This window comes from Natronobacterium haloterrestre (genome assembly GCF_900112205.1).
Classification (GTDB): Archaea; Halobacteriota; Halobacteria; order Halobacteriales; family Natrialbaceae; genus Natronobacterium; species Natronobacterium haloterrestre.
The window spans coordinates 447,147-504,817 of sequence record NZ_FOKW01000001.1 but is presented as its reverse complement, the minus strand read 5'-3'; the positions used below and the strand labels follow the sequence as shown (position 1 = coordinate 504,817).

General features: G+C 62.0%; 50 protein-coding genes and 3 pseudogenes (1 of these 53 only partly in view). 31 read left to right on the top strand and 22 right to left on the bottom strand.

Annotated features, from left to right (window positions below; all coding sequences use genetic code 11):
* Positions 1 to 1,030, bottom strand: the 5' end (the start) of a protein-coding gene (locus BM113_RS02445) for a PAS domain S-box protein (protein ID WP_089785019.1). 1,286 nt of this gene lie to the left of the window's left edge; only the first 1,030 of its 2,316 coding nucleotides appear in the window; the start codon lies at positions 1,028 to 1,030; its stop codon lies beyond the left edge, outside the window.
* A gap of 181 nt (positions 1,031 to 1,211) precedes the next feature.
* On the opposite strand from BM113_RS02445, the gene BM113_RS02440 reads away from it, so the two are divergent.
* A complete protein-coding gene (locus BM113_RS02440; RefSeq protein WP_089785017.1) occupies positions 1,212 to 1,673 on the top strand; it encodes a pyridoxamine 5'-phosphate oxidase family protein in 462 nt (153 codons plus the stop codon).
* Positions 1,674 to 1,766: 93 nt separating this feature from the next.
* Here BM113_RS02440 and BM113_RS02435 read toward each other — a convergent pair whose 3' ends face one another.
* From BM113_RS02435 to BM113_RS02420, 4 genes and pseudogenes are all read right to left on the bottom strand, one after another.
* The gene (locus tag BM113_RS02435) at positions 1,767 to 3,140 is read right to left on the bottom strand and encodes a hypothetical protein (RefSeq protein WP_089785015.1); all 1,374 of its coding nucleotides are present in this window, start codon (positions 3,138 to 3,140) and stop codon (positions 1,767 to 1,769) included.
* A 482-nt stretch (positions 3,141 to 3,622) separates the two neighbouring features.
* Entirely contained in the window at positions 3,623 to 4,903 is a 1,281-nt protein-coding gene (locus BM113_RS02430; RefSeq protein ID WP_089785013.1) for a DUF2238 domain-containing protein, read from the bottom strand.
* Between the two features lie 139 nt (positions 4,904 to 5,042).
* Positions 5,043 to 5,918: a hypothetical protein gene (locus BM113_RS02425; protein WP_089785012.1), complete on the bottom strand. Its 876-nt coding sequence runs from the start codon at positions 5,916 to 5,918 to the stop codon at positions 5,043 to 5,045.
* 129 nt (positions 5,919 to 6,047) lie between these two features.
* A pseudogene (locus BM113_RS02420) lies at positions 6,048 to 7,913 on the bottom strand (S9 family peptidase).
* A gap of 133 nt (positions 7,914 to 8,046) precedes the next feature.
* Here BM113_RS02420 and BM113_RS02415 point away from each other — a divergent pair.
* Entirely contained in the window at positions 8,047 to 8,616 is a 570-nt protein-coding gene (locus tag BM113_RS02415; RefSeq protein ID WP_089785010.1) for a cupin domain-containing protein, read from the top strand.
* A gap of 910 nt (positions 8,617 to 9,526) precedes the next feature.
* A complete protein-coding gene (locus BM113_RS02405) occupies positions 9,527 to 9,922 on the top strand; it encodes a hypothetical protein (RefSeq protein WP_089785008.1) in 396 nt (131 codons plus the stop codon).
* Here the strand turns inward: BM113_RS02405 and BM113_RS02400 are convergent.
* Complete coding sequence (locus tag BM113_RS02400) at positions 9,848 to 11,281, bottom strand: DUF389 domain-containing protein (protein ID WP_089785007.1); 1,434 nt, start codon at positions 11,279 to 11,281, stop codon at positions 9,848 to 9,850. The genes BM113_RS02405 and BM113_RS02400 overlap by 75 nt on opposite strands.
* A gap of 142 nt (positions 11,282 to 11,423) precedes the next feature.
* On the opposite strand from BM113_RS02400, the gene BM113_RS02395 reads away from it, so the two are divergent.
* Both BM113_RS02395 and BM113_RS22825 read left to right on the top strand, forming a co-directional pair.
* Positions 11,424 to 12,401 carry a phosphotransferase family protein gene (locus BM113_RS02395; RefSeq protein WP_089785005.1) on the top strand — a complete coding sequence of 326 codons (978 nt, stop codon included), beginning with the start codon at positions 11,424 to 11,426 and terminating at the stop codon, positions 12,399 to 12,401.
* Between the two features lie 54 nt (positions 12,402 to 12,455).
* A complete protein-coding gene (locus BM113_RS22825) occupies positions 12,456 to 12,590 on the top strand; it encodes a hypothetical protein (protein ID WP_281243983.1) in 135 nt (44 codons plus the stop codon).
* Between the two features lie 34 nt (positions 12,591 to 12,624).
* On the opposite strand, the gene BM113_RS02390 is transcribed toward BM113_RS22825, so the two are convergent.
* Genes BM113_RS02390 through BM113_RS02375 form a run of 4 tightly spaced genes read right to left on the bottom strand, consistent with a single transcriptional unit; the run spans position 12,625 to position 16,987 of the window.
* Positions 12,625 to 13,761, bottom strand: coding sequence for an ABC transporter ATP-binding protein (locus BM113_RS02390; RefSeq protein WP_089785004.1), 1,137 nt, complete (start codon positions 13,759 to 13,761; stop codon positions 12,625 to 12,627).
* Between the two features lie 3 nt (positions 13,762 to 13,764).
* The gene (locus BM113_RS02385; RefSeq protein WP_089785002.1) at positions 13,765 to 14,652 is read right to left on the bottom strand and encodes a carbohydrate ABC transporter permease; all 888 of its coding nucleotides are present in this window, start codon (positions 14,650 to 14,652) and stop codon (positions 13,765 to 13,767) included.
* Positions 14,653 to 15,618: a carbohydrate ABC transporter permease gene (locus tag BM113_RS02380; protein WP_089785001.1), complete on the bottom strand. Its 966-nt coding sequence runs from the start codon at positions 15,616 to 15,618 to the stop codon at positions 14,653 to 14,655.
* The gene (locus BM113_RS02375; protein WP_089784999.1) at positions 15,608 to 16,987 is read right to left on the bottom strand and encodes an extracellular solute-binding protein; all 1,380 of its coding nucleotides are present in this window, start codon (positions 16,985 to 16,987) and stop codon (positions 15,608 to 15,610) included. Before BM113_RS02375 ends, BM113_RS02380 begins: the two co-directional genes overlap by 11 nt.
* Positions 16,988 to 17,273: 286 nt before the next feature.
* Between BM113_RS02375 and BM113_RS02370 the strand changes: the two genes are divergently transcribed.
* The gene (locus BM113_RS02370) at positions 17,274 to 17,726 is read left to right on the top strand and encodes a DUF4385 family protein (protein ID WP_089784998.1); all 453 of its coding nucleotides are present in this window, start codon (positions 17,274 to 17,276) and stop codon (positions 17,724 to 17,726) included.
* Positions 17,727 to 18,001: 275 nt separating this feature from the next.
* Positions 18,002 to 19,321, top strand: a complete 1,320-nt coding sequence (locus tag BM113_RS02365) for a TIGR00341 family protein (protein ID WP_089784996.1) — start codon at positions 18,002 to 18,004, stop codon at positions 19,319 to 19,321.
* 189 nt (positions 19,322 to 19,510) lie between these two features.
* On the opposite strand, the gene BM113_RS02360 is transcribed toward BM113_RS02365, so the two are convergent.
* Positions 19,511 to 20,137 carry an OsmC family protein gene (locus BM113_RS02360; protein ID WP_089784993.1) on the bottom strand — a complete coding sequence of 209 codons (627 nt, stop codon included), beginning with the start codon at positions 20,135 to 20,137 and terminating at the stop codon, positions 19,511 to 19,513.
* Positions 20,138 to 20,301: 164 nt separating this feature from the next.
* A complete protein-coding gene (locus BM113_RS02355) occupies positions 20,302 to 20,472 on the bottom strand; it encodes a DUF1059 domain-containing protein (protein ID WP_089784991.1) in 171 nt (56 codons plus the stop codon).
* A gap of 94 nt (positions 20,473 to 20,566) precedes the next feature.
* Between BM113_RS02355 and BM113_RS02350 the strand changes: the two genes are divergently transcribed.
* Complete coding sequence (locus BM113_RS02350; RefSeq protein ID WP_089784990.1) at positions 20,567 to 21,346, top strand: hypothetical protein; 780 nt, start codon at positions 20,567 to 20,569, stop codon at positions 21,344 to 21,346.
* Between the two features lie 812 nt (positions 21,347 to 22,158).
* Positions 22,159 to 23,199, top strand: a complete 1,041-nt coding sequence (locus BM113_RS02340; RefSeq protein ID WP_089784988.1) for a GNAT family N-acetyltransferase — start codon at positions 22,159 to 22,161, stop codon at positions 23,197 to 23,199.
* Between the two features lie 136 nt (positions 23,200 to 23,335).
* Here the strand turns inward: BM113_RS02340 and BM113_RS21775 are convergent, their stop codons facing one another.
* Positions 23,336 to 24,037, bottom strand: a complete 702-nt coding sequence (locus BM113_RS21775) for a hypothetical protein (RefSeq protein WP_143095804.1) — start codon at positions 24,035 to 24,037, stop codon at positions 23,336 to 23,338.
* 122 nt (positions 24,038 to 24,159) lie between these two features.
* Here BM113_RS21775 and BM113_RS21770 point away from each other — a divergent pair, with 122 nt between their 5' ends.
* The 9 genes from BM113_RS21770 to BM113_RS02300 all read left to right on the top strand — a co-directional run bounded on the left by BM113_RS21770 (position 24,160) and on the right by BM113_RS02300 (position 30,314).
* On the top strand, positions 24,160 to 24,417 hold the full coding sequence (locus tag BM113_RS21770; protein WP_143095803.1) for a DUF2080 family transposase-associated protein: 258 nt from the start codon (positions 24,160 to 24,162) through the stop codon (positions 24,415 to 24,417).
* Complete coding sequence (locus BM113_RS22160; RefSeq protein ID WP_177209077.1) at positions 24,410 to 24,766, top strand: hypothetical protein; 357 nt, start codon at positions 24,410 to 24,412, stop codon at positions 24,764 to 24,766. The genes BM113_RS21770 and BM113_RS22160 overlap by 8 nt, the downstream gene beginning before the upstream one ends.
* A complete protein-coding gene (locus BM113_RS02325; protein ID WP_143095802.1) occupies positions 24,763 to 25,242 on the top strand; it encodes a hypothetical protein in 480 nt (159 codons plus the stop codon). Before BM113_RS22160 ends, BM113_RS02325 begins: the two co-directional genes overlap by 4 nt.
* Before the next feature lie 148 nt (positions 25,243 to 25,390).
* Complete coding sequence (locus tag BM113_RS02320; RefSeq protein ID WP_089784981.1) at positions 25,391 to 26,068, top strand: hypothetical protein; 678 nt, start codon at positions 25,391 to 25,393, stop codon at positions 26,066 to 26,068.
* 9 nt (positions 26,069 to 26,077) lie between these two features.
* Positions 26,078 to 26,272, top strand: coding sequence for a hypothetical protein (locus BM113_RS21760; protein ID WP_143095801.1), 195 nt, complete (start codon positions 26,078 to 26,080; stop codon positions 26,270 to 26,272).
* Positions 26,273 to 26,449: 177 nt separating this feature from the next.
* Complete coding sequence (locus BM113_RS21755; RefSeq protein ID WP_143095800.1) at positions 26,450 to 27,523, top strand: hypothetical protein; 1,074 nt, start codon at positions 26,450 to 26,452, stop codon at positions 27,521 to 27,523.
* A 221-nt stretch (positions 27,524 to 27,744) separates the two neighbouring features.
* Positions 27,745 to 28,782, top strand: a complete 1,038-nt coding sequence (locus BM113_RS02310) for a hypothetical protein (protein ID WP_143095799.1) — start codon at positions 27,745 to 27,747, stop codon at positions 28,780 to 28,782.
* A 45-nt stretch (positions 28,783 to 28,827) separates the two neighbouring features.
* Entirely contained in the window at positions 28,828 to 29,595 is a 768-nt protein-coding gene (locus BM113_RS02305; protein ID WP_089784976.1) for a hypothetical protein, read from the top strand.
* Positions 29,596 to 29,606: 11 nt separating this feature from the next.
* Positions 29,607 to 30,314, top strand: coding sequence for a hypothetical protein (locus BM113_RS02300; protein ID WP_089784974.1), 708 nt, complete (start codon positions 29,607 to 29,609; stop codon positions 30,312 to 30,314).
* 540 nt (positions 30,315 to 30,854) lie between these two features.
* On the opposite strand, the gene BM113_RS02295 is transcribed toward BM113_RS02300, so the two are convergent.
* On the bottom strand, positions 30,855 to 32,081 hold the full coding sequence (locus BM113_RS02295; protein ID WP_143095798.1) for a hypothetical protein: 1,227 nt from the start codon (positions 32,079 to 32,081) through the stop codon (positions 30,855 to 30,857).
* Positions 32,082 to 33,441: 1,360 nt separating this feature from the next.
* Between BM113_RS02295 and mtnP the strand changes: the two genes are divergently transcribed.
* Entirely contained in the window at positions 33,442 to 34,299 is an 858-nt protein-coding gene (gene mtnP / locus BM113_RS02285) for an S-methyl-5'-thioadenosine phosphorylase (RefSeq protein WP_007142443.1), read from the top strand.
* A 1-nt stretch (position 34,300) separates the two neighbouring features.
* On the opposite strand, the gene BM113_RS02280 is transcribed toward mtnP, so the two are convergent.
* The 3 genes from BM113_RS02280 to BM113_RS02270 all read right to left on the bottom strand — a co-directional run bounded on the left by BM113_RS02280 (position 34,301) and on the right by BM113_RS02270 (position 39,403).
* Positions 34,301 to 35,371, bottom strand: coding sequence for a segregation and condensation protein A (locus BM113_RS02280; RefSeq protein WP_089784969.1), 1,071 nt, complete (start codon positions 35,369 to 35,371; stop codon positions 34,301 to 34,303).
* Positions 35,364 to 38,948: a chromosome segregation protein SMC gene (gene smc, locus BM113_RS02275; protein ID WP_089785556.1), complete on the bottom strand. Its 3,585-nt coding sequence runs from the start codon at positions 38,946 to 38,948 to the stop codon at positions 35,364 to 35,366. The genes BM113_RS02280 and smc overlap by 8 nt, the downstream gene beginning before the upstream one ends.
* Before the next feature lie 137 nt (positions 38,949 to 39,085).
* Positions 39,086 to 39,403, bottom strand: a complete 318-nt coding sequence (locus BM113_RS02270; RefSeq protein ID WP_089784967.1) for a DUF7518 family protein — start codon at positions 39,401 to 39,403, stop codon at positions 39,086 to 39,088.
* Positions 39,404 to 39,540: 137 nt separating this feature from the next.
* Between BM113_RS02270 and BM113_RS02265 the strand changes: the two are divergent.
* Positions 39,541 to 39,996 (top strand): annotated as a pseudogene (locus BM113_RS02265) (ABC transporter substrate-binding protein); the annotation flags it as partial.
* Between the two features lie 13 nt (positions 39,997 to 40,009).
* Here BM113_RS02265 and BM113_RS02260 read toward each other — a convergent pair.
* Positions 40,010 to 41,254, bottom strand: a complete 1,245-nt coding sequence (locus BM113_RS02260; RefSeq protein ID WP_089784965.1) for an RNA-guided endonuclease InsQ/TnpB family protein — start codon at positions 41,252 to 41,254, stop codon at positions 40,010 to 40,012.
* A gap of 129 nt (positions 41,255 to 41,383) precedes the next feature.
* On the opposite strand from BM113_RS02260, the gene BM113_RS02255 reads away from it, so the two are divergent.
* The 5 genes from BM113_RS02255 (at position 41,384) to BM113_RS02235 (ending at position 45,408) form a co-directional block, all read left to right on the top strand.
* Positions 41,384 to 41,686 (top strand): hypothetical protein, encoded by a 303-nt coding sequence (locus BM113_RS02255; protein WP_245757957.1) that lies wholly within the window; start codon positions 41,384 to 41,386, stop codon positions 41,684 to 41,686.
* A gap of 99 nt (positions 41,687 to 41,785) precedes the next feature.
* Positions 41,786 to 42,763, top strand: coding sequence for a branched-chain amino acid ABC transporter permease (locus tag BM113_RS02250; protein WP_089785554.1), 978 nt, complete (start codon positions 41,786 to 41,788; stop codon positions 42,761 to 42,763).
* A complete protein-coding gene (locus BM113_RS02245) occupies positions 42,760 to 43,902 on the top strand; it encodes a branched-chain amino acid ABC transporter permease (RefSeq protein ID WP_089784964.1) in 1,143 nt (380 codons plus the stop codon). The genes BM113_RS02250 and BM113_RS02245 overlap by 4 nt, the downstream gene beginning before the upstream one ends.
* Position 43,903: 1 nt before the next feature.
* Positions 43,904 to 44,677 (top strand): ABC transporter ATP-binding protein, encoded by a 774-nt coding sequence (locus tag BM113_RS02240; RefSeq protein WP_089784962.1) that lies wholly within the window; start codon positions 43,904 to 43,906, stop codon positions 44,675 to 44,677.
* A complete protein-coding gene (locus tag BM113_RS02235; RefSeq protein ID WP_089784961.1) occupies positions 44,674 to 45,408 on the top strand; it encodes an ABC transporter ATP-binding protein in 735 nt (244 codons plus the stop codon). The genes BM113_RS02240 and BM113_RS02235 overlap by 4 nt, the downstream gene beginning before the upstream one ends.
* Positions 45,409 to 45,423: 15 nt before the next feature.
* Here BM113_RS02235 and BM113_RS02230 read toward each other — a convergent pair whose 3' ends face one another.
* A complete protein-coding gene (locus tag BM113_RS02230) occupies positions 45,424 to 46,287 on the bottom strand; it encodes a CPBP family intramembrane glutamic endopeptidase (RefSeq protein ID WP_177209076.1) in 864 nt (287 codons plus the stop codon).
* A 96-nt stretch (positions 46,288 to 46,383) separates the two neighbouring features.
* On the bottom strand, positions 46,384 to 47,100 hold the full coding sequence (locus BM113_RS02225) for a helix-turn-helix domain-containing protein (protein ID WP_089784957.1): 717 nt from the start codon (positions 47,098 to 47,100) through the stop codon (positions 46,384 to 46,386).
* 155 nt (positions 47,101 to 47,255) lie between these two features.
* On the opposite strand from BM113_RS02225, the gene BM113_RS02220 reads away from it, so the two are divergent.
* From BM113_RS02220 to BM113_RS02200, 6 genes and pseudogenes are all read left to right on the top strand, one after another.
* Positions 47,256 to 48,113: an SDR family oxidoreductase gene (locus BM113_RS02220; protein ID WP_089784955.1), complete on the top strand. Its 858-nt coding sequence runs from the start codon at positions 47,256 to 47,258 to the stop codon at positions 48,111 to 48,113.
* A 3-nt stretch (positions 48,114 to 48,116) separates the two neighbouring features.
* Positions 48,117 to 50,135, top strand: a complete 2,019-nt coding sequence (locus BM113_RS02215) for an AMP-binding protein (protein WP_089784953.1) — start codon at positions 48,117 to 48,119, stop codon at positions 50,133 to 50,135.
* Positions 50,136 to 50,368: 233 nt separating this feature from the next.
* Positions 50,369 to 51,259 (top strand): sulfurtransferase, encoded by an 891-nt coding sequence (locus BM113_RS02210; protein ID WP_089784951.1) that lies wholly within the window; start codon positions 50,369 to 50,371, stop codon positions 51,257 to 51,259.
* 327 nt (positions 51,260 to 51,586) lie between these two features.
* Positions 51,587 to 52,573: a hypothetical protein gene (locus BM113_RS21750; RefSeq protein ID WP_143095797.1), complete on the top strand. Its 987-nt coding sequence runs from the start codon at positions 51,587 to 51,589 to the stop codon at positions 52,571 to 52,573.
* 567 nt (positions 52,574 to 53,140) lie between these two features.
* Positions 53,141 to 53,433 (top strand): annotated as a pseudogene (locus BM113_RS02205) (hypothetical protein); the annotation flags it as partial.
* A gap of 726 nt (positions 53,434 to 54,159) precedes the next feature.
* Entirely contained in the window at positions 54,160 to 54,741 is a 582-nt protein-coding gene (locus BM113_RS02200; RefSeq protein WP_245757956.1) for a DNA methyltransferase, read from the top strand.
* A gap of 114 nt (positions 54,742 to 54,855) precedes the next feature.
* Here BM113_RS02200 and BM113_RS02195 read toward each other — a convergent pair whose 3' ends face one another.
* Both BM113_RS02195 and BM113_RS02190 read right to left on the bottom strand, forming a co-directional pair.
* Positions 54,856 to 57,084, bottom strand: coding sequence for an LUD domain-containing protein (locus BM113_RS02195; protein WP_089784950.1), 2,229 nt, complete (start codon positions 57,082 to 57,084; stop codon positions 54,856 to 54,858).
* Positions 57,081 to 57,605: a LutC/YkgG family protein gene (locus BM113_RS02190; protein WP_089784948.1), complete on the bottom strand. Its 525-nt coding sequence runs from the start codon at positions 57,603 to 57,605 to the stop codon at positions 57,081 to 57,083. Before BM113_RS02190 ends, BM113_RS02195 begins: the two co-directional genes overlap by 4 nt.
* Positions 57,606 to 57,671: the final 66 nt, after the last annotated feature.

Genomic DNA, 57,671 nt, shown 5'->3' with positions numbered 1-57,671 from the left:
CGGTCACGGTCGCCGCCGTCCCGTCGGCGAACGCCGCCTCGAGACGCTCGATCGCGTCCGACTCCTCGAGACCGGACAGCGTCGACAACAGGGGCTCGCCGAGCAGTTCCTCGCGGGGCCGATCCAGCAGTTCGACGGCCCGGTCGTTGAGATAGGTGTAGCGCCACTCGTCGTCGATCGAAACGAACGCGTCGCCGATCCGCTCGAGGATCCGATCGCGCTCGCGTTCGATCTGCATCCGCGCCGAAATGTCGCGGATGACGGCGGTGAACCGCCGGGTTCCGTCCACCGTCGTCTCTCCGAACGAGATCGCGAGCGGAACCTCGTGACCCTCGGCGTGCTTGCCCGGAAGTTCGATCCAGGACCAGTCGAGGCTGCGTTCCCGGGTGCGGCGGTAGCGTTCGAAACTCTCGCGGTGACGGTCCCGGTACTCCGTCGGGATCAACGCCGTCAACGGGCCGCCGATCACCTCGTCGGGCGAGTACCCAAACACCGTCTCGAGGGCGTCGTTGGCGTACTGGATCCGGCCGTCCTCGGTGACGGTGAGGATCACGAACGAGGAGTTCTCGGTGAACGCGCGGAACCGGGTGTTCGCGAGTTCGAGTGCGCGCCGTTCAGACGCCCGCTCGACCGCCCGTTCGATCCGTATCGCGAGCCTGCCGCTCTCGGTGACACTCGAGCGAGGGAGACAGCCGGTCGCGCCGGCCTCGAGCGCCGCGGCCGCGGCGGCTTCGTCGTGGCCAGCGGTGAGCGAGAAGATCGGCAGGGACGGCCGACGCTCACGCAATCGTTCGACGAGGTCGAGACCGTCGCCCCGACCGAATTCGGGGCCGATCACGACGCAGTCGACTCCCCCCTCCACAACGAGTTCGACGGCTTCGTGGCCTTTCTCGAGCGGTTCGACCGCGAGGCGGTCGCTCCGTTCCCGGAGCGAGTCGGCGGTGGCCGCCGGTTCGGCATCGACGTACCCTACCCGAATTTCGTCGGGATCGAAGCCAGTTTCCGTCGGGATAACGGTCGAACTAGTCATGAAGACGTGCTAATTACCCTACGGTAGGGCGAGAGAGTAATAAAAGATCGGATAATTCTGGTTATTCGTTACGGTTAGCGAGAGTTCTCCGCGGACTGGATTTCCTCCCCATCCGAGACCCGGAGACGCTCACGACATCGTCAGGGACGGCACTTTTGCTCCCACCGGTGGCATCCCCGCCATGGCGCTCCCGCCCGAAGCGAAACGACGACTCGAGGAGGAACCCCGAGTGGCACACTTCGGTACCTGCGCGGACGGTCGACCCCACGTCGCGCCCGTCTGGTTCCGATACGCCGGTAGCGAGGGGAAGAAGAAGGTGCACGGCGAGGAGACCGAGGGAGACGACGGCGACGGTGAGAAACGAAACTCCACGGGCGAGGTCCTCGAGATCGTGACCACCGGCAGAAAACTGGAGAACGTCCGGGACAATCCCCGCGTCGCGCTCTCGATCCAGGCCGACGAGGGTGGCGAACCCCGGTGGGCGCTCACGCTACTCGGAACAGCGACCGTCGTCGACGACGAGGAGCGATCAGCCGCGGCGCGTCGACGGATCCACGAGCGCTACGACGCGGATCCCGACGCCTACGAGGAGAACGTGCTGGTCCGGATCGAGATAGGGACCGCGAACTATCGAACGTACTGAACCCGGGCGAAACGGAAACCGTAACGGAAGGGAGAACGAGCGAAAGGGCCGACGTTACCGACTCGAGCGGCACGTCACACCAATGGCGTCAACTCAGTGCCCCTTTTTCTTCTTCTCGTGGTCGTCTCCGTCCTTCCCATCGGTCGCGTAGATGGTCGCCTCCGCAAGGCGTTCGTCACCGTAGTACAGCGCGACGGTCGTTCCGCCTTCGGGTTTCTCGCCCAGCGGGACCCAGAACTTCGTTGCGCCTTCGGCCGGAACGCAGACGTAGCCGCGCCCGTCGGTGCCGTCAACGCGCCACTCGAGGGGTGCCTGTTCGGGACCATGATTCGTCGCCCGGAACTTCGCCGTCCCAGCGTCGTGGTCGTAGTGCAGTGCCTCGAGTTTGATGTTTTCCGGATCGATCTCGAGATCTGCTTCGTCTTCACACCGTTCGTCGGGCATTCCTTCGCTGTCGATTAGTTCACCTTCGTAGAACAGCTGCGTCACAATGTCGGGGTTCGTGGTCCCGAGCCAGACGTCGATCGACTGGTTACCCGGTACCGTGAGGATAGCGTCGCTGTCGGTACCGGCAACCCGAAGCGTTGGGCTGAGGGCTATGTCTTCGTAGTTGGTGACTCGGAACAGGGCCCGGTCCTCACAGATCTCGAGACACTTCGCGGCGAGGTTGAGTCGACCTCGAGGGATACACTCTCGGGCCTGGTTGCTTCCCACGATCTCGATCTGGTGGCCGTCGTGGTAGAAGTAAACGGTCGCCGCGCCGTCGGACGTGGTCGCGTCGACCTCGAAGTACGTCGCGCTCTTGCCCGGAACGGCGACCATCCCCTTCTGATCGGAACCGGCGACAACGAAGTCGAGTCGAACGAGTCGTTCGTTGTCGTTGATGACGCGGAAGCGAGCCGTCTCCCGTTCCGTGTCGACGCAGACTCCCTCGAAGGAGATGTCGTCGTAGTCGATGGTGTCGTCTTCGTTCTCCTTCGTCGTGACCGGCGCGTGGGCGCAGTCGTTGTGGTTCGCGATCAGTTCGCCGTCGATCGCGACCGCCAGCAGTTTGTCGCCGGAGTCGGCGGGCCGGTCGTAGAACTGGTAGACGTTGAACTCGTAGACGAGATCCGAACCGTACCGGGCGAACCGTCGGAGCCGTTCGCCGGTCACGGTCACGGCGTAGTGTTCGATCCGTTCGTCGACCGTATTGTAGGTCACGAACCGGAGGTGAACCGGTAATTCGTCCTCGTCCGGAATACGAACGAACGCGGCGTCGCACGCGTCGAAGTCGATCCAGTCGTCGTACTTTCCGTCGTCGTCCCCGTCTTTGTCCTTTCCTTTCTTGTGCTTCTCGTCGTCATCGTCGTATTCTTCGCCCGCGGCCGCGGTGCCGATTCCGAGTCCGGTTCCGCCGACCAGCGCGCCGGTCGTCGCGATACTTCTGAGGCTATCCCGTCGGGAGAGGGTGCGTTCGTCGGTCATGGTGATCTCCCGGCCGCCGGCAGTCGCCGGGTCCGGTGAGTGATGAACCCTCCAATACACTGACGGTTTGTAATCGGTGAACTACCGGTTCTCACGACGATACTACCCCTCTGACGGTCAGCGCTCGCGAAGAGTCACGGAATCGAACCCGTCGTAGGAGCCTGCTACCCACTCGAGGGCGGGTAGAAAGGGGTTGCTATGCGCGACTATGACAGCTTTCCCCGACGACTGCGGGAGAAGCCGATCCGTACGGAGAGAGGGCAATGGTCCCGAAGCCGTCACGGGGTCTCACAGTATTTCCAGCCCGCGAAATCCGATTATACTCCCGATACGGAGGCGGTGCGAGCCGTAAACCGGCTCGTTCCAGTCCAACGAACCCCCTACCTGTTCGTGAATCGTCGGTTGCTCGAGTTGGTGACCCGTTAGGCGATCCCGTTAGCGGTCTCTGGCCTCGAGCGCGCCGCCGAACTCGCGTGCCGGGACTACCCGTCGAACACCGGCCAGTCCTCGACGCGATCCGTCACGGCGTCGGTGAGGTCCGTGAGGTAAGGGAGTCCCCAGAGCGCGACGACGACCCCGCCGATCGTGTTGAACAGGAGGTCCGTTATCGTGTCGTGGAGGCCGTACTGGGACAGGGGCATCTCGAGGCCGGTCCCCGCCGCGACGGCGTCGAGGACGAACTCGCCGATGTCCCAGAAGACGCCGAACGAGAGCACGAAAACCGCGACGACCCCCGGGACGAGTTCCTGCGGGAGATGGACCTCGTCGCGGTGCTCGTCGAGGGTTCGGATCACGACGTAGCCGGTTGCGGCGACGAGCGTCGCCGAGAGGGGATGGGTCAGGTTGTGCCACCAGAACGACCGCTCGTAGACGTACACCGAGCCGACCGCGTGCAGGAACACGACCGCAGTGATCCAGAGGACGAGGCCGGCGTCGAACGGGAGGCCGTGGCGCCGCCGGAGCAGCGTCGGGAGAAACGAGACCGCAAGCATCGCGGCCGCGTTCGTGGCGGCTCCGGTGTCGAATGCGAGGAGACCGTACGCGAGCATGGCGGCGATACCCAGCCGAAGCGTCAGGACCGCCAGACGTGTTATTCGGCCGGACACGGGCAGCCGTTCCTCGAGCGACGGGTGGCCCTCGAGGTCCGCCTCGACGGCGAACACCTGTTCCTCGATGCCGTCGACGGGGGCCGAGACCAGTTCCTCGCCCGGGAACTTGCGGTAGTAGCGGTCGAAACAGACGCCGGCGACCAGTCCCGCGACCGAGGCAGCGATCAGGAGCCACATCAGCTCCGCATTGCTCTCGAGCACGTCGGTTCCAGCGACGAGGTCCTGCGCCCAGGTGACCATGGCCCACGTCGCCGCGATCGACGCGGATAGCATCGTTACGGCCGCGACGGCGACCCACCGCTCGAGTCGGACCTCGGTGAGACCGTGGAGTTCGAGGGTCAACGCGAGCGCGATCGTCGCCGCACCCGCATAGAGGAGGAGCTGTCGGGTCGGGAGGTCCGGCGCGACGACGGCCGCGACCAGCGGGACGACGGCGACGGTCGTCACTTCCCAGGGGAGGGCGGCCCGCGTCGTGCCGAGTTCGATCGCGGGCACGAGCGCGACGGTGACGACCGTCGCGGCGAACAGGAGTTCGTGAACGCGCCCCTCGAGCGCTGCGCCCGTGCCGACGATCGCAACGACGGCGATCGCCGCCCACGAGAGGTATGCGTTCGAGCGCTCGCCGTGGAACGCGCGGGTCGGTGTTCGGGACATTTCGGGGAGACCGTCGGGTCGCCCGCTCGAGGTGCCGACGGATGGAGACGCTCTTAGCGCGTCCGGCGAGGAAAGACCGGGGCCTGCTATCGCTGGAGGGCTGTGACCCGAAACCCGAAACTCGGAACCCGTGACCCACTCAGTCGAGTATCGCCGCGAGGTTCTCGTCCCACAGGCACGGGCGAAAGAGGAAGTCGTACCCGGTACCGTCCCGGACGTTCGAGAGCCCCTCGCGCAGCTCCGCCCACTCACCGTCGGTCAGGTCGACCCGATCCCCGGTCCCCATCACGCCGTCGTTGGCGGGGTCGTCGGCGTGACAGAGCGCGAGGTGTGCGAGTTCGTGGAGGACGAGTCGCGCCTCCGCCTCCCGGTCGTCTCGGTCGGTGACGACCGCACGGTTGCCGAGGCTGAACCCGTTGACGTAGCCGTCACGGTCGAGGCCGCCCCCGATCAGGTCCATCCAGCGGCTGTAGATCCGCCCTTCGTACGGCCCCTCGTCGGTTCCCGGGACTACGATCAACTGGAGCGCGACGTCCTCCAGCGACGGTTCGATCTCCTCCCGGTAGAAACTGTGTACGCCCCAGAGGAGGCCGCCGACGGACAGCCCGTAGCGGTCGGCGACCGTCTCGAGGTCGTACCGCCGTGGGTACTCGAGCCACTGTGCGTGGATGCCGTTGTCGCGAAACAGGTCGACGATCGTCCGCTCGGTCGCCGTCGAAATCGTCGCGTCCCCGACGTACCGAACGTCGATCAGGAGGTCCCGACGCCCCGGCTCGAGGCCCTCGAACTGGTGGCTCCCGAAGATCGACTCGAGTCGCGCGTGGAACTCCGCGGATCGTTTCCGGTGATCGGGGATGCCGTCGGCGTCGGCGTCGCTGGCGACGGTCCGGCTTCGAACGGCGCTTCCGACGCCGCCGAGGGCCGAGACGGCACCGACCGTGCCGACGGCACGGAGGAGGGTTCGCCTGGGGTGGCGCCGCCAGCGACCGTCGTCCGCGTCTCGCCGGCCACCCATAACGTGGGAAACTGATCAGCTGGGCCGACGTTGTTCTGTGCGTGTATTAATTCACGCTTTACGTGTCCGGCGGGCCGGGATGGGATCGAGGGAGAACGGCCGGCCCGGGACGCCGTCCAGTACCAGGACTCAGACGTGGTCCGCGAGGAAGTCGGCGATCCGCTCGAACTGCTCGATCCGGTTCTCGAGTTTCGTGGTGTGGTGGCCCTCGTCCTCGAAGATACACGTCTCGACGGGGACGCCCTGTTCGTCGACCGCATCGGCGATCTGGCGGGCCTCGCCGACCGGGACGCGCGGATCGTTGGCCCCGTGCTGGACGAACAGCGGACACTCGATCCGGTCGACCTCGTTGATCGGGCTGATCGACTCGAGGAACTCGCGGTCCGCTTCGAGCGAGCCGTACTCGGCCTCGCGGTGAGACTGGCGGTAGTCGCCCGTGTTCTCGAGGAAGGTGGTCCAGTCGGCGATGCCGACGAAGTCGACGGCGGCCGCCCAGAGATCCGGGTACTCGGTGATGCTGGCGAGCACCATGAATCCGCCGTAGGACCGACCGTAACAGACGACCCGGTCGTCGTCGATCGCTGGCTGTTCGCGGAGCCACTCGACGCCTGCCGCGATGTCCCGGACCGAATCCATGCGCTTCTCGACGTCGTCGAGGGCGGCGTACTCGCGACCGTAGCCGGAGGAACCGCGGACGTTCGGTTCGAAGAGCGCGTACCCCCGATCGAGGAAGTACTGGCGAACGGGCCGGTTCCGCCAGGACGGACGGCGCTGGGAGTGGGGGCCGCCGTGGATGTCGACGATCACGGGGACCTCCTCCCCCGGTCCCGGTCCCGGTCCCGGTCTCGGTCCGGTCCCCGGTTCCGCCCCCTCGGGCAGCGTGAAAAACGCCGGAATCTCCCGCCCGTCGAACGTCTCGTACCGGATCAGGTCGGGTTCGTGGTACTCCTCGAGCGGGACGCCGCCCGCGGAGGGGACCGTCCAGCGTTCGGCCTCGAGAGCGCCGTCGGACTCCTCGAGCGCCGTCAGATCGACGACGTAGATCGAGTAGTTCAGGGCCGTCGAGGAGACGGTCGCCGCCAGGCGCTCGCCCGCCGGCCCGATCGTCAGTTCCGACGCGACGCCGTCGGGGATCCCGACGTCCGACGCCGCGGCGTCGGTCGCACCCTCGAGTCGGCCGGCGTACAGCTCCGAGTAGCCGTCGACGTTCCGGGTGTACGCGAGCCGTCCGGTATCGCCGTCGAGCGCGAACCCGTCGATGCTCCGATCGCCGCCCGAGCGAACCGTCTCGACCGCGAGGGACTCGCGGTCGATCCGGACCAGTTCGAGCGTGTCGCTGCTGGCGTCGCTCGCGCAGTAGATCGCGTCGCCGTCCGGGCCGAACGTCGGGTCCTCGTATCGGACGTCGCCCTCGTGGGGCGTGACCTGGCGGCGCTCGCCCGTCTCGAGGTCGAGGACGAAGAGGTCGGCGTCGGAACTGGCGTGGGCCTCGGAGAGCAGCAGTCGCCCGCCGTCGGGCCCCCAGTCGGCGACCTGCAGACGGCCGTCGCCCTCGTGGACGAGCGTCGGGTCGCCGCCGGAGCCGTCGCCGACTCGAGTCACGTAGACGTCGAAGTTCGCGGCGTCGCGTCGGTTGGCGGTGAACGCGATCCGTTCGCCGTCGGGGCTCCAGCCACCCCACGAGTGGATCGCGTCCGGTCGATCGGTCAGCCGCTCGATCGCGCCGTCGTCCGGGTCACAGACGAATAGCTGGTCGCGTTCGTTCGCCCCGGCGTCCTTGCCGAAGGCGATCCGCTCCCCGTCGGGCGATCACGAGACGAACGACACCCGCTCGTCGTAGAAGGTGCGCTGGGTCGGCCAGCCGCGGGGCTGCTCGAGGGTCCAGACCTGCATCGTCCCGGTCGTGTCGGCGAGGAAGGCGAGTCGGCCGTCGGGGCCGACCGTCGGCGTCGTCGTTCCTCTCGCGCTCAGATAGGCTCGGAGGTCGCGCGTCATGCACGGGTTGGCGAACCCCACCCGTTTGAAACCCCGGGTGTCGGACGGGCGGTTCGCGGTCGTCGGTGGGAAACGCCCCCGCTCCTGCCAAGCGTTTTGTGGGCCGGTAACGTCAAACAACCGAGGTGATTCGATGGCGACTCACGAAAGCGGCGGTACGGACCGCGTACTCGAGACCAGTTTCGGCGAGCGCTTCGAGATCCGGGAGACCGGAGCCGAGACCGAGGGCGAACTGGTCAGGATCGACACCTGCCTCGACCCGGGCGTGCGACGCCCGCTTCACAGCCATCCGAAACAGGACGAACGGTTCGTCGTCCGCGAGGGGACGCTCGCACTGGCCGTCGGCGACGGGAAACGACTGCTCGAGGCCGGCGAGGAGACGACGGTGGCCGCGGGGACGCCGCACACGTTCTGGAATCCCCACGGCGGCGAACGCGAGGTTCGGTTCACGACCGAACACCGGCCGGCGCTGCGGTTCGACGAGTTCGTTCGGGCGATGGTCGCGCTCGATCGGGAGGGCGGCCTCGATTCCGACGGGATGCCCGCGAACCCGCTCGTCGGTGCGACCTTGCTCGAGGAATTTCGCGACGAAATGCGGGCCGAGGACGTTCCGCTCCCCGTACAGCGGCTGGTGTTCCCGGTGCTCGCGGGGATCGGCGGCGTTCTCGGTTACGGCGCCCCCGAACCGGACGCGCCGCCCTAATCGACCGGCGAGGGCCCGACCGAGGACGCCGGAGAAACGTAGCTCCTACTCGAGCCAGGCGACGAACGGTCCGTTCGTTTCCGCCCGCCGGAAGTCTCCCCGCTGGGTTTCCTCGGTCGCGGTCGCGACGTCGGCACCGTCGTCGATTCGGTCCCTGGCCCGCCGTCGCTTCCACGTGCTGGGTACCGCGTTCGCCTCCCAGCGCGCTTCGATCGGTTCGAGGACGGCGTCGATCCGGTCGGTATCGAACCCCGGTCGCGGAGCCCTCGGGGTGCGAGCGAGAACGCTTCGTCCTAGATCACGGCGGAGTCGGAAACCCGGATTCCGTCGCGATCGACCCAGGCCGACTCCGCGTCGATCCCGTCGCGCGCCCCGGCGTACAGCGACTCGTTGGCGGCGGCCCTCGGCGGTGAACCTGTCGGTGTTCACTGGCCCAAGGAATGCGTACGCTCGAGGCACCGATCCGGGAACCGGCCACCTTATATGGTATTATGTGATTATAGTCGTTTTCCGCAAAGATATATATAGGACCGAATGCCAAGCGATAGCATGGCTCAAACGATGAAAGAGGTCTCGCACACACCGCCACACGGAAAAGCACCGACGGACGTCTGGAAACGAGGGCGAGAAGAGGAGCGGTAGGACTCACAGGCTCCGTCGCGTCGGAACCGATCTCGAGACGACCGATACCCGGTAGCCGTGGCACTCCCGGTCCGCGAGGCCGGTTGCAGTCCCCTGCCCACGGCGTAATGCGATCGATACAGGTGCCGGTCGCTGCCGGGAACTGCGACGCCATCGGGTGAGTAGCGGCCGGCAGATAGCGTCCCCGGGTGCGGCTGTATTGGGCCAGGTCCTCGCCCAAATGCGACTGGACGTACCGTTTTGAATCTCGGAAGCGTACGGCCCGTAGATGGACGCCGAACGCTGGTGGCCACCGTTCGTCGAGGTCGTGGCCATCGTCTGGATCGCGCTGTTCGTCGTCGACGTTGCGATCACGTTCGAGGTGCTCGTCGTCTCCGAGTCGCTCGAGGGGACGGTTCGCGGCGCACTCCAGTGGCTCTTCGTCGTCTTCCTGCTCGACCTCGTGTTCCTCTACCGGTGGTCCGAGAAGGGGCCGCGGGGGTTCGTCCGCTCGAACTGGTTTCTCATTCTGACCGTCGTTCCGTGGTTCCGACCGTTCCGGCTGCTCCGGATCGGTCGGTCGATCCGGGCGCTCCGGCTGCTCACTGGCTCACGCCGGGTCGGCTCGTTCCTCAACAAGGTCCGCGGGAAGTGTCACAGCCTGTGGCGTCGGCTGCGCGACTGAATTCCTCGCCGCGCCGGGCAGCCACTCGTCGATCGGCCACCACGCGCTTTGCCCGTCGTCGGAGTCGATGGGCCCCGAGCGCTGGTAGTCAACGAACCGAACGTCCACGTGGACGGCCCGGTTCGTCCGGGCATCGATCTCGGTCCGCAGATCCGCCGCCAGTTCCTCGTGCTCGAGGCCGCTCGTGCGCCCCACGGTCACCGTCACCGCGACCTCGTCGCTGAACGCGCTCCCGTCGTTGTACTCGGTCTCGACGCCGACGAGTTCAAGCGTACCGTACTCGGGCTCCTCGAGTACGTCCTGCACTTCGTCGTTCACGCGCTGTTCGAAGACGAGGTGCTGGTACGTCCCGAGGACGGTCAACGCCACGACGACCAGGAACAGGAGGACGATGAGGGCGTACGCGCCCGTACGGAGCGAGACCGCGGCGTTGTCGCGAACGTTACGGATGACCGACGAGCGGTAGCCGAGCGCGATCAGCGTGAGGTACGCGGTGAGGTTGATGAAGACGATGTTCATCAGGAGCAGGACGACGCCACCGGCGACGAGGAGCGGTTCGCCCCAGGCCGTCCCGATGCCGGCCGCAGCGGCGGCGGGGACGATGGCCGCCGCGATGGCGACGCCGGCCAGGGAGACGGGGAGGTCAGTCGCGAGCGCGAGCGCGCCGGCGAACCCGGCCGCGATGGCGATGACGAGCGTCAGGAGGTTCGGCGTGGCGAACGCACCCACCTGCCCGACGCGACCGACGTCCAGCGTCGGTTGAACGAACCCGGTCTGCTGTAGGAACACGCTCATCACGACCGCGCCGACGTACGCGACGACGAGCCCCGTCACCTGCGACGTGGCGCTGTCGACGACCATCCCGCGGTCGCTGATGACGGCACCGGCGCTCGCGGAGAGCGTCGATCCCGCAAAGGGTGCGACCACCATCGCGCCGACGATGACGATGGCGGAGTCGAGCAGGAGGCCCCCGACCGCGACGATCGCCGACGCGATCGCGAACGCGAGGTACGTGGCGGTATCGGGCGTCAGGTCCTCCGCGCGCTCGCGGATCTCGGCGTGGGAGGCGCCCCGCTCGCCTTTCGGCCCCTCGACGTACCGGTCCGTTAACTCGTCGACGTTCGGGACGGTAGCCCGGTCCACCTCGGTGACGACGGTGTACGTGTCCTCGTCGAGTCCCGCGTCGTACAGCCGCTCGAGGACCGTGTCCACGGCGCCGGCCGGGACGGGAACCTCCGCCAGACTCCCGTCCCGATGATCGTCCGCATCGGTGAAGACGTACGCCACCTCCATCTCCGAGAGGGTCTCTCGCACCGCGTCGTGATCGTCGGCGGGAACGAAAACGCGAACGAGTCGCATACCGATCGATCGGCCGACACGGCATTTACTAACGGCCTACTACTGACCGTAATCACGAGCATATGCGGCTACGCGCTCGCGGCCGAACCCGGAACTGAGCACGGAGAAACCATTATAGTAGGCCCCCGTGGTAGCGGGGGGCGTGGAACTTCCGGCTGTCGTCTCCGCGATCGTGGAAACGGAACTCAGCGCCTACGAGGTCACGGGGCGCGTCCCCGAGGGCGACATCCACCGAGAGTTCGAGGTCGTCGACGAGGCGGGGGACCAGTACGTACTGAAGGTCGCCGGGGATACCGAGGAGGAACGAGCACGGGTAGAACACGAGGCGGCCGTCGTCGGCTCGCTCCAGGAGTTCGACTTCGTCCCCGCCCTGTGCGGATCCGGCGTCGTGGACGCGTATCCGTTCCTCCTGTTCGACCGCGTCGAGGCCACCGAGCGGTGGGGCACCGCCCGGTGGGAGACCACGGCGGCGAGGACGCTCGGCGAGACGCTCGCCCGGATACACACGGACATCGAGCCGCGTGCCGAGTGGGAACCGTCGGGGAACGCCCACCCGCTCCCCGAGAGCCGGCCGCCGGCGGCGACGTTCGAGACGCTGTGTGAACTGCGTCCGTCGGACCGTCGACCGCTGGTCGAGTTGCTCCCCGACGTCGCGGCCGTCCTACGGGAGACGTCGGCCGATCGGGGCGTCGTTCACGGCGACGTGACGATCGACAACGTCCGGTTCTCGTCGGACGCGAGGGAGTGTACCCTCGTCGACTGGGAGACGGCCACCGTCGCCGACGCCTACTTCGACGTCGCGAAGGCGGAACTGTGGACGCTCCAGCTCTTCAGTCCGTTACTGTCCGTGCCGGAGGAGACGATCCTCTCGGAGCTGAGAGCGGCCTACGGGGTTCCCCCGTCGGCCGTCCGGCGGATACGGGCGCACAAGGTCCTGCAACTGTGCCGGATGATCCCCCGAATCGAACGGCTCGGCCCCTACGCGAGCTGGCAGCGCCGCGTCGACGGCTCCTGTCTCGAGGAGGTCGAGAGGGTGCTCGAACGGACGCTGCGTCGTTGTGGGTTCGCGGACCCCCTCGAGAGCCCCGGAACTCGGAACTCGAGCGCCTCCGAGGAGTGAGTCGTCACACTCCGGCCTCACGAATTACAATCGTTCGGAAAGCAACAGTACACGATGACGCTCGAACTCGAGTGTGACAGTTGCGGCTTCGAGCGGACCTTCGAGGAGGACCGCGAGGGGTACGCCGCCGCACGTGATCACGAACGCGACCATCCGTCGCACTTCGTGTTCATCACCGGCGGGAGATGACCTGCCCACGAAGCGGGCTGGTGGGCCGGGACGGTCAGTCGTGGCGGCTGGCCGGATACTCCTCGGTCACCTCGCCCGGTAGACTCTCCCGACGGGCGACTGCGGCACCCGTGTCTGGGTCGAAGAGGTGGACCCGCTGTGCCGGGAAGTCGATGCCGACCCGTTCGCCTTCCTCGACCGCACCGGGGCCGTCGGTCGTCACGGTCACCGTGGCGTCGGCGACGGTCAGATACGCGTGTGACGTCTCGCCCAGCGGCTCGACCACCTCGACGGTTCCCGTGGCAGCGCCGGTCCCGGCCTCGACGATCTCGATCGCCTCCGGCCTGATGCCGAGCGTGAACGGTTCGCCGGACGGGAGCCCGTCGGCCCTCCGCGGGACGGGATACTCGAGCGCGTCACCGACGAGGGTGTCTCCCCTGCGGGTGACCCGTACCGTGTTCATCGCGGGCTCGCCGATGAACCCGGCGACGAACTCGTTTTTCGGCCGGTAGTAGCAGTCCAGCGGCTCCCCGATCTGCTGGAGTTCCCCCTCCCGCAGGATCGCGATCCGGTCGGCCATCGTCATCGCCTCGGTCTGGTCGTGGGTGACGTAGACCGTCGTGACCCCGAGGTCGTCCTGGAGTTGCTGGATCTCGGTCCGCATCGTCGAGCGAAGCGAGGCGTCGAGGTTGCTGAGCGGTTCGTCCATCAGGAACACCGCGGGGTCCCGGACGATCGCTCTGCCGAGCGCCACCCGCTGTTTCTGTCCGCCGGAAAGCGACCTGGGTTTTTTCTCGAGCAACTCGCCGATGTCCAGCAACTCGGCGGTGGATTCCACCCTGTCGCGGCGCTCCGCCGCCGAGAGGCCGGTCGTCATCTTGAGGCCGAAGGCCATGTTCTCGGCGGCGGTCATGTGGGGATACAGCGCGTAGTTCTGGAACACCATCGCGATGTCGCGATCCTCCGGCCGCCGGTCGTTGACCACCTCCCCGTCGATGCGGATCTCGCCGTCCGTGACCGATTCGAGGCCGGCGACGCAGTTCAGCGTCGTCGATTTCCCGCACCCGGAGGGACCGACGAGCACGAGAAACTCCCCGTCGGCGGCCGACAGCGAGAGGTCCGAGACGGCCTCGATCCGGTCCTCGCCGCGCCCGAACGTCTTCCGCAGTCCGTCGATCTCGAGTCGTGCCATGGGTTATCCTTTGACCGCCCCCTCGGTGAGTCCGCGAACGAAGTACCGCTGCAACGCGACGAAGAACGCGATGATCGGGACGATGCCGACGACGGCCGCGGCGGCGACGTTGGTCCACTGGGTGGCCAACTGGTTGTCGAACACGTAGATCCCCATCGAGAGGGTATAGAGGTCCTCTCCGCCGGGGCTGAGCATCGTGTACGCCATCACGAACTCCGACCACGTCAGCACGAAATTGAAGATCGCGACCACGGCGATGCCGGGCATGACCGGCCGCAACAGCACGTACCGGAGCGTCTGGAGCCGGTTGCAGCCGTCGATTCGGGCCGCCTTGTCCAGTTCCGTCGGGATCGTATCGAAGTAGCCTTTCAGCAGCCACAGCGAGAACGGGATCTGGAGCCCGATGTACAGCAACACGAGCCCCGCGTGGCTCTCGGTCAGCCCCAGCGTTCGCATGATGTCGTACAGCGGGAGCACGATCACGATCGGCGAGATCATCTGAAAGCCGAGGACGGCCAGCAGTAGCGAGCGCCGACCGCGGAACTCGAACCGCGAGAACGCGTACGCCGCCGGCGTCGTCACGACGATGATGCCGGCGACCGTGAGAACGGTCACGAACAGCGTGTTCCACAGCCAGCGGAGGATGCCGCTGTCGAGTACTTCCCGGTACGAATCCAGCGACGGCTCGGCTGGGATCAGTTCCAGCGAGGTGTACACAGCGCCCTCGGTCCGGAGGCTGAGCGAGAGCACCCACAGGACCGGAAACAGGAAGAAACCGATCGCCAGGGCGTACACCAGGTAGGTGATCCCGTCGTAGCAGTACCGGCGGAGACGCGACCAGGAAACCCCCGACCGAAGCCTCCCGACCGTAGTGTCGGTGTTTCCCCCCATCTAGATCTCCTCGCTGATGTCGAATACGCGGAAGTAGACGGCCGTGACGGTCAGCGTCACCACAAGCAGGACCACCGCCGTCGCCGCGGCCATCCCCATCTGGTAACTCTCGAACGCCGATTTGTACATCGCCAGCGCGATGACTTCCGTCGCCCGCCCGGGGCCGCCGTTGGTCAGCGCGAAGATGAGGTCGAAGGAGTTCAACGAGTAGATCGTCACGAGAATCGTAACGACGAACACGACCGGCTTGAGTTGCGGCAGCGTGACGTAGCGGAACCGTGCGACCGGTCCCGCCCCGTCGACCTTCGCGGCCCGGTACAGGTCCTCCGGCACCCGCTTCAGGCCGGCATAGAACATGATCATCGAGAACGCGGTCCCGCGCCAGGCCCCGGCGGCGATGACCGAGACCACCGCCATCCCCGCGTCGGAGAGGAACGGCACGACCTCGAACCCCAACCGGCCGAGCGCGTTGTTGACGACCCCGACGTCGGTCTCGAGCAGCATGATCCGCCAGACGAGCCCGATGATGATACCCGGGACGACCCAGGCGCTGAGCACCACGACACGGGTCAAAAGCGGGCCGCGGAGGCCGCGCCTGACGCCGTAATCGATGGCCAGTGCCAGGCCGAGCCCCAGGCCGAGTTGGAGGACGATGCTCCCGACCGAATAGATCGCGGTCACCCTGAGCGTCGAGTAGAACCGCTCGCTGCCGAGCAGCCGACGGTAGTTCTCCAGCCACACGTACGACTCCTGGGAGCTTATGAGACTCGTGTCGGTGAGGCTCATCCGGAAGACCTCGACCATCGGATACAGCTGGAAGACGCCGATGAACAGGAGGGCCGGTAGCAGCCAGAAAAGCGGATGCGAGACGCCTCTGTCGACGAAGTCGGCGACCGTCCCGTCGCCGACGGTCCGGCGGAGACGCGCCCAGAGCGAGCGTTCGGCTGCCGGTGGCTCAGTCGTCATATTCGACGTCGCCGTCGTACGAGTCGGCGATGTTGTCGAGCATCGTCCCGACCGCTTCCTCGGGCGACGACTGCTGTGTGAACACCCGCTCTTTCGCCGTTACCCACTCCTCCGCGATGGCCTCGGAGTATATGGGGGCGCTCGGACGGGCGACGCCGTTCCGCAGGAACTCGCGGAACTGGTCCTGGAACCTGAACGTGTCGCTGCTGTAGATCTCGTCGTCGTCGAACACCGACTCACGGGTCGGAAGCTGGGAGCCTGCCTCGCAGTACCGGCCCATCGTCTCCGGTTCGACCGCCTTGGCGGCGAACGACTTGGCGGCCTCGGCGACGTCGCCGTCCTCGGCGTACACCCCCTCCGTCCAGCCGCCGACGCCGGTCGCGAACTGGTCGGCCTCGCGCATCGGGATCTCCGCGACGTCCCACCGCTCGGGGTCGTCGTCGTTGGGCTCGATGCTGATCTGGTAGCGCGAGTTGCTGCCGATGAACATCGCGGACTGGCCGTTCGCCGCCTCCTCGCCGACCTGTGCGGGATCGTCGAGCGTCCCGACGCGCTGTGGGGTCACGCCCGCTTCGACGAGGTCCGCGAAGAACTCGAACGTCGACAGGAGCGCGTCGTAGTTGTCCTCGTCCCCGAGCACCGGCATGCCGTCGTCGTCGACCAGTTCGCCGCCCTGTCCCCAGAAGAAGGGCAACGTGTCAAGCGCGCTCATCTGGATCGTGAACCCGGCTACCCCCTCCCCGTCGGCGATCGCCCCGCCGACCTCGAGCAGGTCGTCCCAGGTCCGCGGCGGGTCGCCGTCGCCGTACTCCTCGACCAGGTCGGTCCGGTAGTAGAGACATCGGAGCCCCGTGTAGAACCAGGCGGCGAGGAGGTCGTCTCCCTCCATCGCGGTCTCTCGCACGAACGGAAAGAAGTCGTCGATGTCGTCGACGTAGTCGTTCAGCGGCTGCAGGTACTCCCTGTTGTCGGGCACCCAGACGGAGTCGAGGGTCGACGACGCCGGTGCCTCCCCGTTGCTGGCCCGGGTGACGAGTTGGGACTCCCACTGGTCGAGGTCGGCCTGGTAGACCAGGTTCGCCCGGTACTCCGGGTTCTCTTCGGCCCACTCCTCGAAGCGGGCCCGCATCGCCGACGCGGCTTCGGGCTGGAGACTCTCGTCCTCGTCGGGGCTGTAGAACGCGCTCGTCCAGTGGTCGAACTCGACGTCCCCGGTCCCCACCCGCCCGTGAGTGACCGGCCGCTCGTCGTCGTCACCCCCGCCGCCGGCACAGCCGGCAAGGGCCGCCGTCCCTATCGCACCGGTCGCGAGCAGGACGGTCCGTCTCGACCGACCATGGTGTTCGTCGTTTGAAACGTCGGTGGGCATAGCCACTACCTATGCTCTATTTTTACAAAAAATCATGGGGGTAAGGGGCCGTGCCGTCCCGCCGTTCCCCGCTTTTACTGCCGTCCAGGCGTTCGGTGTCGGACGGGACAGCCCATCCTACTGGCCGCCGCTGTGCCGTACTCGCGAACTGTACCGTACTCCGGTGGCCGCGCGGCGATTGCCCGCTTCAGTACGAGACGGGACGGCCCACCCGGTGCTGCGGGACGGGGGTCCGAGTAAGACCGATGTGGTCCGAGGCCGTAGGAGCCGATTCGAGTGATCACCGGTGAGCGACGATCCCGAATACGACGTCGACTTCCGTGAGTCCCCCGAGGAGTACGAGATCGGGCGCGGCGAGCAGGGCGTCTTCAAGATACAGCCGTACAAGGACGAACTGTTGCCGCTCTGGTCGATCGAGAACCTCGAGGGGGCCGAGGAGGCCGCCGCGGACGTTTACAGAAAGTTCGAGGAGTACAAGCGGGCGGACGAGTTTCCCGGGATGGATCTCGCACGGAAGTACTTGCAGATGGGATGGACTCGTTCGCTCAGGTACGCCAAGTACCCGGGAGGGCAGAAATACGAGGTGGACGAGGACGGCAATCGCGTCGAGCGCGAGCCCCAGCAGTGGTACGACGAGGAAAAGTTCGAGATAGCACAGGTGTACCGCGAGTACCTCGACCGGGTGAAAGAAGACGAGACGTACCAGCGACGGAAACGGGAGTGGCAGAACCGCGAATAGTTGCGTAGCGATCCGCCGTCACGCCGTCGGCGAAACGATCACCACCGCGTCTCTCCCACCCTGTTCCAGCGGACGGCCGCGTGGCTTCTCGGTTCCGTCGGAGAGCCTCGAGTCGTAGACGACCTATCTCCGGATCCTCCCGACTTCGGAGCCGATTTCGGCTCCGGAGCCGCTCGAGTGGGCCGCTCCTCGCCGGTAGCGGACCACGGTACCGCGGTACCGCGGTACCACGGTACGGAACGAACGTTTTTCCGCACGATCGTGGATACGACGCTATGCGGCTCGTGGAAATTCTGATCCCCAGGGAAAAGCGTGACGCCGTGGAGGCGGTACTCGAGGACGAGAACATCGACTACACGCTCATCGAGGAGGAGGGCCGCGAAGAGCCGTCGGTGATCATCACCTTTCCCCTCCCGACGCCCGCGGTCGAGTCCGTCCTCGACGCGATTCGAGACACGGGGATCGACGAGGACTCGTACACGGTGATCGTCGATGCGGAGACCGTCATCTCCGAACAGTTCGACGACCTCGAGCAGCGCTACGCCCAGAACACGCCCCGCATCTCCCGCGAGGAGATGCAGGCCCGAGCGAAGGACCTCACGCCCCGATTCAGCACGTACCTCGTCATGACGATCATGAGCGTCGTCGTCGCGACCGCCGGCCTCCTGCTCGATTCCCCGGCGGTCGTCGTCGGCTCGATGGTGATCGCTCCGCTGATCGGCCCCGCCCTCGGCGCGAGCGTCGGGACGGTCATCAACGATCACCCGCTGTTCCGTCGGGGGATCAAACTCCAAGCGATCGGCCTCGGCGTCGGTGCTATCACCGCTGCCGTCTTCGCGATCGTCGTTCGAACGACCGGCCTCGTCCCGCCGATGATCGATCTCCTCGCGATCTCGGAGATCGAAGGCCGCATCCGTCCCGATCTCCTCTCGCTCGTCATCGCGATCGGTGCCGGCGTCGCGGGGGCGTGGACCCTCACCGCGGGCACCTCCGCCGCGCTCGTCGGCGTGATGATCGCGGCGGCCCTCGTTCCGCCGCTGGGCGTCGTCGGTATCGGAATCGCCTGGGCCAACCCGGAGATGGCCCTCGCTGCGGGCGTCCTCGTCCTCGTCAACATCCTCGCGATCAACGTCACCAGCCTCGCCGTCCTCTGGTACAAGGGCTATCGCCCGGAGAACTGGTTCGGCGAGGACGAGGCCCGCGTCGCCACCAGGAGACGAACCGTCGCGCTCGTCGTCGCGATACTCCTGCTCTCGAGCTTTCTCGGTGCCGTATCGTACGACACCTACCGAACTGGAGCGTACGAAGAACGGGTCAACGAGGACGTCGCGTCCGTTCTCGAGTCGGCCGAGTACGAGGGACTCGAACTCGTCGACGTGAGGGTCGAGTACACCGATCCGGTTCCCTTCCGGCAACCCGATCGTGTCGTGGTGACCGTCAGCCATCCGGTCGGGACCGATCCACCGGCGATCGCCGACGCGCTTCAGCAGCGAGAGAGCGTTCGCGCAGCGTCGGCACTCCATCTCCCGACCGGTCCGCTCGTCGACTCCGAGCGGGCGGACGTCGTCGTTCGCTACTCCGAACAGGACCACTAACGGTGTCAGAATTACCCGTTTTCGCGTGTCGAGCCGTTTTCGGCCCGTTTTGATCGCCCGACTACCGTCAACACGAAGGCGAGTGGATGAAAGAGCTATTGCCTTTACAGCGACGGCGATCACGGAGATCGTTCGCTGAATCCGAACTAAACCGTCGGTTCGGGTACAAAAAGTACGTAGCCGAGTGGATCAGGCCGTCGACTGAATCTCGGTGTTCGGCCTGATCGGGTGTTCGAGGGTCACGAGGTTGAAGACGGGCGAACGCGCCGGGAACCCACGGACCATCGATCGTTCCTCCGCAGTCAGGTCGCCGGTCACTTTCACGTCCATCTCGAGTTCGCCGAACATGTCGTGGGCCCTCTCGGCGTCGTGGATTCCGAACAGTACTCGGAGGTCCACGGGCGCGCGAACGGTCGTCGTGACCTCCTCGACGTCGATGCCCTCGCGGATCGCGTTGTAGACAATCGTCCCGTTGATACAGGCAGTGAGTCCCGCGAGCGCGACCTCGATGGCTTCGTACCTGTCGGTCGGCTCGACGTACGCCATGGCCTCCTCGAGTTCCGGCGGAAGGCCGAGTTCGAAGACGTGTTCGCGGTCTTCCCCCATCTCCTCGCCCCCGAGCACCCAGTCGCCGATGGTCGCGGTCGTCCGGTTGGCGACCTCCTCGGTGACGCCGGAGGCCCGGAACTCGACCGTTCCCTCCTCCGGATTGGCCTCGAGCCAGTCGATGAACTCGAGATATTCGCCAGCGTCGAGACCGTGTTCGATCTCCCCGTTTCGCGTCGCTACGGCGTGGTGCATTTCGTCTGTAGTCATTGTCACTCCCTCGAATGATAATAGGCCACACACAGTATTAAATACGTATTGCGTATTCGAAATACAATCCCAGTATTTGTCCCTATGGGTTATATTAGTGGTCGCTCACTCAGTTTTGTGGCCAAAAAACGGAGATTCCCGGGTCGGCGAGCGACTGCCCTCTTTCAGAGTTCCTCTATGTACGGCGCGATTTCTTCGTCGGAGACGTCCCGCCCGTGTACGTTTTGCAGGTGAGAGCGTGCGGCCTCGTAGATGGACTCTTCGAACTCACTGTAGACGACCACGTCGCAATCTGCGACGTCACGACACTCGAAGCGATATCGTTCCGTGACCATATGCTAGAGTGTACCTCGACCGCCATGTACTTGCCTCTACGAGCCATCAGTCTCGGTCGCAAGCATTTGTGCGTCGGCCCCGATTGTCTAGGACATGGTAGAGACGGGTGCCCTGCTCTCGATTCTCGCCGGAGGCATCACCGCGCTGTTCGCCGTCTTCCTCACGTTCTACCTGCGAAACCAGTGGCAGGAGATCCAGTCACTCCGGGCGATGCAGACGGAACTCGAGCAAAACGCCGAACGGGTCCAGGCCCTCGCCGAACTCCTCACCGGCGACTTACAGCGCCAGCAGGTGGACCTGCCGATCGAGGTCCCGCCCGGAACCAGAATGGAGATCCGGTACGTCGTCTCCTTTCCGAGTTCCCTCTCGACCTCCGCGTTCGATCAGTTGAAACATACTGGAATGTTCCTCCGGCTCTCCCCCGAAATCCGCCGTTCGCTTTTCGAGTTGTACGATGCGATCGACCGGATCAACCGGCTGCGCCAGCACCGGGAGCGGATTCACTTCGACGACGTCGGGAACGTCCACATCGTCATCGACCCCTCCGACCTCGACGTCGAACCAGGCGCGACAGTCTCCGAAGACGACCTCCCCGCGGAGACCAGGCGACGCCTGGCGGATCTCCGGGAGATGCGGCGAGCGATGAAAGAGGTGAACAGGTCGATCCTGCGACTTATCGCGTCGATCTCCGCCCCGGAGACGGTCGACGACCTCGAGCTAGAGCCCTACCTCGAGACGGATCGGCGGAGTGACCGGCGATCGGAGGTGCGAGCCGAGTCGCCCGCTTCCGACGAGGTCGAGGTCAATCTCGAGGAGATGCGCTCGCTTCTGCGCGACGTCGAGCGAAACTCGGTCTGGTCGCGCTTCATGTAACCCATCCGATCGCGTTTCTCGAGACCGGCTGATCGCGAGGACGTTACCCCGACCTGTGAATCACACCAGTAGCACGATTCGTCACTCGAGTCCGTTCCGATCCGCCAGGACATAGAGAGGTCGACCGTGCAACCGCTGTGTCACGGTCTTTCTCGTCTTCCTTCTGGCGAGGGCGGGTTGTTCGCACTCGTCTGGGTGATCATCCTCGTCATCGAACTCGTCGTCTTCCCCCCGAACCTGATGTCCAACTGGCCGAGTCTTGCGGAACCGACCGTGGGCTTCGTCGATCTCGTCCGAACGGGCGCGTTCATCGGACCATCGGGGTGCTCTCGAGTGCGTTGGCGGCGGACTCGAGAGCCGAGTTATTATCAGCTACCTCGCACTGTTCCCCGACCGACCGTAGCCGCCCCGCTCGAACTCGAGCGCGATGGTATTCCTGGAAGAACGGGGTGCTGTACGCGGAAATCGATGGCCTCGGCACTCCGAGAGCAGAATCTGACATCAGTTAACATGAGTGTAGTGTTTACCTATAGGTCTGGTGAGCCGCTACGAATGTGACGGTCCACTGTGATCGTGGCGAATAGACACCGAATAGACACAAGCAGCGGAAGCTAATTTTTGCAGGAGGTCGTGGAATGTGGCGTACTGGATAACCGGGTGCAAAAAGAGATTGGGAGCGGATTGTACGTCATGGCCGGGAAGGACAAAGTTTGGTACGAACCCGGATGGGGGTAGAGGTTAGTCGACAGTAACTAATGATGTTGGACTAATTTATCAGTAGCTATTAACCGGTCAAATTCTATGTGAGAAATATGGAACTGGATCTTCCTTCTCCCAAAGAAGTATCAAGCTTCATAAGTTTAGCTAAACATGACGCTACTGAAGCTTTCTTACCCATATATACTGCAGATATGAGTGGAAGCCCAGTTGCTGTAATCGCGTTTCTTTGGTATAGTTCGGGCAAGACACGTCTTGTAATCTATAACAAATCTGATGATAGATGGAATATGATTGAACAAACTGCTCGATCCAATCATGTGTTTCATGATGTAGAAAATTATATTGATACTAGTGTTATCCTCGTAGGTGAAGATATTGATTCAGAACTTGATCTTTATTATCGCTTGAAGGATGAGATCAGAGATAACTATTATTCCGATCTTCCTGATGAATACACAGAGGTTGGGGAAGACGAAGTGGATCTTTGTGATAATATCAAATGTAGCCATGATGCCCGGGTCGAAAGACCCTCAGATGAGATACCAGCCAAGATTGAGAGTTGTAGGGTTTGTAACCACATTCATGCCGTCACATTTGATGGTGAAAAGGCCGATCGTGAAGACTTCTTTAATATAAATTGGCTTAGAGAAAAGGTTCCTGATTCTTTAGTTTGGGAAACGGATGGGAATTTAGTAGGATTAGTATCACCTGAAGAAAGTAACTTTTCTTGGATAGATGTTGCACTGTATGTACTTGGGCAGGACGCGGACGATGAAAGCAGGACAATAACTGGATACGAATCAGACGTTATGTCAGGGGTTGTCATTGGTGAAAGTCAAGTCTCCGGGTATGCAGCTTGGAACCGGTCACCAGACGAAGAGGAGATTGCGATGCTTCGGCAGGTCTATGTTCGACCAACCTACCGTGAGCAGAATATAGCAACGAATCTTGTAGAGATTTGGTGGAATCATATGCCAGATGACCACTTTTACGTGGCCGACCCTAACTCGGTCGGTCGAACGGTTATTGAATCTCTTGGCTATTATGATACGGCAGATAGGGAGATGCCGATTGCAAGTGATACTCGTGTGATCCGTTCCTTAGGATTACCGTCATTTGCAGTTACTATATAGGGACATAATCCCTTTCTCATTCCTGTCGATCCTCGAATCAGATACTCTGAATTAACTAAGGAGGTTGAGGAACATTCGCCGGAAGCAGTTAACGGCATTAGGAGTGTAATTCGTCTACACCTTACGTGGAAAGCAGTTAACTGTCGCCCTCATTACTCTTTTGCTCTAGCCATTTTATTGAGACGCTGTGAATCAGTGATCTTGCGTCAGAGTGCGACATCGGTTGAGTCGGGGAACTCCGCCCCTCCGTGCTGGCATGACGCGCATCCAATCCGATGATTTTCTTGTCGTTAGCTGTCCGTCGGAAGTTCTTCCGATTACTGCTTGAGATCCATCCTGCTTCGTCAACGTCCTCGCTTAGTTCTTCTTCGATGAATTCGAGAATTTTATATAGATTTGCCCAGCTGTCTCCGCGTTCCCACAACAGCAACAGTTCTTGTACAGCGTCATCATCGCTTTTCAGTGCCAGCAGTATCTCTTCATCAAACACGTCTGGCTCTGGGAGTCCTAGTTCCTCCCGCAACTCAGGCGCACCATGCATCTGGACAGTATCTGTTTTAATTGTGACGCTTTTTCCGTTATCCACTTCATAGACGGCACCTGTCGTGATATCTTCAAATAGTCCATGGTTTAGTTCAAGAATACCACAGAGTGTTTTTACTATGTTTTGAGCTTGGCTCCATACTTCTGATGCAGTGGTTAGATCCTCAAAGGCCCTCGATTTGAGATAAAATCGATTTTCCGCTTCATCGTGAATGATCTTCGGATCGTCGTTAAATGTCCTTTCCAACAGGCGTAAGTCCTCCTGATCGCCTTGGATGATTACTTTCCACGTCATCGATTCATATCTTCACCGGCCTTTCCTTGAAGTCTAGTTGGGGTATTTTCTGAATGTCAGTATTAGATGAATACATAAAATCAGCCATCATAAATTTAAATGTTCTTACATAGTATGTACTCATGGCGACGGAGCAGTGGGTGGAAACCCGGGATGCAGACCCGTGCGGGAACAGCGCTCACATCCGGGTGCCGAAACGGTTCCACGGCAAACCATTCCGAGCTGAGTTGGTAGACGAATCAGAGGAGTGGCGTGAAACACTGGGGGCCAAAGCCTGCGGCAACAGCGCCCACATCCTCCTGCCTAAGCGGTTCCGCGGAAAGCAGTTCCGCGTAGAACTGCTCCCCGATCGCCACGAGAGAGGTGGTAACGGTGAGTAAGGAACAAACGCTACGTGAACGACTAGCTGCGCTTGAACACCGGCAGTGGATGGAATGGAGCCAACACCTTGCTGCGGAAGAAGACCTAAGTGATGACCGCCTGAAGAGATGGGAGTCTCTGTGGATACCGTACGCGGAATTATCGGAGGAGATGAAGGACCATGATCGGGAGTGGGCTGACAAGGTCTTAGACGAGGTTCGCGCCCTGCTGGATCGTTTGAAGGAAGAACGAAAAGAGAAGTGCGGGGTGCTGACGGCAGAGGATGACAGTATTTTGCTCGGCCAGTTCGAGGATAAACTACGCAAGGCCAACAGAGAGTTCGCTGAGAAAGACGGTGATAACGAGTGAGTCAAGGGCCACAGATGTGGGTGTACGGATACCCACAGGACAAACTGAAACAGGAGGACAATCAGCGGATGAAGAATTTGATGATCGCTGTAGATTACGGCGATGAAGAAGAACGAGTGGCTGTGGCCGAACAACTGAACCGGACGCTGAAATCGGACTCCGGCTATCTATTCGCGTACTGGAACTGGCGGCAAGGCCAAGAGGTCGAAGACTATGACGATCTCGTGGAATACTACAAGCTGTACGGGAAGATACTGGCGAACGAAGTCCTTGCCTCTGTACGTGTCTGTGCTGACCACAAAGAGGATGAGTGGTTCTACATCGACCATCGCGCATATGAGTTGTCGGATGACGATGCGGTTGATGTTCAGGAGTGGCACAAGCGTCTTGATCTGAAGGTTCAGGTCCAAAAAGGAGAGCAGGCGAAGAAGCGGCTAGAAGAGTTCGGAGCGAACGATGGTGAAAACGATGAGTGAGAAGTGCAATCTGTGTAAGGAACTCGGATACGACAGGGTATGCTGGTGTGACGACACAGAGGAGGATACCCGGGAGGCTGGTGAATAGCCATGAACATAGTACGCCACGTTGACAATATCAGTAAACACCTGCAAAACTCGTCCAAGAATGGACGGGGACTGTGAGAAGATTAAAATAAAGCGGAAAACCGTACTAAGCCTGTTCGACCACAGCACAAACATGGTCCGTCCTTGGGCCAACGCCGGATACCGGTGCATCTGCGTCGACACACAGCACGACGGACGAGAAACACAGAGTGTCGAAGGCGGAGGAGAAATAATAACGGTGGGGACAGACATCCGTGCATATCTGCCGCCACGGACAGAATACGAGATCGTGTTCGCATTCCCGCCATGCACCAATCTCGCGGTCAGTGGTGCACGATGGTTCAAACAGAAGGGATTGACCGGACTGGCGGACGCAATAGAGCTGGTAGAACAGGCCCGGAAAACCTGCGAGTGGGCCGATGCTCCATGGATGATTGAGAACCCGGTTTCCACGCTTTCAACATACTGGCAGGAACCGGACTACACGTTCCATCCGTATCAGTACGCTGGATACACAGATCAGGACGAGGCGTACAGCAAAAAAACCTGCCTGTGGACATCAGACGATTTCGTGATGCCCCCCACAGATGCAGTAGAGGAATATGACGACCGGATTCACAAGATGCCGCCGTCAGAGGACCGGAACCGGAACCGATCTGAAACACCCATGGGCTTCGCCCACGCGGTATTCCAGGCAAATGCGGAAGATCGGGTTGTTCCCTTAGCATATGGCGAATAGGTGAGGACAATGGATGAGCGCTTAGTGGATAGACTGTTAGACGTACATTCCTCGCTGAATACGGCCCTTTGGGAGGCCCACAAGTACGAATCTAAAATCAACGCGCCACATCACAGAGGGAAGGTTATGGAGGAGGTTGATGCGATGATAGATATACTCAAAGAACTCAGATCGGGAGCTGGCAACGGGGGTAGTGCTGAATAGGGCCTACGCCGCTGTAATCGAGGAAAGCGAGAACATCCCGGAAGAGATCGCAACGCCACCGATGAGCGTCCGGCAGCGCGGCAACACGATCACGTACTGTGGCCGGTACGACTCGAAGGAGAAGTACATAAAGTCATAGAAGGTAGACTTTTCAGCCTCTGCTAGTTACGCTGCAGCATGGTGGATATCGGCAGGTGGAATACGCAGATCCGGATTTTTCTCTATTTGCTGGGTGCGGCCGTCGTTGTTCTCGGAATCAGTGCAGCGGCGTATCAATACTTTGGGTCGACAGGGTTGACTGCGGTTGATTTGACGGTTTCAGCGCTTCTCACTGTTGCACTGGTCATCCTCTATTTCCGGCAAACACTCCTTCTCGAGTCACAACGAGATCTGCTCACACAAGAGCTGAACCGGGAAGCACGCCAGCAGCATACAGAGACCCTGCGGGACCGAGTACGACTCTGGCATGGAAACCCAGATAAGAAAACCGCAAGTAACCCAATTGATCAGCCGCAGCGGAACCTTCCTGCAGTTAAGGACGCCTCGTTTGAAACCGCACCTACTGGATCGTACAGTATGGCATTTCCCGATGACGAACCGTTTCAGGTCATCCCACACCATCTACAGGGTGACCGTTATCTAGAGGATCTACTCCAGAACCATGCTCCCAATCTCCGAAAAAAGAAGAACGAGATAGACCAGTTACACGGCCGGTTTGTCTCAATGAGAGACAAGTTCGTACGATCATTTGAGGAGGGGATTGTTCGTGATGAAGCGATGTTCACGATCGAGCCAGCAGACTACTTTGGCCGGTGGATGTTCGAGTTTCTCGTGGCATACGAACGTGGAAAATACGAGGACTTCGCCGAGCTTCGGGGACGTATACAGTCCCAATTGGAAGCAGGGACTACCGGCTTGCATCCAGATGAACCACGGCTCTGGATACGTGCCGATATTGGCGGGAACAGCAGTAGAGCAGCGTATTCAGTGGTACACAAGTCAGGTAACCGAGAGGCACTGCGAGAACACCAATCCGCAGTGAAGGAAGACGTGATTGATCTGGTCCAACAGGTTGTGGATCAACTGGAAGAGGACTATCCATACTATCACACGGAGGAGGCTGCGGCGGTGCTCGATGAGGCGGCGGAAGCGATTGATGACTTGGAAAACTTACTGGTCGAGTACGATGGCAGACCTATCTATCCGGGGGATTGCATGTATCTCGAGGAAGCACGGATTTCAGGCAGTTAACAGGGTTTGGGGCGTATCTGCTGTTTATATCGGGTGGAACAGAGCATGTTCGCACCAGCCGATGAGTAACACTGCAATTCGGCAGCGTCATAGTGGCCGGAGATCACGCCACAGAAGGTCTATCTCAGTACCCTCATCAAGTTTGGTGGTCTGCAGACTATTTTCTGAATATGTGTTCCCATCAACCCAAAATTTATGATATAGTTGTCCCTTCTTCCGGTATGTCAAATGTCACTACTATCGAGGATGATTATGAGTATCCCGGGTGGTTAGTGTTTAACGGATTGTTCCAGACCTCCGTACACGGAGAGGGAAGTATGTCCCCACAGGAGATCGTGGACAGTTTCGACAAATATTCGCCTGGTTCCCCGAACGAACCTGACTCCGGATTTGAGGTGATGGACCTATCCGAGAAACTCCAGCAAATGGGTGAACTTACCCAGGCAACTGAGGACTTCGCTCAAGGCCTACACTCACTACGGTATGTTGACGAGGACTGGATGGAGCAGTGGGGGTATGATGAACACGGAAAAGAGGAGATGTACTTCCTCCCCAATCACGACGAGGTCCGCGTCTACTGGGACTATGTAAACGACGTTATGGCATTCAAAGGGCGGAAACAGCTGCTTCAACGCAAACAGGACGATCTCATAGCAGCGTTGTCCGGCGATATGAAAATGGAGCCCGTCAACTTCGATTTCGATTTTTTCCTCTGGATCCTGTACAAGCAGTACGAACAAGAACGCCTCTCAGACGATCTCCGTGTCCGCAACATCACCCGCGGCTCAACATCTGCAGAAACGAAAGACAACATGGGTGCAGGCGACGTGAAAGACTCGAACAATATCCTGCGGTCGGTCCTCATGATCGCGCCTATCCTCTCCGGCAAGAAAATCGACAAAATACAGGGCAACTTCATTATGGGGAACCATCAGGTGAAGGCTCAAATCGAGTTCGGCGGAAAGGTCCATGTCAAAGTCAGCGACAGCCCATTGAGCACATTGAGCGACCTACGACGAATGGGTGTATCACTGCGACTCCTCTCAGAACTGGTCACGCTCTTCGATGACTGGGAACACCTTGAACCAGAGGATCGGTATCCGCCGCCGTCGTTCTTCGATGATATGGCGGATAATGCGGAGGAAGAAGGCTGGGGTCCGCGATTCGATCCGGAGGAGGTGAAAGCACGGTACGAACGCAAGCGCCAAGGAACTCCAGATGACAATTATAAAACAGCGGCTGCAGAAGACGCATCATAACAACGGTCAAGAAGATACGATCGTTACCTACTGAGGATAACCATCATGTCCACGAGCAGGCTGGGTCAAGCCAAGGATCTTGAAAAATACTGGTCCGAGCACCTTGGTGACCAGCCTGAGACCAACGTCACAATCCAGTCGATCAACCGCGAACAGGTCACCGCGTTCCCAGAGGTCGACAGATATCCATTCAACGGTCAGCTACAGCTCACTGGTACATTTGCATTTGAGATTTCAGGTCGGAACGGGGATTCGTTCACGCAGACCGGTGAGTATCAGTACCGGGCTGCCTCTGGCCTGTTCCTGCTAGAAACGCCGTCTGATCTTGTTGACTCGGATGAGGTCTTTTCTGAGCTCAATACACAGCTTTCGTCAACCACTCGGATAGAGGAGGCGCTTTCACTGCCCCGGGATTCGTTCTGGCGGTTCATCGAAGCGGCTGACTCCGTTGAAACTCTACGACTCCGCGGACCGGAAACCACGTACGATGCAAGCAAACTCATCCACCTCCTCCATCATGATGATCCGGTCGAAACGTTACATTCAGACCCAGAATTCAGCGACCTCCGTGGTATCGAAAATATCGAGACTGCACTGGAATCGGTAGACTCTCCATCCGAAATAGAGGGGGTTCAGGATCTCGATATCGATATCTACAACACGCTAATCGACGAGGTGGAAGCGACGTACTGGTTCAACGGATGGACTGCGAACTTCTGGTACCGGCGTGGCGAACTAAAACTGGATGCTGAGACTGAAGACTCTCGAGAGTACGTTATCCAACTCTTTGAGCGGGATGTCTTGAGTTCCTGAGGTTTGAAGATATGGCCTCTGTCCGCGCATGTCTAGACAGTCTTCTCGGTTCGCAACTTATCGTAATTTTTGAACTTGTCTTTATCTACCTTGTCTTGGTAGCGATCGCGGTTGGGATCGTTGCTGTTGTAGATCCAATCTCGAGTTTGGAGGAGTTAGATTACGAACTGAGAGAATTCGTCCACTATTACAAAGAGACAAGCTGGTGGTGGCTTACTACTTTCTTTACTTCTGTTGTTGCACTGACTGTGGGATCCGGTAACGGTTTGTTCGTCAATCTGGTCTTTCTCAGCATATTTACTGCTCCTGCAATGCTATACTTTCACCGGAAATACCCGTTCTCTCTCAAATGCGGCTACCGGGCTCGTACCTCATCTGGCCGGACAGCGATCAATGAAGAGAAGGAAAACATCGCTACACCGGACAACGGTCTGTACGTACTGGAGTTTCCGATCACTACTGGCTCAAATGTAGAGGATATCGCCATTGATCTCACGATACCAGATGGTGTCGAGGTGTGGAGTCATTCTGGGATCGGCGGCGTTGAGCTGTCAGAGGACGAAACAGCGATAGAAGGGAAGGCGCCACCGGGCCGGGATTCGTTCGTATTCGAACTCATACTCACGGAAACGACTGGCGTGCAGCAAGGAGGAAATCTGCTGATTCTTTCTGACGCCGAAAGTGGACGAGAACTAGTCACTATCCGGCTGTTACCGTAGTATCAGAGAAACACTCCACTTACATACCCGGTAGTATTTTTGTGCTGGCCGTGTGAGTAAGTGGCATACGGCGTTGTAATCAGTAGCCAGTAATCAGACAATGATGCATCGACGATCCAACGGAACTGACGTCAGATTCCCATCCTATGGTCGCATATGGCTCGAAACAGGCCGTAACACGTTAAATACAGATAACGTAGAAGCCAATAATTATAGGGTCGTCCAGAAATATACTCCAACACCCCACTTTTCTGGACGATGTAAACTCATTTCGCGAAATCTGATGTCAGAAATGGGGCCTCGGCACTCATAGGGCTCGTCGTCACCGGGTGCCGAGTCCGGCTCGGAGCGGGTGCATCGTCATCGGCCGGGTGGCGCTACGGGAGCCGGATCAAAGACCGTTTGGATCGACTCGAGGACATCGATAAGTCGGACAGTATGAAAACCGATACGACGAGCCGCGGAACTGGAATGGATTGCTCGCAGGTAGTGTCGGAAACGGACCGGCACTTCCGGCGAGACTGCCCACTCAGTCGGCCGCTAACAGTGCTCCTTCGGATCGACAGTCGCCGTCGCGACTGGGTGGCCTTCGTAATACAGCGTCACCGTCGCTTCGCCGTCCGGTGCCGTGACCCAGAAGACTTCGGCGTTGGTGAGGTCGTCGGGAATCGTAACCGTCCCAGTCTCCCCGGTTTCGGCGACCCGGTAGACGAAGGTCTTCTCGGCGTGGGCACCGCTTCGCACGTAGAACCGCGCTTTCTTCGCATCGGGGTCGTAGCAACGAGCGTCGAATCCGAGACGGTCCCTGGGAATGCACGCCGTTTCGGTCGCACTCCGGGCGGCGTCGATCTGTTCGCCGTCGTAGAAGATTCCGACGAGTGCTTCACCGTCCGGTGCGGGAACTTCGAAGTAAGTCGTGCTCTTCGGTTTGACGGTGACCTGACCCGTAATACTGGTGTCGTCGACCCCGTAAACCACGGTAATCGGCTTCTCGTTGCCGTTTTCGACTCGGAATCGAGCCATATCCGTTTCCGCATCGACGCAGACGGGAATCAGGGAAACCTTCCCGAGGTCGACTTTTCCATCCTTGTCGTAATCGTGACCCTTCGATGGTTTCGATCCGCAGTCGTTCGGGTTGTCGAACGTCTTCCCGTTAGCGGTCACCGAGAGGATCTTGTCTCCATCTCCGAGTGGCGAATCGTAGAACTGGAAGACGTTGAACGTCCACGCGTATGCGGTACTTCCATCGGGTTTTTGATACACCCGCAAGTCGTCCGCGGTGACCGTTTTCTGTACGGTCTCGATTCGGCCCCGTGTGGCGTTGTAGGTTCGCACCCGGATGCGCTTCAGATAGTCGTCTGTTCTGCGGACGAGTTGTGCCGGAACGAAACCGCCTTCGTCATCGTGTACGGGAAACGTCGCCATCCCGTCGTCGACGGGGATCTTGATCGACTTTGCCTTCTTCCCCACTGCGGGGAGTTTCATGTATCCTCCGCCCTCGAGCGGGATCTTGTAGTACGAACCGTCTTTCAGCTTGTACGGGACCGTGATCGCATCCTCCGTCTTGCCTTCGACGGGAATCTTGATCGATCGCGTACTGTCGTCGTCGTTTTGAACGACGAGTTCGAGGTAGTCCTCGTCCAGACGGAGGGTCGGAATCGCCAGGTAGGTGTTCCCGCCCTCGGTGGGTAACAGGATAGCGTTGTCCGTCGTACCGGCTAACGAGATCGTGAGGGAGCCGTCCTTCGCCGTGATCGGGACTTCCACGTATCCGTCAGCGGCTGGTGTGACGAACTCCTCGTCAAAGTAAACCGTAGTCGAGTAACACTCGTTAAATTCGACCTTCGTGATGCCGTCTTCGTCGCCGGTTTCGTGTCCGTCTTTCTTTTCACCAGCGCTAACTGTGTTTGCTCCGAAACCGACGCCGCCGACGAGGGCGCCCGTTGCTGCGATACCTTTGAGACTCCGCCGCCTGGAAATGCGATGTTCGTCTGTCATGGGTGCTTTTCCGGCCACCGACGGAGATACCACCGGGCCGGCGCTGCCGACATCTCCACCAAACGGACGTTTTGTGATCAGTGAACTACCGCTTTGAACGACAGTCCTAACCGTCGAACCCTCCTCGAGAGAACGAGCGTAACGAGAGAAAGACTGTCTCCCCAATCGAATTTCTCGCGGCCGGAAAATTCAGCTTACTAATACGGTACGGGAGCACGTGCCGGATCTGTTCGATGGGTGAAAATAGCTGAAGAACGGCCCTAATATCCACAACGACTGAAATACTGCTCTCGGCAACTGAAGTTGGCCGTGAAGGCAGTCCTTTCGAGGAGAAGTCACCACCATCTCGCGTTCGAATCGCACGGTAGGCCATCGTAACTCCATTCATCACTGCTTGATGCAGTTGTGGCCTGAAGCCGGTATCTCAGATGGTGACTGACGAGTATCGAACGGCGGATCGACCGTACAAACGATGGATCTCATTTTCCCCTATCTCCGCGTCGGGGTGGAGGGAGGCCGAATGCGAAAGCAATCGAAGTGTTCGATCAGTCGTCGCCTGGTCCGTCCGGATCCGTACCCCCGGTGTCCGCGTCCGATTCCAGGAATGCCGAGTTCCACTCGTCGATGAGGTTCTCGAGTTGACGCGTTCTTCCCTTTGAGAAGGTTTGGGGAGCCAGTTCGGACGCGGACGTCCGGGGAGCCGACTGGTGATCGGAGCCCGTCTTGGGGGGTTCGTTCTTCGTCCCAGACGTGGCGGACGAGGCGGTTCGTTGATTCGTCGGTGCTGCGGTCTCGGTTCGGTAGTTGCGTGTACTCATGTCGGTCGGGATCGGTGAGGTCGTCGCGCGGTGTGTCGTCGTTCGGTTCGAGGGGTCAGAAACGAGTTAGGGGCCTACGGATACGGATACAGGTACGACCGACGCGTGGTGCATGTACCACGGGCTACGAACCACTTATACATAAAAGTTAATGATAGATAATGCGATGGCCGGACCCCATCGAAACCGATCGGCGACGCTGCCGGAATACGAGAGGAAACCTGCCGCCGTTTCGCGTTCGTCGACGGACCGTGGGTCGGGGCGTGACGGGAACCCGACTGTTTACGGTACTGCCGGTCCGACGGGAGGGTATGACCATCGGCGTCATCGGCGGTAGCGGTATCTACGAGGCACTGCCACTCGAGAACACCCGCAAAGAGGAGGTTTCGACGCCCTACGGCGAACCCAGTGAGGCCGTCACGCTGGGCGAACTCGCCGGTAAGGACGTCGCCTTTCTTCCCCGGCACGGCGAGGACCACCAGCACACGCCGACCGACGCCCAGTACCGGGCGAACATCTACGCGCTCAAGTCGGTCGGCGTCGACCGCGTGATCGCGACCAACGCGGTCGGCAGCCTCCGCGAGGATCTGCCGCCGCGGACGCTGGTCGTGCCGGATCAGATCTTCGACCGCACGAAACACCGCCAGCCCTCGTTCTTCGGCGACGGGATGGTCGTCCACATGGGCTTTGCCGACCCCTACTGCCCCGAGATGGTCGATCACCTCGCGACCGCGGCGGAGGAGGCCACCGAGGACACGAAGACCGAAGCGGGCGGCACTTACGTCTGCATCGAGGGCCCACAGTACTCCACCCGCGCCGAAAGCGAGTTTTACCGCGACCAGGGCTGGGACATCGTCGGTATGACGGCGATCCCGGAGGCCAAACTCGCCCGTGAGGCCGAACTGAGCTACGCGACCGTGGCCGGCGTCACCGACTACGACGTCTGGAAGGCGGACAACGAGGTCACCCTGGAGGAGGTCCTCGAGAACGCCGAAGCGAACCAGGAGGCGATCAACCGGGTCGTCGAACACGCGATCCGGACCATGCCGGAGGACTTCGAGAGCGACGCCTGGTCGGCGCTCGAGGGGACGATCAACACGCCCGCCGACGCGATCCCCGAGGAGACGCGCGAGCGTGTCGACCTGCTGGCCGGCAAGTACCTCGAGTAACTCAATCCGCGATCGCTTCTTCCGGTTCGGCCTCGACCGACACCCGCTGGATCCAGAGGTCGCCGAACAGGTCGTCCTGCTCGAGCGTCACCCGGCCCCGGTGGGCGAGAAAGAGCAGGGCCAGGTACGTCATTACGCGCGAACCGCCCGCATCGTCGATCTCGGCGTACAGCACCTCGTCGCGACCCTGGTCGTAGTGGACGGCGAGTTCGTCCTCGACGTCGTCGATGACGTCCTCGATGTCCTCCTCGTGAGTCGTATGGGTTACGTCGTCGCTGGTCGGTTCGTCGCCGGCGCGCATGTCGTCGGCCCCGCGGTAGCTCAGTTCCTGCACGCCACGGTCGTACCCGCTTGGCGAATCGCTCGTGTCGTAGCTTCGGGACTCCTTCCACCGGCTGTCACGTTCGGCGCTGCGGAGTTCCCGGACGAGTTCGTCCAGCGTCTCGGGCTTGCCGCGGGCGTGTTTGCGCTCGAGGCGGCGTTCCATCTCGGCCTCGAGGTTCTCGACGGGGTCGAACCCGGGCGGACGATCCTCGTCGGCGTCGCCGGCCATCGCCCCGTCGTCGGCGAAGGGGGCCTCCCAGGGAGGGAGTTCCTCCTCCTCGTCGGGTTCCTCGGCGGCGAACAGTTCGTCGCTTTTCATCCGCAAGAGGACGCTGGCGTAGAACAGCGCGCGGCCGGACGTCCGGAGATCGACCTCGTCCAGGGCGTCGAGAAACCGGTCGGTGACGTGGACGATGTCGATGTCCCAGGGGTCGATTTCCCCGTTTTCGGCGAGCTGCACGAGGAGTTCGACGGGTTCGACCGTTTCGTCGTCTCCGTCTCCATTTCCGTCTCCGTCTTCACCGCCGTCCCCGTCCACACCCCCGTCGTCGTAATCGGCCGAACCGGACGCCTCGAGCGCCTCGTCCTCCGAGAACTCGAGGACGGAGTCCCCATCGTCGTCGGCCGACTCCCCCGGTCGCTCGCGGTCCTCGTGCCCGGCGATGTTCAGCGGGATCTCGTCACCGCCGTCCGTGTAGAACTCGTCGCGATCGGCTCGACCGTCGGTGTCGGAGTCGCGCTCAGTCACTGACAGGCACCTCCTCGGGATCGCTGTCGCCGCTCAGGTCGATCCCCGTCACGGCGCTTACGTTGTCCTGTTGCATCGTGACCCCGATCGCGCGCTCGGAGCGATCGAGCATCGCCGAGCGATGGGAGACGACGACGAACTGCGCCTCCGCGGCGAGTTCCTCGACCATCTGTCCGACGCGCTCTGCGTTGACGGCGTCGAGGAAGGCGTCGATCTCGTCCAGGGCGTAGAACGGGGCCGGGTTGTGCCGCTGGATCGCGAAAATGAAGGCCAGCGCGGTCAGGGATTTCTCCCCGCCGGACATCGCATCGAGGCGCTGGACCGGCTTGTCACCCGGCTGGGCCTTCATCGTCAGCCCGCCGTCGAAGGGGTCCGCCTCGTCCTCGAGGTGCAACGAACCGGTCCCCTCCGAGAGTCGTTCGAAGATCTCCGTAAAGTGGTCCGAGATGGCCTCGTAGGCCTCCATGAACGTCGCCTTCTTCTGGGTCTCGTACTGTTCGATCCGGTCGCGGATGCCCTCGGCCTCCTCGACCAGCGTCGCCTTCCCCTCCTCGAGTTCCTCGAGGTCCTCGCGGACCTCGTCGTACTCGTCGATCGCGAGCATGTTCACCGGCTCCATCGCTTCCATGTCCGACTCGAGCAGGTCGATCATCTCGAGGACCGTATCGTGGTCGGGGACGTCCTCGGGGTCGTAGTCGCCGACTTCCGCTTCCAGCGACTCGATCTCCCACTCGAGGTCGCCGGCCCGCTCGCGTTCGCCCTCGAGTTTGCTCTCGACCGTATCCACGCGGTTCTGCTGCTCGTCGCGTTTCTTCCGGGCTTCGGTGAGTTCCTCCTTGAGGTCGGTGCGCTCTTCTTTGAGTTCCGCGAGTTCCTCCTCGAGTTCCTCGACGGCCGCGCGTTTGGCCTCGAGTTCGTCGCGTTTCTCCTCGATCGTCGCCTCACACTCCTCGATGCGTTCCTCGTGTTCGGCCTTGCGGTTCTGGGCCGCCTCGATGTCGTCGTGGAGGTCCTCGATCGCGTCCTCGGCGTACTCCTTCTCGAGGGTCAGTTCGTTGATCTTCCCGTCGAGGTCGTCGATGCGGTCCTCGCGCTCGTCGATCTCGGCCTCGAGTTCCTCGATCTGCTCGGTGAGTTCGGGGATCTTCGAGTCCTCGAGTTCGGCCTCGAGTTCCGCGATGTCGGCCTCGATCTCCTCGATCTCGGCCGTTCGCTCGTCGATCTCCGCCGAGATCTCGTTCATCCGCTCGTCGACTGAGTCACGCTCCTCGCGCAGATCCTCGAGTTCCGTCTCGAGGTCCTCGATCTCCCCTTCGATCGCATCGCGTTCGTCCTCGAGGTCCTCGATCTCCCCTTCGATCGAGCGGACTTCGTCCGCGGCGTCGGTCTTGCGGTCGCGGGCATCGTCGAGCCGCTCCTCGACGTCGCGCAGGTCGTCGCGCAGCGAGTCGCGTTTCTCCTGGAGTTCGGTGATCCGCTTGGCGACGCGCTCGAGCTGGCCCTCACCGCCGCCGGTGAAGGAGTAGCGGGAGCCGCCGCCGGAGCCGCCGGTCATCGCGCCGCTTTTCTCGACCAGGTCGCCGTCCAGGGTGACCATCCGGTAGTCGCCCATGTACGAGCGGGCAGTCTCGATGTCCTCGACGACGAGCGTGTCCCCGAGCACGTACGAGAAGACGCCCGCATACTGGTCGTCGAAATCGACGAGGTTGTACGCGAAGTCGACGACCCCCGGATCGCTGGGCACGTTGGGGAGCCGCCGCTGGCTCATGTCCGTCAGCGGGAGGAAGGTCGCACGGCCCGCGTTCCGGGACTTGAGGTGTTCGATACACTGCTGGCCGACGACGTCGTCGTCGACGACCACGTTCGCGAGCCGGCCGCCGGCCGCGGTCTCGCAAGCGACCGCGTACTCGCCCGCGACGTTTCCGAGCTGGGCGACCGCGCCGTGGACCCCGTCGATCCCCGAGTTGAGGATCGTCGTCACCGCGCGGCCGAACGACGAGTCGCCGCTCTCGCCGGCTTTCGCCTCGAGTTCGGCGTACTCCTGTTGTTTGGCCTGGATCTCGTCGTCGACCTCGTCGACGTCGGACTGGAGGCGCCGCTTCTCGGCCTTGAGGTCGTCGACGACGCTCGCGATGTTCGCGCGGTTCTTCTCTGCCTTCTCGAGTTCGCGCTCGAGGTCGCTTCGCCGGTCCTCGAGTTCGGGGATGCGCTCGCGTTTCTCCTCGATCGCCTCCTCCGTTTCGCTGATCGCGTTCGAGCGCCGGCGGGCCTCGTCCAGCAGGCGGTCCTGCTCGCGCTGGAGGTCGTTCTTCTCGGTTTTTGCCGCCTCGAGGTCGTCCTTGCGCTCGGCGAGTTCGGCCTTGAGTTCGTCGAACTCGGTGTCGACGGCCTCGATCTCGGCCTCGAGTCGCTCCTTTTCCTGCTCACGCTCCTGGATCTCGGTCTTGATCGAGGCCTTCTCGAGTTTGTGCTCGCGGGTCTCGTCCTCGAGTTCCTCGATCTCCTCCTGCTTGCGGTCGATCTGGACGAAGGCCTCGCGGCGATCCGACTCGGCCTCCTCGATCGCCTCCTCGCTGGCCTCGATCTTGTCCTCGAGCCGGGAGACGTCGCCTTTGATCTCCTCGATCTCGCTTTTGATCCGGAGCTGTTCCTCCTCGCCTTTGCGCTCGATCTCGGCGTTCAGGTCCTCGAGGTCCTCCTGGAGCCGGACGACGGCCCCCTCGCGTTCGTCGAGTTCCCGCTTCCGGTCCGCGAGTTCGTCCTCGAGGTCGTCGATCTTCGCCTCGGTCGCCTCGAGTTCCTCGCGTTTCTCCTCGAGTTCGCTCGCTTTCCTGTACCCCTCGTACTCCTCTTTCTCGCGGCGCAGCCGGCGGTACCGCATCGCCGTCCGGCGCTCGTCCTCGAGTTGTTCGAGGCGCCCGCGTTTCTCCTCGATGCGGAGTTGCGCCTCGTCGATCCGTTCCTCGACGGTCTCGAGTTCCTCGAAGGCGTCTTCCTTCTTGGCGTCGAACTCCGCGACGCCCGCGATCTCGTCGATGATCTCACGGCGGGCGTGTGGCGTCATGTTGATGATCTCGGTGACGTCGCCCTGCATGACGACGTTGTACCCCTCCGGCGTGACCCCCGCCTGGGCAAGCAGTTCCTGAATGTCAGAGAGGTTGACCGAGCGGTCGTTGAGGTAGTAGTAGGAGTAGTAGTTGTCCTCGGTCTCCTTGACCCGCCGGCGGATGCGGATCTCGTCGACGTCACCGACGTCCTCGCTGCCGGCGGCGTTGACCACCTGCGAGCGGGTGAGGGTGTCGTCGCTGTTGTCGAGGATGACCTCGACGACGGCCTCGCGGGGGCCGCTAGAACTCGAGCCGTCATCGTGACCGGGGTTGTAGATGAGGTCGGTCAGTTTCTCCGCGCGGATCCCGCGGGTGCGGGCCAACCCGAGCGCGAAGAGGACGGCGTCGATGATGTTCGACTTGCCGGAGCCGTTGGGCCCGGTGATCACCGTGAAGTCCTCGTAGAACGGAATCTTCGTCTTCCGACCGAAGCTCTTGAAATTGTCCAGAACGACTGCCTTGATGTACATGCTCTTCTCTCCGTGACGCGAACGTCGACCGGCGGGAGCGTGGGGTGCCGTTCGCGGGCGGCGAACGGCCGGATCGAACGTATCGAACGCCGGCACCGGCATCCCCGATCGTACGCGGTCCCGCGGTCGCCGTGCAGTTATGCGACGATAATGTCGTCGCTACCTGAGTCTTCCGCTTCGTCACCGTTACCGTCGACGTCGGCGTCCGTGTCCGCGTTGGCGGCCGCCTCCGCGACGTCGTCCGGTTCCGCCTCCGCGGTCAGCGTCTCGTCACCCGGCTGGTCCTCATCGTCGGTTCGTCGGTCCGGGACGCGCGTCGGCGTCTCGGTGTCGAGCTCGGCCTCGAGGACGCGGATTCGCTCTTTCGCCTCGATGAGCTCGTCCGTCAGTCCCTCTACGGTCGACTCGAGTTCCGCGACCGTCGATTCGAGCTGCTCGACGCGGTTGTTCGACATATCCACTAGGCCCGTTCCCTCTTACATAAACGTACGTCAGACACAGCTAGACGTTCTGGTACTTGCCGGGTCACGACGGCGCTCCCGTCCCGGAGAGGTCGAACGACGTCCCGACCGGATCGGTCGTCGATCACTAGGGCGTGATCAACGTCTCGACCGACGGGACGGTGACGACGCTGTACGAGGAGGACTTCACGGACGTGACCTACTCGTTCCGGTTCCAGAACCACGACGTAATGGAGGCGCTGGCCGCGGTCACGCAGGCCGTCGAACTCCTCGGGGAAGACGGGATCGATACCTACGCCGGGATCAACCCCAACTACGCGTTCGGTCAGGACGAGATGGAGATCTTCTCGCTGGGGATCGAACAGCTCACCGGCGCGGAGGAAGTCTACAGCGGCTTCCCCGACCTGGGAACCGACGACATGTCCGCCCACATCACCGAGATCAACAGCGAGGAGCCGGACGTCGTCTTCTCGAGTTGCTGGGGCGGGGACGCGACGCTGCTGCTCGAGCAGGCCCAGGCCAACGACATGCTCGACAACACGGAGGTGCTCGTCGGACCGGTTCTCTACGGCTCGGCCAACGACGTAAGCTAACCCACGGCTAAAGCCGTGGGCTTTCAGCGTGGACTCCCGCTCTGGCCGAATCTCCGGCAGGAGGCTCATACTCTCCGTTCGCGTTCAGCGTCCCGCTGTTCAAGCGCACGCCTACGGGTGCGCCTCCACCGGAGCCAGTTTGGTTCCGGCGGAGATACCGCAATCCAATGTTCTTCGCCGCATTGTAATCGGCGTGGTTCTCGTATCCACACTTCAGACACTCGAACGATTCACTCTCACGATTATCCGGGTGCGTGAACCCACACTCAGAGCAACGCCGTGACGTGTTCTCCGGGTCAACCTGCTCTACGTCGATGCCGTACTCGGCGGCTTTGTACTCGACGTAGTCGTAGAGGCAGTCAAACGCCCACTTGTGTTCCCACGACGCACCAGTGCGTTCACGAATGTCCGTCAAGTCTTCGAACGCTATCACCGAACAGCCGTGTTCGCGGGCTTCGCTGACTAACTCGTTCGATATACGGTGGAGCGTTATCTTGAATCGGCCTTCCTCTTTCCGACCAACAGCCTGCATATTCTCATGCGTCCACCGCGTCCCGTGTTCCTGTAAGTCTCCACGCCGGTTCTCGTATTCTCGCCGCCAGTGGTCGAACTCGTCGCCCGTCCAGAACGTACCAGTCGAGGCAACTGCAAGATTGTTCACGCCGAGGTCTACCCCAAGAACCGTTCCGTTCTCGGTGGTATCCTGTTCCGGCGTGTCGGACTCCACTTCCTTCTTGCAGTGGATGTGGAGCATCCAGTTGCCGTTCGAGTAGTGCAGTTCGGCTCCCGTAGTTTCGTACTCGTCCGCGAAGAAGTATTCCGCGTGAGGCGTCTCTCGCTCCTCATTAGGAAGCACGTAGTCGGCTTCGATGCGACCGTCAACGGTCGCCAGCGACACGTACTCGTCGTGGAAGGTGGCGGTGCGGTGGTCGTAGACGAGGTGGGGGCTGGTGAAATACGGCTTCGACGCTTTCTTGCCGTTTTTCCACTTCTTGACCACGCTCTTGCAGGCTTCAGCAGCCTTGTTTCGGGCGGCTTGGACGTGATTGCTGTGCAACGCTGTTTCGTCGCGTACGTCTTCGTAGGTGTCGTCGTGGAGCGTGGTTTTGCTCGTCGTGACGTATTCGCCTTGGAAAGCGTGGCGTGTGACGTAGTTGGCGGCCCACAGAAACTCGTCTACGGTGTCGCGGAGAAGTGCGGCGTCGTCACTGTCCACGTCGAGTTTCACGGGGACAGTTCGCCGCTTCTCCATACATCATATGTAGACTCGGTGGTTCAAAAGCATTGGGGAGTCGGCCCCGTCGTAGTCGGTGGGTTGTCGCACGGAGTGTACGCGCTTCCTCCCACCCCTGAAGGGGTGGGTTTCCGCGCTGTTACCGCTATGAGCGGCTACGGCGCGGTGACCGCGTGGGCGACGGCCGCCGAGAAGGCGGTCGACCTGCTCGGCAGGTGGCCCGAACAGGCGGAACTCGCGACGATACTCGAGAACCACGGCTTCTACACCCCGGCAGGGTACCACACCATGTCCACCGATCACCAGTGTTACTCGAACGCCCACTTCGGGGAACTGACCTGGTCGGACGAACACGGTGCCGCCGCCCTCGAGGACGTCTCGGTGTTCGCTCCCGAAGAAGTGTCCCCGCCGCCGGGCGAAACGTCGCGGGACTGGATCCAGGGGTGGTGACCCGTTCCCAGTGCTCACTACTATCACTGCAGTCATGACACCGAATTTACTGGTCCACGACGAACGGGTCGGCACAGCTAGCGGGAGGTGGTCGTGACCATGCTCGGCGCGCTCCCCGCTGCCGACGCGGCGCTGCCGGCGATAGTCGACGGCGCGCTCGCACGGCACGCGCTCAACGGAGTCTACTACGGGTTCATCCTGTTCATGATCGCGTCGGGGTTGACGATCATCTTCGGCGTGCTGGGCGTGCTCAACCTCGCCCACGGCGAACTGTACGCGCTCGGCGCGTTCTCCGTGTTCAGCGTCGTCGGCTTCCTCACCGGGCTGATCGCGGAGCCGACGAATACGGTAACGGCGGTCGTCTTCGGGATCGTCGTCCTCGCCGGCTCGCTCGCGGCGGCCGCAGTCCTGCTGCCGGTCGGCGCGGCCATCGAGGCGGTGTTCGTCAGGCCGATCGACGACCGCGACGAGGTCTACCAGCTGCTGTTGACCTACGGGCTGTTGCTCGTGCTGGTCGACGTGATGAAGTTCGTCTGGGGGCCGGCGCCGCTCGAGGCGGGCGTCTTCAGGGAGCTCAACGCGATCCCGACGACGGAACTCGTCGGGATCAGCTACCCGTCGTACAACGTCATCGTCATCCTGGTCGGCCTGGCGGTGTTCGGCTGGCTGGTCTGGTTCTTCGACCGGACCAAGACCGGCCGGATCGTCCGCGCGACGGCGATCAACCGCGAGATGTCGACCGCGATCGGCGTCAGTACCGACCGCACGTTCACCCTCGTGTTCGCGATGGGCGCGTTCTTCGCCGGCTTCGGCGGTGCGATGGTCAGCATCGGCCCGAGCACGGCCTACCTCGAGATGGGGCTGGACCCGCTGGTGCTGTCGTTCGTCGTGATCGTCATCGGCGGGCTCGGCAGCCTGAAGGGGGCGCTCGTCGGCGCGCTGCTGGTCGGCGTCACCAGCCGCGTCGTCACGCCGTACTACCCGCAACTCGAACTGGCGGCGCCGTTCATCCTGATGGTGCTCGTGTTGCTCGTCAGGCCCGAAGGCCTCTACGGCACGTGGGGTGAGATCGAATGAGTCGCTTCCTCGTCGAACGCGACGGCCGGACCCACCTCCGGCTGATGGAGGGCATGGAGCTCTCCCGGAACGAGGCGCTCCTCGCGGTCGTCGGGATCGGCTTCCTCCTCGCGGTCCCCGACATCGCTCGCGTGACGCCGCTTTCGTTCGCGGTGTTCCACCAGGGGATCCTGTTCGGGATCGCCGCGCTCGGGCTGAACCTGCTGCTCCGGCACACGGAGCTGGTCTCGTTCGGCCACGCGGCGTTCTTCGGCGCCGGGGCCTACACCGCCGCGGTGCTCGCGTCCCACTACGACGTCTCGAGCGGGCTCGTGTTGCTCGCGGCGTCGATCGCCGTGGCGACGTTGCTGGCGCTGCTTGTCGGCTACTTCGTGGCAGGCTACCTGGACATCTACTTCGCGCTGTTGACGCTCGCGTTCAACCAGGTCCTGTTCGCGTTCGTCATCCAGAGCCAGTTCTTCAACTACAGCGACGGGCTCCGGGTTCGGCCGGACGGGCTGAACCCGCCGGCCCTGTTCGGGCTCGACCTGGGGACGACCGCCTACGAGATCGTGCTCTACTACTTCACGATCCTCCTCCTGGTGGTCATGCTGCTGGGAACCTGGAAGCTGGTCAACTCGCCGTTCGGACGGGCGCTGGACGCCATCGGTCAGGACCGAACGCGGGCCCGGTTCGTCGGCATCCCCGTCGAGAAGTACGTCTGGATCGCGTTCACGCTCTCGGGGATCTACGGCGGCCTGGCCGGCGGGCTGTTCGGGATGGTCCAGCTACACGTTCGCCCGGAGCCGGTGCTGTACGCCTTCGTCTCCGGCGAGATCCTGTTCATGGCGATCCTCGGCGGGGTCAACACCCTCGCCGGGCCGATCGTCGGCGGGATCGTCCTCGTCTACCTGCTGAACATCGCCCGGTTCTACGTGGAGTACTACCACGCACTGACCGGGATCGTCCTGCTCGCGGTGGTTTTCTTCCTGCCCCAGGGCATCCTGGGGTCGTTGCCGATGATCGGGAGCGGCCTCGAGCGCCGGCGGGACGACCCCGGCCTGTTCCTCGAGGACGTGAAACTGGTCCTCGGATCGCTCAGGAAGGGCGTGACCCGCGCGATAACCACCGTTCGAATCATCATCTTCGGGGTGAACTGAGATGCTCGAAGCACGCGAGTTACGAAAGGAGTTCGGCGAACTGCGCGCCACCGACGACGTCTCGCTCCAGTTCGGGAAGACCGAGGGCGAGATGGTGTTTATCGTCGGTCCAAACGGCGCCGGGAAGACGACGCTGGTCAACCTGCTGACCGGGTTGCTGGAACCCGATCGGGGCGAGGTCGTCGTCCACGAGGAGGAGAACGGCTCGACGATAGAGCACGAGATCACCGACGTCCCCCCGGCCGACCGGGTCAACTCCGGGCTCGTCAGGAGCTTCCAGATCGTCCACGTCTTCGAGGAGATGACCGTCCGGGAGAACGTCCGCGTGGCGGTCCTCTCCGAACACGGCAGGACCCTGAGCATGCGGACGGTCGACGACGGCCACGAGGACGTCGAGCGGGCCGTCGACGACCTTCTCGAGCAGTTCCGGCTCGAGGAGATCCAGGACGAGGTCGCCGAGACGCTCCCCCACGGCGACCGCAAACTGCTCGACGTCGCGATGTCGTTCGGGCTCGAGCCCGAGTACCTGCTGCTCGACGAGCCGACCTCCGGGGTCGCCACCCAGGAGAAGGAGTACGTCATCGAGACCATCGTCGAGGCCAGCGAGGCCGACGACGTCACCACGGTGACGATCGAACACGACATGGATCTCGTCAAGGAGTACGCGGACCGGCTCGTCGTCCTCCACGAGGGCCGCGTCTTCAGGGAGGGCGCCCCCTCGCTGCTCGAGACCGACGCCGAACTGCGGCGGGTCCTCCTGGGGGTGGACGAATGAGCGACGACCCCCTGCTCGAGGTCTCGAACCTCTCGGCGATGGTCGAGGGGTTCGAGGTCACCCACGGGATCGACCTCGAGGTCGGCCACGGCGAGGCGGTCGCGCTGGTCGGCCGCAACGGGGCCGGCAAGACGTCGACGTTCCGGTCGATCATGGGGCTTACGCCCGTGGCGAGCGGCTCGATCCGGTTCGACGGCGAGGAACTCCTCGATCTCCGGCCCGAACTGATTCCCAAACGCGGGATCGGCTACCAGCCGGAAGGTCGTGAGCTGTTCACCGGGATGACCGTCGAGGAGAACTTCCGGCTCCCGATCTGGACGTCGGGTGACGCCCGCGGCATCGAGGACGAGGACGCCGTCGTCGAGGACGTCTTCGACGTGTTCACCGAACTCGAGGATCGGCGCGACGCCGAGGTGCAGAACCTGAGCGGTGGCCAGGGGAAGATGACCGCGATCGGTCGCGCGCTGGCGCTTCGTCCCGATCTGCTCATCCTCGACGAACCGCTCGAGGGGCTGGCCCCGGTCGTCGTCGAGAACCTCAAACGCTACATCCGCGAGATCATCGATCGCGACATCTCGGTGCTCGTCGCGGAGTCGAACGCGAGTCACGTGCCCGAGATCGTCGATCGGATGTACGTGATCGAGCGCGGCGAGATCGTCGACAGCGGCGACCCGGAGGTCCTCGCGGAGGACGAGGAGATCCAGATGCTCATGCAGGGCGGCGGCGAGTGACGATCCGCCGGCCGCTCAGGCTCGGGACTCCGTCCCACTTCCGTCGACCCCCGACCCGCGGTGGGCGTCGCCGTCGGCCAACGTCTCGCGATCGTAGGCCACCAGCAGGAAGGCGACGAGCACCAGCAACGCTGCGACCCGAGTGGCCGTCACCAGGGGGGTGTCGGCGAGTTCGCTCGAGAACCCTGCGGGCACGAGCGTCTGCGAGGTGTTCCAGCCGGCGTGAAAGAGCATCGTGACGACCACGCTCCCGTCGGTCGAGTTGTATAGCCAGGCGTATACGACCGCCAGCGGAAGCGTCGCGATCCGCGACAGGGCGTCGCTCGCGTCGTACCCGCCGCCATCAAGCGCCGGCGGCATCATGACGTCCATCGGCACGTGCCAGATCGTCCAGACCGCGCCGACCGCCAGCGCGGCCGTCAGCGCGCCGTACGTCCGCTGGAGGCGCGGCTGGAGGAACCCGCGCCAGCCGGGTTCCTCGTTCCCGCCGGTCAGCAGCAGGGCGATCGGAAACGCGCCGAGCCAGACGGCGAGTCGCCGGGGAAGCGTCGTCGGCGCGAGCGAGCCACCGATCCCGGCGTAGACGATCGTCTCGACGACCACGAACAGCAAGGGGAGCCCGAGCGCCGCGAGGTACCACCGGGCCGGGAGCCGCCACCGCAGCATGTCCCGGATCCACGCGCGGAGGCGTCCGCCGGTGGCGACGACCATGACTGCGCCCGCGATCGCCGGGCCGAAGGCCCCGACGACGAACGCTCCGAACAGCATCCCGGGCTCGGAGATCGTCACGGCGGCCGGGATCCAGATCCCCCAGGAGAACAGATACGTCACCGCGACGAACGAGAGCGCCGGCCGGCGCGACAGGAGCTCCGTACCCACCATGTACCGGCCAACGGTACGAGGAAAAGTAATTACACCGAAACGTTTCGTCGTGCGAACCGGCGGATACTGGGACTCGATCGGGGGCGGTCGGATTCAGAGCTCGTCGTTCCCCGCCAGTTGATCCAGCGCCGACAGTGCCCCCTGCAGGATCTTCCGTTCGCTCCGCCGGAGGTTCATCGAGACGGCGGTCTTCGAGACGTCGAAGTGATCCGCCAGTTCCGCGAGCGTCGTGTCCCGCGGCGTCTCGTAGTACCCCCGCTGGGCGGCCGTCTCGAACGTCTCGCGTTCGGTCTCGGTCAGCGAGCGACAGCCCTCGAGCAGGGTCGTCGCGCTCTCGGAGTTTTCGAGCAGGTCGAACAGCGTCGCCGGGTCGAACTGGTCGCGGTCCTCGACGTTGTAGTCGTTGTGTCGCTCGAGTTCCGCCAGGGTCCGATCCTCGGCGTCGTCGTCGTCGAAGCCGACGTGCCAGCGTTCCCGGCCGTCCTCGATCCGGAACGGGCCGGTGATGTAGCCGTCGTTCTGCTGGATCGTCCGCATCGCGTTCGTCTGCTCGATGGTCGTCCCGATCTGAGCCACGTTCTCCCGTTTCGAGAGGATGTAACACTCCGCCATGTTCGGGTGCGACCGCAGCGTCCGGAGCCCGTCCTCGAGCGCCCCCGTCGACTCCCCCTCGGCGATCAATCGGGTCTCGAGTTTCTCGGCGCTCGTGTCGAGTTGCCACTGGACGGCCGAGAACGCGATATCGACGTCGTCGGTGGTGTCGATGAACGGGCAGTCGTACTGCCGCATGTCGATATCGAGATCGATCATTGATTGGTGGTAACTACCATACAAGGACTTAATACCTCTCATTATACGCTTTGCTGTCATTTCTCGAGCGCGGCCGATTTCGCGGGGAGAGACGGTTGTTGATATGTTAACACACGTGTTTTACCCCGTGTCCGTCGTCGATACGGCATACGAGCATGCCTCAACAACAGGTAACGCCGCCGTCCGTCTCACGCGACGACATCCACACTATTCCCGACGACTCCTTTGCCGGCCGGAACGTCTGTCTCGTCACCGGCGCGGGGTCGGGAATCGGGCGCGCGACCGCGCTTGCGGCCGCGGGGAACGGCCTGACCGTCGCCGCCACCGACGTCGACGAGGCGGGCCTCGAGGGCACCGTCGACCGGGCCGAGGAACTGGGGCTCGAGGGCGACGTCGAACCCATCGCGGGCGACCTCACCGTCGACGACGACCTCGAGCGGATCGTCGACCGGGCCGCCGAACTGGGCGATCTCAAGTACCTCGCGAACGTCGCCGGAATGCAACACATCGACGCCATCGAGGACTTCCCGATGGACACCTACGACCGGATGCACGGGGTGATGCTCCGGGCCCCGCTGTACCTCTCGAAGCTCTGTCTCCCGCACTTCCGGGAGACCGAGGACGGAGAGGGCTGTGTCGGGAACATGGCCTCCGTCCACGGCCACTACGTCACCAGCGACAAGGTCGGCTACAACGTCTCGAAGTTCGGCCTCCGGGGGTTGACCCAGTCGATCGCAGCCGAGGGGGAGGGCGCGATCCGCTCGTTCTCGGTCAGCACCGGCTACGTGAAGACGCCGCTCGTGACGGCCCAGCTCGAGGAGACCGCCGAACAGCGCGGTATCTCGGTCCAGGAGGTGATCGAGGACGTCATGCTCGGCCAGGCCCGGACGACGGAGATGATGGAGCCGATCGACGTCGGGAACCTCTTCCTGATCGGGTTCTCCGACCTCGGGCGACACCTCAACGGCGGTGACCTGTTGTTTGATGGGGGTATGACGTTAACGTACGAGTGAACCATGACAGGCGACACCGCACTCGAGGACGTCGACGAGATCGTCCACGAACCGAGCGACGAGTTCGTCGAGTCGACGAACGTCTACGAGTTCATGCAGGAGTACGGGATCGACGGCTACGACGAACTTATCGAGCGGACGACGACGGACCTCGAGGGGGTCGACGCGTCGGGCGTCGACTGGTTCTGGGACGAGATCGTCGACTACCTCGACATCGAGTTCTACGAGGAGTACGACGAGGTGCGAGACGACAGCGAGGGGCCCCAGTTCACCGACTGGTACCCCGGTGGCGAACTCAACCTCGCACACAACGTCCTCGACCGCCACGCCGCGGTCGACGAGCAACGGCGCAACAAGGTCGCGACGATCTGGGAGAGCGAGGACGGCGACGTCCGGGAGGTCACGTACCACGAACTCCACCGGCAGTCGAACAAGGTCGCGAACGCCCTCGAGGAGCGCGGGATCGGGACCGGTGACACCGTCGGCCTCTACATGCCGATGGTCCCGGAGGTCGTCTCGATCCTCTACGGCTGTTTCAAGGTCGGCGCGATCGCCGTCCCCATCTTCTCCGGCTTCGGCGTCGACGCGGCCGCGACCCGGATCGAGGACTCGGAGTGTTCGGTGCTGTTTACCGGCGACGGCTTCCTCCGGCGGGGCGATCCGGTCTTCCTGAAGAGTTCCGCCGACGAGGCGATCGAACAGGCCGGCCACGTCGAGCACACCATCGTCTTCGACCGGCTCGGCTCGAGCGACAAACGGAACGAACACGAGATCCCCTGGACCGACGACCGCGACGAGTGGTGGGGCGAGGCCGTCGAGTCGGCCGACGACGACTACGAGACGAAGGCCGTGGACTCGAGCCAGGAGTCGATGCTGCTGTACTCCTCGGGGACCACGGGCAAGCCGAAGGGGATCGTCCACACCCACGCGGGCGTTCAGGTCCAGTGTGCCAAGGAACTGTACTTCGGGTTCGACCTGAAGCCCGCCGATCGGTTCTTCTGGGTCTCGGACATCGGCTGGATGATGGGGCCGTGGACGCTGATCGGGACCCACACCTTCGGCGGCACGGTCTTCATGTACGAGGGCGCGCCGGACCATCCCCAGCCGGACCGGTTCTGGGAGATGATCGACCGGCACAAGCTGACCCAGTTCGGCATCTCGCCGACGGCGATCCGTGCGCTGCGAAAGCACGGGGACGAGTGGCTCGAGGGCCACGACCTCTCCTCGCTGCGTCTGCTGGGATCGACCGGCGAACCCTGGGACCCGGAGTCCTGGAAGTGGTTCTACGAGAACGTCGGCAACGGGGAAGCCCCGATCATCAACATCTCCGGGGGAACCGAGATCTGTGGCTGTTTCCTGATGCCGATGCCGACGGAGCCGCTGAAGCCCTGTACGCTCGGCGGGCCGGGACTCGGTATGGACATCGACATCGTCGACCGCGACGGCGAGTCGATCAAAGAGGAGAACGAGCGGGGCTACCTCGTCGCCCGCGATTCCTGCCCCTCGATGACGAAGTCGCTGTGGTCGGGCGACCAGCGGTACCTCGACGAGTACTGGTCGACCTGGGAGGACGTCTGGGACCACGGTGACTGGGCCCAGAAGGACGAGGACGGCTTCTGGTTCCTCCACGGCCGCGCCGACGACGCCCTGAACGTCGCCGGTCGCAAGGTCGGCCCCGCCGAAGTCGAGGGGGCACTGATCGACCACGACGCCGTCAACCAGGCCGCCGCGATCGGCGCGCCGGACGACACGACCGGCACCGCCGTCGTCACCTACGTCATCCTCGGTGAGGACTACGAACCGACGGACGACCTGCGGGAGGAACTGCGCGCCCAGGTCGGCGAGGAACTGGGCAAGCCGTTCCGTCCGCGCGAGGTGCTGTTCGTCGACGAGTTCCCGAAGACCCAGTCCGGCAAGATCATCCGCCGCGCCATCGAGGCCACCTACGTCGGCGAGGACCTGGGGGACATGAGCAGCATCGAGAACCCCGAGGCGCTGGAGAAACTCGAGAACCCACAGTAGACGACGACGGCTGATCCGACGATCACCGACCCCTTTTGAACCGCACGCCCCGGACGAGATGACCGGCAATTTTCACCCACGCTCGAGACGGGACCTGACCCTGCCAAACCCCACCAGCCGCCGCTGCCTGCCCCGCTGGTGGCCGATAGGCCCTCGAGCCCGCGTCATCGACGACGGAGAAGGGTACTACTATTGACATAGTTATACGGGAGGGGGTCGTATGGTGGTGTTGTATGACGGCACACGACACCGACGCACTTGTCACGGCGGACTGGGTCGAGGACCACTTAGACGAGTTCCAGTCCGACGACCCCGACTACCGACTGCTCGAGGTCAACAACCCGACGGTAACCGACGACTCGGAGTACACGCCGTACGAGGACGGCCACGTTCCGGGCGCGATCTTCTTCCACTGGGAGGAGGACCTGAGCGATCCGGTCACCCGCGACATCCTCGACAAGGAGGCGTTCGAGCAGTTGAACGCCGAAGCGGGGATCACCGAGGACTCGACGGTCGTCCTCTACGGCGGCGGTCGGGTCCCCAACTGGTTCGCGCTCTTTGCCTACTGGCAGTACAAGTACTACGGCCACGAAGACGTCCGCGTCATCGACGGCGGGAAGCCCTACTGGGTCGAAAACGACTACCCGCTGACGACCGACGAGCCGGAGTTCTCCGCCGTGGAGTACGACGCCCGCGGGCCGTTCGAGAGCATCCGCGCGTACAAAAGCGACGTCGAACAGGCGATCGAGTCGGGCGTCCCGCTCGTCGACGTCCGCTCGCCGGAGGAGTTCACGGGCGAGGTCATCGCGCCCGAAGGGCTCCAGGAGACCGCCCAGCGCGGCGGCCACATCCCCGGAGCCCAGAACGTGCCGACGACGACCGTGCTGAACGACGACGACGGGACGTTCAAGGACCCCGAGGAACTCCGCGAACTCTACGAGGACGTCGGGATCGACGAGAACCAGTCGGTCGTCACCTACTGCCGCGTCGGTGAACGCTCCTCGATCGAGTGGTACGTGCTCCACGAACTGCTCGGCTTCGACGACGTCGAGAACTACGACGGCTCCTGGACCGAGTGGGGCAACCTCATCCGCGCGCCGATCGAGACCGGCGACGCGGAGTAATCGCGTCGGCCCGTCGCTCGGCGCGACGTCTCCGGTTGATACTGGTGAATTGCCAGAGCCCTTGACACCGGCCCGAATGGTGATGGAGCCAGATGATTGGTTGTCTCCAGAAAATTCTGTCACTCATCAGGATTCAGACACCATGGAGCGTTCCGACGAACCTCTTACAATATTATCTGAACTTCTCCAGCTTAACTCCCAACACCGACGATTAGTTCAGAATTTTAATCCAAACTAAGCCAATAATAGTATAAATATCCAAATGTAAATAATTTTATATGAGAAGAATTCTCATGAAAGTAAAGATTGAAATGGTGACTTATGGTAATGTCTTTTGGAATGCGAGACAAAATTAATCGAAGGAAGCTATTGACGATGGTGCCTGGATCGGTTGCTACTACTGGTATAGCAGGTATCGCTACTGCCTCAGACGACAGGTTTTGTGAACCAGACTGGGCTGACGATGGTGATGAAGATGAATTTAGTGACGAAGATACTGAGGACTCGGCATCGAAAGTAGTGGTAAGTCGTAATGAGACCGTTCGAATTAATTCAGAAATCCATATTAATAACGTTTTTATTGGTAGCGGCGATTTTTTCTTTGACATTGGAGTTGGTGGATATATTGAGTCAGCCCCTAATCCAGACAAACCTTCACCAGACTGTGATAGGCAAGCTATTAAAACGCATGGGCTCAGTTTAAATATTAGCGAAGCGTCCCTGTTCTCTACTGGACACTCTGACCAAATACTTGTTGCACCCGATGCAGCCGCTGGTGATTCTGAATCTGATGTCTCCGATCTTGGTTTTACGATATTATCTGGTGCAATAGGACTCGCAAATACCAAGGCAAGTGCAGCAGTGACTGCTGCAGAAGCCGTATCTACCGGGTTAGATGTCATTGGAGAGGAAGAGGAAGATGGAGATAATTATGTCGAATACTTATGGAATGATGATAATCCCTCACCATCAGACTTCAGTGCTATTTCACACTATGCTCGTGCAGTCGTGATATCTCATAGTGATACTGAGATCCCGTATGAGTTCACACTTGAGCTAAATCAGATAGGAATTACTAATAGATGCTCAGAGGGATTAGAAGATTGTTCCGATTTTTACCCCCGTTCAGCGGCGGAGTTAGACAAAGAGTATGAAATACATGGTTTTAATAAAGACGGAGATGTGAGGCCACAGTCCTACTCAAAAACAAAGTTGTCCGAAGCGGAAGTTAGAGAGAAAAACTTGCCAGAAGAATTACTAGATGAAGGACCACTATACAAAATAGACAGTGATCCCTTGGTAAAAGAAATCTGATCCAGCACCCATTGTCACACCCAATAGATCACTCAGTAAGCCTGTCTTTGGTGAGACCGTGCTCTTAATCGGTCTTGAGCACGTTGACGAGGTCAGCGAGCAGTCTCGGGAGTGGGACTACAATGGTGAGTAGCGACCGACCTGAGAATGAGATGCAGTGCTGTCAAGAGATTTAATGGGTATCAGCGTAGGGGTTCGTAGGTTCTTACGAGCAAAACAGCATACTGAGAAACCGTACGACGAGAAAATTATATAAACTAGAAGGGTCATCAGAAATGATTATTCGCCCTTGGAAGCGAAAGTTGATCAAGAGCGGGATCGATTGCTCTGTTGAATAGCGGCGCTCAAGTCTAGCCTCCATTTCAAGTAGACTGGTCATGACCACCTTCCGTTGATCCTCAGTTCGTTTTTACGGAAGTCGCCCTCAACGGCTGCGCTTCAACAAAGCGGTTGTATCGGTTTCTTTCCTTCCACGTTGTCGAAAACGTTTTGCAATTTTTCGATAGAGATTTCGTCGAAATGATCCACTACGTCTATTAATCTGAACAGAAAGTTCTAACGACTACTATAGATGAAAACGACGCATTCAGCCGCGAATATATCGTGCACGATGATGGTGAGTACGTTGATAGAGACGCTCACGTTAACACCTGCGAGAGCCATGGATCGCTGGCACGATTCTGGTTCTTGCCCCACCGTGGCGTCTCCAAGGACAAGCTTACGTCATACCTTAGAGCGTTCCAACTCCGCCGTCAAGTTTATCAAAACCAGGGAGAGGGGCATTGAAAACAGCCTCAAAACTGCGCTATGACTCGCCAATAATCTTCACAAGAACGAACAAAGAATATTTGATTACATAGAACTAGCTGTTGATATGGATCGGCGCGAGTTCATCGGTTGTGCTGCAAGTGCTGGGATCAGTTCAACGGCAGGGTGTTTGTTTACTGACGCCGAAGAGTATGCGACGGTACAGGGCGTGGTTATTCTTAACACCCTTACCAGTCCTGTAACGGTGGAATTCAGTATCGAGAGCGAAAACACTGGAGACATATTGCATATAGGGGAGCATGAAATCCCCCCAGAGACGGACTGGCGTCCCGATTGTGTCTGGCCAGATGAACCAATTACGCTGGTCGTAGATCACAGTAGTGGCAACGGACAGAATAGTTTCACCTCGTCAGATGAAGACGGTTGTGTGCGTGTATTATTTCAAGTCGAGGGACATCGACCTTTACTATTCGTTCAGAACTCTCCCGAGTGTACTATCGACTCGCCACGGTGCCATACGGGTACCGAGGAATAGTACAAGGCACGAGAGGTAACTTCTGATTATTAGTCTATCAACTGTTGGTGGCATACTTTGCCTACGTGGCCTGTCCTGACCAGTAACTACCCTCACAAATCGAGACAAATCGCGTGCGACATTCGCGCCCTGTACTCAGCACGCCGCGGAGAACATCTCTGGGACCTGGTAGAGTCACTAGCTATCAAAATCCAAACTCGAGTGAACAGCCGTTCAGCCAGTTCTATGAATACCGAAAACTCCCTCAACAACTGTTATGTTCTTCTGCTAACTGGTTCGGCACATGGAGACGTACCGCTCCCTCGAGTACGCCCACGACGACGAGTTGCCGCCGGGACACACCGACGAGGTTCGAACGCCGAACGCGCTGGTCGAACGCTTCCTGGAAGCGTACACGGAGCCCGGAGACGAGGTAATCGACGTCTTCGCGGGGTACGGGACGACGCTCAAAGTAGCCGAGCGACTCGAGCGCGTCCCGTACGGTCTCGAGTGTGAATCCGACCGTGTCGCCCACGTTCGGGAGGAGATTACGACCCCGGACCACGTCCGGCAGGGGGACGTCCTCGAGCTGGACGCGTCGTGGTTCCCGGCCTGTGACTGCTGTTTCACCTCCCCGCCGTTCATGGAGCGGACGGACGACCGGAACCCGTTCCGGAACTACTCGGGCGAGAGCACCTACGCGGAGTACCTCGACGACGTCGAAACCGCGTTCGCGCGCCTCGACCGGGTGCTGGCTCCCGGCGGGCACGTCGTCGTCGACGTCGCGAACATGAAATACGAGGGACGGGTGACGCCGCTGGCCTGGGACGTCGCGGAACGGGTCTCGAACGTCTTCCACTTCGAGGGCGAGACCGTCGTCACGTGAGAGGGCGACGGAAGTCCCGACGAGAAGGAAGGGCGCTTCGGGTACGGGTACGATCACTCGTACTGTCCCGTGTTCACGAAGGGGTCCGACTGACGGGGCGCGTCGTTTTGACCCTCAGTGATGCCGCGAGCGCGGATCCAGCACCTCGACCGGGTGGACCGCCTCGCGGGCCAGCAGGTCCTCGAGTTGGTCCTCACAGGAGGTCCCGCTCGCCACGACGAGCCGATCGCTCGTCTCGGGCGTCGTGAACTGGTCGGCCAGCCGGTCGCCGACGTCCATGCTCAGTTCGTAGTACTGCTCCTTGTAGCCGAACGAGCCCGCCATCCCGCAACACTCCACGTCGCTCTCGAGGACGTCGTACTCGAGGTCCTCGAGGACGGCCCGGGTGTACCGATCCAGTTCCAGCGTCCGCTGCTGGCAGTGGGAGTGGTAGGCGATATCGGGCGCCCGCTCGCCGTCGCCGGTCCGCAGGCGGTCGGCGTCGGCCCCGTTCTCGAGCAGGCCGTAGACGTACTCGAGGATCTCGTAGCTACCCTCTCGCAGGCGCTCGTAGGACGACTCGGGGAGGAACTTCTCGTACTCGCTGCGGAACATCGCGAGGTCGCTGGGCTCGATCACGACGACGTCGCGGCCGGCGTCTATGTGTTCGGCGAGGCTGGCGTAGACGCGACTCGCCTTCTCGTCGGCCGTGTCGATCATCCCCTGGGAGAGCGGCGCGCGGCCGCTGCCTGGGGCCGACGGGATCCGGACGTGGACGGAAAGCGCCTCGAGGACGCGGACCGCCGCCTTCCCGCGTTCGACGTCGATGTAGTTGGTGTAGACGTCGGGGTAGAGAACGACCTCGCGGTCGGCGTCGGCGGCGGAGACGCGGGGGCCGCGGTCCTCGAACCAGTCGACGAGCGTCGTCCGTTCGAACGCGGGGAGTGGTCGACGACGATCGACCCCGACCGTCTTCTCCATCAGCGTGCGCACGGGGCCGAGTTTCGTCGTCCAGTTCGAGACGGGAGCCGTCGCGGACCCGAGTTTCGCCAGCGTCTCGTAGTTGCCGAACAGCCGTTTCTGGAGGTCGACGCCGCCGGGTTCCTCGTCGGGGGTGAGCCCCTCGACGAGGAAGTCGAACTGTCCCCCATCCTCGCGGTTGATCCGGTCGCGGACGACGGTGTTGATCCAGGGGATGTCGATCTTCACCGGACAGGCCTCGACGCAGCGCGAGCAGCCGGTACAGAGGTCGTTGAACTCCGCCGCGGAATCCTGGCCGTGGACGCCGGCCTCCCATCCGGTCGCGATCCCGCCCGAGTAGGTCTCGCCGCCGAAGGCGTGGCCGCCGACGGACTGGAAGTTCGCGCAGGTGTTGGCACAGGCCGAACACCGGATGCAGTACAGCGTCTCGCGGAGGTGTTCGTCCTCGCGCATCGCCATGCGGCCGTTGTCGATCAACACGAGGTGGAACTCGCGGTCGTCGTCGCGGTCGGCGAACTCGAGGTCGGGGTCGTCGAAGTCGACGACGGGCGAGTCGACCGGCGGCGTCAGCAGCGACACGTAGGAGGTGATGTCCTGGCCCGTTCCGGAGCGGCCGATCAGTTCGATGAAGGGCGCGAGGTCCTCGACCGACGGAACGACCTTCTCGACGCCCGCGACGGCGACGTGGGTGTCGGGGACGACGGCCGTCTTCCGGGCGTTACCCTCGCTCGTGACGAGCATGATCGAGCCCGAGTCTGCCGTAATGAAGTTCGCACCGGTCATCCCGACGTCCGCGTCGGCGATCAACTCGCCCAGCCGCTCGCGGGCGAACATCGTCAGCTCCTCGGCCGTCTCGAGGGGCTCGTCGGGGTCGAACTGCTCGTTGAACAGTTCGGCGATCTCGGCTTCGGACTTGTGGATCGCCGGCGCGACGATGTGGGAGGGCGCCTCGTCGGCGACCTGGAGCACCCACTCCCCGAGGTCGGTCTCGACGACGTCGACGCCGTCGGCCTCGAGCGCCTCGTTGACCTCCAGTTCCTCGCTTGTCATCGACTTCGACTTGACGACGCGGTCGGCGTCGTTCTCGCCGGCGACCTCGCGGATGTACCGGTTGGCGTCGGCGGCGTCGTCGGCGAGGTAGAGCGTGCCGCCGTTTTCCTCGACGGTCTCGCGCAACTGCTCGATCAGTTCCGGCAGGCGCTCGATCGCGTCCTCTTTGATCTCGCGGGCCCGATCCTTCAGCGCCTCGTACTCCTCGAGGTCGGCGACCGACTCGTATCGGCCCTCGTTGAAGCCGAGGGTGTTCTCCTCGACGGCCTCACCCTCGGTCTCGAGGAGGTGTCGGATCCGTTCGGCCTTCCGTTCGCGGGTGTCGGTACTCATGGTTCACCCCCGTCGGCGTCCTCCGCGTCCGTAATCAACACAACTCGCACCTCCTTCGGCCCGTGTGCACCCTTCACGAGCGCCCCCATGTCGGCGGTCGCGCTCGGCCCCGTCGCGATCACGGCGCTGCCGCCGTCTCGCAGTTCGGGTCCGAGCCGTTCGATCGCCGTCGGCATGTCGGCGACGAGGTCCCGTTCCCGGAGGACTGCCACGTGCCGTTCCGGAAAGAGGCTCACCGGTTCGCTCCCCTCGGGCGTCGACGGGAGCACCACGCTCCCGTAGTCGGCGACCCCCAGTGAGGCCGCGGTGACGCCGGTCGTCGCCGACTCGAGGGCCCCGGGCGTCGGTTCGTCGTCGACCCACGCCGGGAGCGACACCCCCTCGAACGGGAGCGGCGTCCCGACGACGGGCTCGTTGGCGACGCGGCCGAGCGTCTCGTCGAACGCGGCCGGTGTCGTGCGGCGCACCGGCACCTCGAGGTCCTCGAGAGCGGTCTCGAACCGCTCGACGGTAGTCGTCATACGTTGATGCTACGCGTGCGCCCATTTCACTGTTCTGTTAGTTCACCCCCGGGGCGCGGGCACCCA

Excerpts from the sequence above, each read along its gene's own strand:
- BM113_RS02440 (WP_089785017.1), top strand. The coding sequence starts at position 1,212 with ATGGCGCTCCCGCCCGAAGCGAAACGACGACTCGAGGAGGAACCCCGA.
- BM113_RS02435 (WP_089785015.1), bottom strand. The coding sequence starts at position 3,140 with ATGACCGACGAACGCACCCTCTCCCGACGGGATAGCCTCAGAAGTATC.
- BM113_RS02430 (WP_089785013.1), bottom strand. The coding sequence starts at position 4,903 with ATGTCCCGAACACCGACCCGCGCGTTCCACGGCGAGCGCTCGAACGCA.
- BM113_RS02425 (WP_089785012.1), bottom strand. The coding sequence starts at position 5,918 with ATGGGTGGCCGGCGAGACGCGGACGACGGTCGCTGGCGGCGCCACCCC.
- BM113_RS02415 (WP_089785010.1), top strand. The coding sequence starts at position 8,047 with ATGGCGACTCACGAAAGCGGCGGTACGGACCGCGTACTCGAGACCAGT.
- BM113_RS02405 (WP_089785008.1), top strand. The coding sequence starts at position 9,527 with ATGGACGCCGAACGCTGGTGGCCACCGTTCGTCGAGGTCGTGGCCATC.
- BM113_RS02400 (WP_089785007.1), bottom strand. The coding sequence starts at position 11,281 with ATGCGACTCGTTCGCGTTTTCGTTCCCGCCGACGATCACGACGCGGTG.
- BM113_RS22825 (WP_281243983.1), top strand. The coding sequence starts at position 12,456 with ATGACGCTCGAACTCGAGTGTGACAGTTGCGGCTTCGAGCGGACCTTC.
- BM113_RS02390 (WP_089785004.1), bottom strand. The coding sequence starts at position 13,761 with ATGGCACGACTCGAGATCGACGGACTGCGGAAGACGTTCGGGCGCGGC.
- BM113_RS02385 (WP_089785002.1), bottom strand. The coding sequence starts at position 14,652 with ATGGGGGGAAACACCGACACTACGGTCGGGAGGCTTCGGTCGGGGGTT.
- BM113_RS02380 (WP_089785001.1), bottom strand. The coding sequence starts at position 15,618 with ATGACGACTGAGCCACCGGCAGCCGAACGCTCGCTCTGGGCGCGTCTC.
- BM113_RS02375 (WP_089784999.1), bottom strand. The coding sequence starts at position 16,987 with ATGCCCACCGACGTTTCAAACGACGAACACCATGGTCGGTCGAGACGG.
- BM113_RS02365 (WP_089784996.1), top strand. The coding sequence starts at position 18,002 with ATGCGGCTCGTGGAAATTCTGATCCCCAGGGAAAAGCGTGACGCCGTG.
- BM113_RS02360 (WP_089784993.1), bottom strand. The coding sequence starts at position 20,137 with ATGACTACAGACGAAATGCACCACGCCGTAGCGACGCGAAACGGGGAG.
- BM113_RS02355 (WP_089784991.1), bottom strand. The coding sequence starts at position 20,472 with ATGGTCACGGAACGATATCGCTTCGAGTGTCGTGACGTCGCAGATTGC.
- BM113_RS02350 (WP_089784990.1), top strand. The coding sequence starts at position 20,567 with ATGGTAGAGACGGGTGCCCTGCTCTCGATTCTCGCCGGAGGCATCACC.
- BM113_RS02340 (WP_089784988.1), top strand. The coding sequence starts at position 22,159 with ATGGAACTGGATCTTCCTTCTCCCAAAGAAGTATCAAGCTTCATAAGT.
- BM113_RS21775 (WP_143095804.1), bottom strand. The coding sequence starts at position 24,037 with ATGACGTGGAAAGTAATCATCCAAGGCGATCAGGAGGACTTACGCCTG.
- BM113_RS21770 (WP_143095803.1), top strand. The coding sequence starts at position 24,160 with ATGGCGACGGAGCAGTGGGTGGAAACCCGGGATGCAGACCCGTGCGGG.
- BM113_RS02320 (WP_089784981.1), top strand. The coding sequence starts at position 25,391 with ATGGACGGGGACTGTGAGAAGATTAAAATAAAGCGGAAAACCGTACTA.
- BM113_RS21760 (WP_143095801.1), top strand. The coding sequence starts at position 26,078 with ATGGATGAGCGCTTAGTGGATAGACTGTTAGACGTACATTCCTCGCTG.
- BM113_RS21755 (WP_143095800.1), top strand. The coding sequence starts at position 26,450 with ATGGTGGATATCGGCAGGTGGAATACGCAGATCCGGATTTTTCTCTAT.
- BM113_RS02310 (WP_143095799.1), top strand. The coding sequence starts at position 27,745 with ATGTCAAATGTCACTACTATCGAGGATGATTATGAGTATCCCGGGTGG.
- BM113_RS02305 (WP_089784976.1), top strand. The coding sequence starts at position 28,828 with ATGTCCACGAGCAGGCTGGGTCAAGCCAAGGATCTTGAAAAATACTGG.
- BM113_RS02300 (WP_089784974.1), top strand. The coding sequence starts at position 29,607 with ATGGCCTCTGTCCGCGCATGTCTAGACAGTCTTCTCGGTTCGCAACTT.
- mtnP (WP_007142443.1), top strand. The coding sequence starts at position 33,442 with ATGACCATCGGCGTCATCGGCGGTAGCGGTATCTACGAGGCACTGCCA.
- smc (WP_089785556.1), bottom strand. The coding sequence starts at position 38,948 with ATGTACATCAAGGCAGTCGTTCTGGACAATTTCAAGAGCTTCGGTCGG.
- BM113_RS02270 (WP_089784967.1), bottom strand. The coding sequence starts at position 39,403 with ATGTCGAACAACCGCGTCGAGCAGCTCGAATCGACGGTCGCGGAACTC.
- BM113_RS02260 (WP_089784965.1), bottom strand. The coding sequence starts at position 41,254 with ATGGAGAAGCGGCGAACTGTCCCCGTGAAACTCGACGTGGACAGTGAC.
- BM113_RS02255 (WP_245757957.1), top strand. The coding sequence starts at position 41,384 with ATGAGCGGCTACGGCGCGGTGACCGCGTGGGCGACGGCCGCCGAGAAG.
- BM113_RS02250 (WP_089785554.1), top strand. The coding sequence starts at position 41,786 with ATGCTCGGCGCGCTCCCCGCTGCCGACGCGGCGCTGCCGGCGATAGTC.
- BM113_RS02245 (WP_089784964.1), top strand. The coding sequence starts at position 42,760 with ATGAGTCGCTTCCTCGTCGAACGCGACGGCCGGACCCACCTCCGGCTG.
- BM113_RS02240 (WP_089784962.1), top strand. The coding sequence starts at position 43,904 with ATGCTCGAAGCACGCGAGTTACGAAAGGAGTTCGGCGAACTGCGCGCC.
- BM113_RS02235 (WP_089784961.1), top strand. The coding sequence starts at position 44,674 with ATGAGCGACGACCCCCTGCTCGAGGTCTCGAACCTCTCGGCGATGGTC.
- BM113_RS02225 (WP_089784957.1), bottom strand. The coding sequence starts at position 47,100 with ATGATCGATCTCGATATCGACATGCGGCAGTACGACTGCCCGTTCATC.
- BM113_RS02220 (WP_089784955.1), top strand. The coding sequence starts at position 47,256 with ATGCCTCAACAACAGGTAACGCCGCCGTCCGTCTCACGCGACGACATC.
- BM113_RS02215 (WP_089784953.1), top strand. The coding sequence starts at position 48,117 with ATGACAGGCGACACCGCACTCGAGGACGTCGACGAGATCGTCCACGAA.
- BM113_RS02210 (WP_089784951.1), top strand. The coding sequence starts at position 50,369 with ATGACGGCACACGACACCGACGCACTTGTCACGGCGGACTGGGTCGAG.
- BM113_RS21750 (WP_143095797.1), top strand. The coding sequence starts at position 51,587 with ATGTCTTTTGGAATGCGAGACAAAATTAATCGAAGGAAGCTATTGACG.
- BM113_RS02200 (WP_245757956.1), top strand. The coding sequence starts at position 54,160 with ATGGAGACGTACCGCTCCCTCGAGTACGCCCACGACGACGAGTTGCCG.
- BM113_RS02195 (WP_089784950.1), bottom strand. The coding sequence starts at position 57,084 with ATGAGTACCGACACCCGCGAACGGAAGGCCGAACGGATCCGACACCTC.
- BM113_RS02190 (WP_089784948.1), bottom strand. The coding sequence starts at position 57,605 with ATGACGACTACCGTCGAGCGGTTCGAGACCGCTCTCGAGGACCTCGAG.